Raw genomic sequence first — 57,005 nt, 5'->3', positions numbered from 1 at the left:
GGAACGCGAGATGCGAGGCGTTCAGATAGCTGAAGTAGCCAGTTCTTACCGACTGACTACGCATCCTGAGCATGCGCCTTACTTTGAGCGAATGGCTTATTCGCCATCACGTTCGCAATTATCGCAAGCTGCTTTGGAGACGTTATCGATCGTCGCTTACCGCCAGCCGATTACAAGAATCGATATCGAGGAGATTCGCGGGGTGAAGACCGATCGGGCGATCAGCTCCCTTGTATCAAAGGATTTGATCGAAGAGGTAGGAAGAGCCGAAGCGATTGGAAGACCTATATTATACGGAACGACGAAATTATTTTTAGAATACTTCGGCTTGCCGTCAATCAAGGAATTGCCTGAACCAGGCCATGTCAGTGTCGACGATGCGCTTGAGGAAACGACGCAGTTGCTGTTCGAGCGCCTAGACGGCAGACAAATGACGTTTGATGAAATAAAAGAATGAGATTTGACCGCCGGGTCATACTATATTCAACCATAAGTAGGGAAATGGAGGAAGCATAATGCCCCTTTATCCTTTTGGTTGGATGACGGCGGCCGGTCTCTTTTTTTTGTTCATTTTTTCGATTGTTATCGCATCTCCCGTTAAAGTTAGCGGACATTTTGCGAAATCGGGAAATAATGACGACGCCGAAATTGCAATCAAAGCGTTGTTCGGCTTATATCGTTACCGCTTGAAGGTGCCGGTTATTAAGTATTTGGGCGCTTCTGTCCAATTAAAGGAGCAGGTGTCATCAACAAATACGGGGATTAACACTTGGAAGCAATTCAATGAAGAGATCAATGCCGACGATGTTGCTCGTTCGATGGATCGTTTCAAGGACATCCTGGAGATGACACGAAACTTGACCGGCTGGGCGAGGCAGACGCTGACGAAGGTAAAGATGACTGAATGGACATGGAACACTTCCGTTGGAACCGGCGATGCGATGTGGACAGCGATGACGACGGGTTTCGTATGGTCGGTTAAAACGAGTCTGATCGGTGTTCTCTCTCAGATGGTCAAGCTCCAAGCCGACCCGCAGATGACCGTGACGCCGATATATCAGCGACCTTACTTTTCGACGGATTGGTCGTGCAGCGCCAAGATGAGCTTTGGCAACGCGTTACTGGCTGGGATGAAGTTGTTATTCCGAATGCGGAAGAGAAGACGAAAAGATGGCAGCGGCGGGAGTTCTTGGACGTGGCAAAAACAGCTGTTCAAAGTGTAGTTTAGAACATCTTTGCCGGAGGCTCAGCTCATACATAGTCCAGACCTGTACTGCGCACAATACAAGAAGCGTAGGCAAGTTCTTATTCATATCGCAATGAAAGTATGCTTTCGGAGCAAGTTTTGCTGTGATGACTCTGCAATGAAGCGTCTTTTCACAAAACTTTTGAGGAGGAGTTACAATGGCTGAGCATCCTATTCAAGGATTAATGCAAACCGCAATGGAAAACATCAAGGAAATGGTCGACGTCAACACGATCGTCGGCGATCCTGTACAAACCCCGGACGGCAGCATTATTATGCCGATCTCCAAAGTTGGCTTCGGTTTCGTTGCAGGCGGCAGCGACATCCGGCTCGATGGATCCGACCATGCGAGCGGATCGCAAAACGATGCGCATCATGCATCCGTGTCGCTTCCGTTCGGCGGCGGCAGCGGCGGTGGCGTGTCGATTACGCCTATTGCCTTCCTTGTTGTAGGTACCCATGGCGTGAAGATCGTGCCGCTGGATAATCAAACGCATCTAATGGAGCGTGTCATTGACGCTGCGCCTCATGTATTCGATAAAGTGCAGTCGATGATTAAGCAGCCTATGCAGCAATCCAATTATGTCGATCCAGTGTCTACCGTTATTACGGGCAGTCTGGACGCAAATGATCACCTCTTGTAAGTTAATCGCTCGAGAGTGGCAATCCAACATGTAAAGCTGCCCGCAAGGGCAGTTTTTCATTTTTTCATTTTAGTTGCGACAAGCTCGTCTACACGAATATGTACAGGCATATAATGAACGACAGACTATTGCAGCGAGAGGAGCATCATTGGAATGAATGGGTTTAAGCGGTATAGAATCGCTATAGCTTCCATGCTCTTATTAGGAGTAATGACGCTGGCGATTCAACAGACAGCAGATGCGAAACCAAAGCCGATCGGTACGAATGCAAAAGCGGCCGCGTTAATTGATGTCAGCTCTGGCAGAGTCCTATATAGCACCAATGGCGATCAATCGATGAGAATTGCAAGCTTGACGAAGATCATGACTGCAATCGTGGCCATCGACCATGGTAAGCTCGACGATAAGGTGAAGACACCAAAGAGGGCGGTTGGCAAGGAGGGATCATCGATCTACCTCCAATTAGGCGAAGAAATGACGCTTGAAAACATGCTGTATGGTCTTATGCTTCGCTCCGGCAATGATGCGGCAACCGCGATCGCCGAGCATGTAGGAGGTTCAGAGGAGGGCTTTGTCCACCTGATGAACGAGAAGGCGCGTTTTCTTAATCTGAAACATTCGCAATTCAAAAATCCGCACGGTCTTGATGAAGAGGGGCATTTTTCTTCAGCTAATGATCTTGCCGTATTGACTGCTTATGCGCTCAAAAATAAAACATTTGCCCGAATCGTTGGCACGAGAGAAAAAAAAGTACCCAATCCGCACGAGAAATGGGACTACACCTGGCCGAACAAAAATAAAATGCTAGCCATGTACGAAGGTGCGGACGGCGTTAAAACAGGCTATACCAAAAAGTCGCTTCGCTGCCTCGTTAGCTCAGCTACTAGGAATGGCCAGCAGCTTGCCGCAGTAACCATTAATGACAGCGATGACTGGAATGACCACAAACAAATGCTTGACTGGGGCTTCGCTAACTATCCGCTTCAGAAGCTTGCCAGCAAGGGGCAAACGATCGCCGGTTATCCCTATGCGCTTGGCCAAGGATTCAGTTATCCGCTTGAGCTGGACGAGCAGGATTCCATTCATACAAGTCTGGTTCTAATTCCGCCAAACTCAACGAGTTATGCACTTGGCGAACGCGGGTCGCTTCAATGGTTTCTGAAAGGAGAGAAGATCGGTTCGACCCCTGTTTATGATGCGGGAAGCAATCGATTAAGGGATAGCGTTAATAAGTAATTGTTTCATATAAAGCATAAAACCGAGGGGAGACGGTTTATATGGTGAATTGGATATGGTTGTTTTTTATCGCGGCTAGCGTAGCGGTAGCCGCGATAAACGGCAACATGGACGCAGTAACGCAAGCAGCTTTCGAAGGGGCGAAGTCGGGCGTGACCGTAAGCTTCGGCCTCATAAGCATTATGGTATTCTGGCTTGGGATGATGCGAATAGCAGAGGATGCAGGCTTGCTTAAGACAATGGCTCGAATGCTTGGACCTCTCGTTCGCAAGCTATTTCCGGACATTCCTCATAACCATCCGGCAATTGGATACATAATGAGCAATCTAAGCGCGAATTTATTCGGTCTTGGCAATGCGGCAACGCCAATGGGGATAAAGGCTATGCAGGAGCTTCAGAAGTTGAATCCCGATCCGTCAACGGCAACGCCTGCGATGTGTACGTTGCTTGCGCTTAATACGTCCAGCATTACAATCGTGCCTACGACACTTATTGCGATTCGAATGAATTATGGTTCGGCTAATCCTGCTGAAATTATCGGCACGACGTTAGCTGCAACATTCGTTGCCACGTCAGCGGCAATTGTTGCCGACCGATGGTATAGAAGAAAGTCCCCTCCTATGATCCCGCCACAGTTAAACTTGAACAAGCAGCCGCAAAATCAACAGCAATCATTGTCAAAACCTACTGCTGGCGGGGGTGAGACGCTTGTATGAATTATTCACCAATCTATCCGCATGGATGATTCCTGCCATCATCGTATTCATTCCTCTTTATGCGGCGTTAAGACGCAAGGTGCCCGTCTATGAAACGTTCGTCGAAGGGGCAAAGGACGGGTTCGGCACAGCGATTAATATTATTCCGCATCTCGTCGGAATGATGGTTGCGATCAGCATGTTCCGCGCATCGGGCGCGATGGAGCTGATGTTGTCTGCCGTAAGGCCGCTATTCGACTGGCTCGGTATCCCAAGCGAGGTGCTTCCGCTAGGCATCTTGCGTCCACTTACGGGCGCAGGATCGCTTGCGTTCACCGCTGACCTTATTCAGACCTATGGACCTGATTCGATGATCGGAAGAATTGCTTCAACGATTCAAGGCAGCACCGATACGACTCTTTATGTGCTGACCGTCTACTTCGGAGCTATCGGCATCCGCAGAACGAAATATGCGTTAAAAGTAGGTCTTTTCTCCGATTTGGTCGGTTTTTTGGCGGCGATATTCATTTGCTTATACATATTCGGCTAACACAGCTTGTACTTTGTTCTTCTAATCGGTATGATGGAGGATGAGGTGAAAGCATTGGAACGTTTACAGAAAATATTAGCGCAAGCGGGTGTCGCATCCCGTCGCAAATGCGAGGAAATGATAATGGCCGGCATGGTTGAGGTGAACGGCGAGAAAGTAACGACGCTTGGCGTCAAAGCCGATCCAGCCGTTGATGCCATCACGGTGAACGGCAAGCCGATCAAAGGCGAGAAGAAAATTTACGTCATGCTTAATAAGTCGAAGGGCGTCATATCGAGCGCCAAGGATCCGCAAGGCCGCAAGGTCGTCGGTGACTTCCTGCCCGGTATTAAAGAGAGGGTATACCCTGTCGGACGTTTGGACTACGATACAGAAGGACTGCTTCTGCTTACGAACGACGGTGAGTTCGCCAATATGCTGACGCATCCGAGCCATCACGTCCCGAAGACGTATCACGCGACGGTCAAAGGCGTACCGCATGGCAGCGCACTTGAGAAGCTTCAGAAGGGCATTATGCTAGAGGACGGGATGACGGCGCCCGCTGAGGTTGAATATCATGACGTCGATACGGAAAATAATGAAGCCAAAATATCGATTACGATATACGAGGGCCGCAACCGTCAGGTTCGCAGAATGTTCGAGGCAATCGGCCATAAAGTCGTCCGTCTGAAACGCATTAAATTCGGCGATCTTTATCTGCAGGATCTTGGCCGAGGCAAATACAGACATCTAACTCCCAAAGAGATTGACAGCCTGCTCGCTGAGGCTCGCAAGACACATAAAGTTCATAAAAAGTAAACGACGGCGGCAGTTATTGCCGTCGACTTTTCGTTATAATGGTACTAAAGTAGTCATTCATTCAGCAGAGATAGAAGCAGGTGGTGAGGCAAGCTAATGGGAAAATCTCGCAAAACGGTCCAAATCATCATATTGGCTGCCGTACTTATTATAGGCGGTTATGCGATCGGATCGACGTTGTTCGCGTCAGATTCGGAAGGTCCGCTAAAGGCAGGCAGCGAGCCGCCTTCATTCACGTTGGCCAATCTGGACGGCGGTACGACAGCATTGTCGGATTATAAGGGAAAAGCGGTTGTCGTTAACTTTTGGGGCACTTTCTGTCCGCCATGCGTGAAAGAAATGCCAGAGTTCGAGCGGCAATACGCCAAGTGGAAAGACCAAGGCCTCGTTATTCTGGCCATTAATTTAAGCGAAGACACTTTGACCGTGAACAACTTTGTTCGCCAATTCGATTTGAACTATCCAATTCTGCGCGACGTTAGCCGCAAGACGGAACGCAGCTACGGGCTGCGCTCCTACCCGACGACCTTCTTCATCGGACCGGACGGTAAAATAATGGAGATTAAAGTAGGCGGCATGACGGAGCAAGAGATTGACGATCGGATTGAACGTTTGCTTCAGCTCTAGGAGGATAAGCTGTGTTAGTCGTAGAGAACACAAAATGCGAATGCGGCCATCAAAACTCGGTAGGCACGGTATTATGCGAAAGCTGCGGCAAGCCGCTTTTGCCATCCGAAGCCGAAGATACCGAAACGCCGCTTGAGATGCGTTATGACGGCGTCGCGCGCCGTTCGCAGAAGAGCAATCCGAATGTCATTGACCGGGTGTGGAACTTCTTCTCTTCTGTCAAAATCGCGATTTACTTAATTATTATTACATTCGTAACGGCAATGTTGGGAACGATCTACCCGCAGGAGAATACATTCATTAATAACTTCGAGCCTGCCGATTATTATGAGGAGACGTATGGCCTAACCGGCAAAATTTATTATTTGCTCGGCTTGTCCCATACATACGAATCGTGGTGGTTTATCGGCTTGCTTGTCATGATTGGAACGTCGCTCGTCATTTGCAGTCTTGACCGCGTGCTGCCGCTTTATCGGGCGCTTAACAAGCAACAGATTCGCAAGCATCTGCTATTCATTAACCGTCAGAAGACGGTGTACAAGCAGACCATTGAAGGCGATCCAGAGCAATGGGCGGAGCAATTCGGCGCGCAGCTGAAGCGCAAAGGGTATCGCATCCATCGCGACGGGAGCTCATTGCTTGCGGAGAAAAACCGTTTCAGCCGCTGGGGTCCTTATATCAATCACATCGGCTTGATCCTGTTCTTGCTTGCAATATTAGCTCGCAGCCTTCCAGGCTTCCAAATGGATTCGTATATTACGATACCAGATGGTGATACGGTTCAAATTAGCGGAACGAACTATTACGTTAAGAACGAGAAGTTCATCATTGAATTTTATAATGATGATGAGCTGCCTGAGACGCTGAAAGGGACAGCGCGTGCGAAGCTGTTCAAGACGCAAGCGGTATTGTACACATGTTCAAGCAATTGCGACGATCCGCTGAAGCAGCCGGAGCTTACGGAAGTGAAGCGCCATGATATTATCGTCAATGATCCGCTTAAGTACAAAGGTCTTAAGCTGTATCAGTTCGACTTCGATATGACGCCGCGCCTTAATGCTGTTCACCCGGTGCTTATCAACAAGCAGACAGGTGAATCGTACGGACCGTTCGACTTGCCGATGAAAGACTCGGCACTTAAACATGAGCTTGGTCCTTATACGCTTGAACTATATGCGAATTTCATGGAATTCGCGCTCGATAGCAACGGCAAACCGACAACGCTTTCGCGAGATCCGATTGCGCCTGCATTCATCTTTACGGTCAAAGGTCCTGGACTTGCAGCCGAAGGAGAGCCTTATATGTACTTCCCGATGCAGAAGGACAAAGTAAAGTTTGCCCAGGATGTCATTAATGGCGCATTGGTTGAGAAGATTGAAATCAAGGTTGATGGAATGGAGAACGTCGAGTTCTCGGAAGCATCCACTTATTTGAACGTAAGGATGGACAGAGCGCTTCCTTACGTATGGATCGGCGCAGTATTCTCGATGCTCGGCCTGCTTATGGGCTCTTATTGGCAGCACCGCAGAATATGGCTGCGCATAGATGACGGCGAGCTGTCGCTCGGCGCTCATACGAATAAGAACTGGTACGGCATGCGCTCGGATGTAGCGGGCGCGCTCAAAAAAATCGGGATTACCGTCGATCCGAAGGCGCTCGATAACGGAGGGAACAACGCGTGAGTTTAGTCGAATTTAGCAGCGACGTTTTTCTAGTCGCATTCTTTCTTTACTGCTTTGCCTTTATGTTCTATGTCATCGCGGTTGCCGGCAAGAAATGGAGCAATCGCAAGCCAGCCGATCATGAACGACGCTGGGGCAAGATCGCATTTATTACATCCAGTCTTGGACTTGCGGCTCACTTAGCGTTCTTCTTCACGCGCTGGGCAGGCAGCGGACAAATTCCTACGAGCAACATGTATGAGTTCATGACCTTCCTCGGTATGGCCATTATGATTGCGTACACGATCATTCATGCGATTTATCGCAAACCTTTGCTCGGCATGTTCGCCTTGCCGTTAACGGTTATTATCGTTGCATATGCGGCTGTATTCCCGAGCGACGTACAGCCGTTGATACCGGCCCTTACGTCGAACTGGCTTAAGATTCACGTGACGACGGCTGCGCTTGGCGAGGCATTCTTCGCAGTCGGTTTTGCCGCAGGACTGATGTATCTGTTGCGCGTTGTCGATTTCAAACAGACGACGAAGGAAGCTCGCAGAGATCAATTTTGGGTTGAATTCACCCTATACTCGCTTATCTTAATCGTTGGATTTATTATTGCCGTATTCGGCTTCCGCGGCGCTGGTTATGAAGCGCACTTTACTCAAGAGATATCGGAAATCGACAGCAAGGGCATTGAGCAAACGACAACGGAGAAGGTTGCTTATGCGCTTCCGCCGATCGTGAAGCCGTACAATAGCCAGGTCGTCGAGATGGACAGCTTCCTTGGCTTGGAGAAGCCGCTGTTCGAAGCACCTTATTGGATGAACGGCGTTAACGCAGGCCGTAAGCTTAACACCGTTGTATGGTCGGTTATTGCGGGCAGCATTTTATACGGATTGCTCCGCCTTGCCTTCCGCAAGCGTCTGGGTGCAGTGATTCACCCGGCGATGGAAGGCATCGATCCTGAAGATCTGGATGAAATCAGCTATCGTGCGATTGCGATCGGTTTCCCGGTCTTTACACTGGGCGCACTCATCTTCGCCATGATATGGGCGGAGAAAGCTTGGGGCCGCTTCTGGGGCTGGGATCCGAAGGAAGTATGGGCACTTATTACTTGGCTCTACTACAGCGCCTACTTGCATTTCCGTCTATCGCGAGGCTGGCAAGGACTGCGTTCGGCTTGGCTAGCGGTTATCGGATTTGTTATTGTATTGTTTACATTGATCGGCGTCAACTTGATTATCGCCGGTTTGCATTCTTACTCAGGGACTTAACACAAGAATGGAGAGGAGTAATGCCGTATGACCGATTACTCAAACCGTATTTTAGTCGTTGACGATGAGGAACGAATTCGCCGCCTGCTCAAAATGTATTTAGAGAAGGAAGGCTATACGATTGATGAAGCTGAGGACGGAGAAACAGCGCTTCGGCTTGCATCAAATACGGATTACGCATTGATATTGCTCGATGTAATGCTGCCGGGAATTGATGGCGTCGAGGTATGCTCGCGACTTCGTCAGATTAAGGCGACGCCGGTCATTATGCTGACCGCAAAAGGCGAGGAGATGAACCGCGTACAGGGATTCGAGGTCGGTGCTGACGACTATGTTGTTAAGCCATTCAGCCCGCGTGAAGTGATCTACCGCGTGAAAGCCATACTTCGTCGTTCGTCTGCTACTGCGTTCTTGACCAAGGAGATTAACTCCAGCAACAACATCGTGTTTCCTAACTTGATCATTGAGCATGACGCGCACCGCGTAACAGCCGGAGGTCAAGAAGTAAGCTTAACGCCTAAGGAATATGAGCTGCTGCACTACTTGGCCGTCTCGCCGGATAAAGTATTCTCGCGCGAGGAGCTGCTTAAGGATGTTTGGAACTACGAGTTTTTCGGTGACTTGCGGACAGTGGATACCCATGTGAAGCGGCTTCGCGAGAAACTGAACAAAGTGTCCCCTGACGCGGCCGCAATGATAACGACCGTATGGGGCGTCGGCTATAAGCTTGAGGTACCGAAGTAAATGAAGTTGATTCAACGATTGACACGTATGCTGTGGAACAGTGTGGTCGGCAAGCTTTGGGCTACCATCATGCTGCTTGTAGCGGTTGTACTCATCATATTAGGCGTATTTTTGCTGCAATATATTGATATTTGGTTTAATGAGGATGCTCATGATATTAAGATCCTGTTCATCGTCGTTGCCATTATTGGTTTCCTGCTGTCTACGTTCTTCGCTTTCTTCCTGTCGGCAAAGATCCAACAGCCGTTATTGCAGCTTAAAAACGCGGCAGATTCCGTGTCGCAAGGCAATTACAGTACAAGGGTMGATATTCGTTCGACGGATGAGATCGGCGAGCTCGCGAAGACGTTCAATCATATGACCGAGCAGCTTGATAAGCTGATTCACGACTTGAATCATGAGAAAAATCATTTGACCAGCATCCTGCGGAGCATGGGCGATTCGGTTATTACTTTCGATGCGGCAGGACAAGTGATATTGACAAACCCTAGCGGCCATCTGCTCATCAACCAATGGTCGGGGCTGAAGCATGAATGGCATGATGACGAGTTGCCGAATAACGATGCACACTACGAGAGCGTACCGATGCCGCTGCGAGAATTGTACCAATCCGTAATGGAGAAGGGGCATGACTTAAGCGAGAAGGTACATGTTCATACTAACGTATGGTCGGTCGTTATGGCGCCGCTTCAATCGAACGGCGTTGTACGGGGTGCAGTAGCCGTAATACGGAATGTAACCGAGGAGCATAAGCTTGAGAAGCTGCGCAGAGACTTCGTAGCGAACATATCGCATGAGATTCGCACGCCGTTATCGATGCTGCAAGGCTATAGCGAAGCATTGCTTGACGATATTGTCGCATCGCCTGAAGAAGGCAAGGAGCTTGTGCAGGTTATCCATGACGAGTCGCTTCGTATGGGCAGGCTCGTCAATGACTTCCTTGACATCGCTCGGATGGAAGCAGGGCATGTGGAGATGAACTTCCACGAGATCGATCTGTGCCATGTTCTGAAGCGCGTCCACCGTAAGTTCCAAGTGTATGCGAAGGAGAGAGAAGTGCGGCTTCAGATCGATATTCCGAATGAGCCGCTTACGATGCTGGAGGCCGATGAGGATCGTCTAGAGCAGGTATTAACGAATCTGCTTGATAACGCGCTTAGGCATACGCCGGCTGGGAAGTCTATCACTATAGCAGGGCATCAGGCGGATGTGAATGGAGAAGCCTTCATTCAAATTATGGTTCGTGACGAAGGGCAAGGAATTCCGATGGAGGATGTTCCGTACGTATTCGAACGGTTCTATAAGGCGGATAAAGCCCGCAAACGCGGTTCTTCCAGCGGTACCGGCCTTGGTCTTGCGATCGTGAAAAACCTGATCGATCTTCATAAAGGCCGTATTGTGGTCGAAAGCGCTGTTGGCGTTGGCACATCGTTCACCCTGTTGCTTCCTGTCGATTATCATCAATAGTTGTCAAAGCGTTCCCTTGCGGAGCGCTTTTTTTGTTGAGAACCATCGTTTAATCTTGTTGTTCGTGAAACAATGGGGTAAGTATCTATACAATAAGTAAAATAAAAGAACCTCATCATCCGCATATGGGAGATGAGGTTCTTGTTCAAAGCAGCGCTTMTATTAGTAAAGCTTGATTTCCTTAGCTGTGTTCAGCTCAGGAAGGCTTGTCAACTGTTGAAGGACTTCTTTCGGAGCGGCTTTGTCAACACGTAGGACCATGATAGCCGATCCGCCTTCAAGCTGGCGTCCTACTTGCATCGTCGCAATGTTCACATCGTTGTTGCCAAGCAATGTGCCGACGCGGCCGATGATACCCGGTCTGTCGTTGTGCGAGATCAGAATCAGGTTGCCTTCAGGCGTAACGTCAACTGGGAACTTATCGATCTGTACGATGCGAGGGCCGTAGCCAGTTAGCAAAGTACCCGATACGACATGTTCTTCCTTCTTCGTGCGAAGCGACACGGACACGAGGTTCGTGAAGTCTTTGGAAGCTGTCGATTTACGGATCACGATATTAACGTCTCTTGTTTTTGCAAGATGCATCGAGTTGACCACATTTACGTTCTCAAGACCGAGGTGATGCGCAAGAACGCCGCGAACGATGTAGCGCGTCAATGGTTGCGTGTCAACTTCAGCTAGCTCGCCAGCATAGTTAACGATGATTTCTTGAACAGCGCCTTCCGTCGATTGAGCGATAAAGCTTCCGAGCTTCTCGCCAAGCGTGTAGTACGGCTGCAAAATGTTTTGCAGATTAGCCGGGATAGGAGGCATGTTAACCGCGTTCATGAACGGCTCGTCACGCAATATGTGAAGCACTTGCTCCGAAACGTCGATAGCAACGTTTTCTTGAGCTTCAACAGTAGAAGCGCCAAGATGCGGCGTTACGATGATTTTCGGATGCGTCAGGAATGGATGATCTTCAGCAGGAGGCTCAACCTCGAATACGTCGAAAGCAGCACCCGCTACAACGCCTTTATTAACTGCATCAACGAGAGCAATCTCATCAATAATGCCGCCGCGTGCGCAGTTAACGATGCGCATGCCTGGCTTCATGACTTCGAATTGCGCTTTGCCGATCATGTGGCGAGTCTCGGGAGTCAGCGGAGTATGAACCGTCATAAAGTCTGCGTTGCGAACAATCTCGTCAACCGAAGCGAGCTTGACGCCGATTTTCTCTGCACGCTCCTCCGTCATGAACGGGTCATAGCCGAGAATGTCCATTCCGAAAGCTTTAGCGCGTTTTGCTACTTCGCTGCCGATACGGCCCATGCCGAGAACGCCAAGCGTTTTGTTGCGAAGCTCTACGCCAAGGAACGATTTGCGATCCCATTCGCCGCCAACGGTCTTCAGATAGGCTTGCGGGATATGGCGTGCAACAGCCATCATCATAGCGAAAGTATGCTCGCATGTCGTAATCGTATTGCCGTCTGGAGCGTTAATGACAATAATACCGTTTTGCGTAGCCGCTTCGAGGTCGATGTTGTCGACGCCGACACCAGCACGGCCAACGACTTTAAGCTGTTTGCCTGCTTCCATGATTTTAGCGGTTACTCTTGTTTGGCTGCGAACGAGAAGAGCGTCGTATTCGCCGATAATGGCAACAAGCTCGTCCTCGCTAAGGCCAGGTTTTTTGTCTACTGTGACATCATTTGCATCAACTAGCTGCTGGATGCCCAAATCGCTGATCGGATCGGAAACTAACACTTTAAACATGAGAAGTATGCCTCCTAAATTGGTGCAAGGCGATTGCGCCTTGCTTTCTAATATGAACAGAAAAACCCCCGTCCCGGCTTCGACTTGCAGCATCGGGACGAGAGTTGGATCATCAAGTCGTGACCGAAGTGGAGCGTATTCCAAGCCATAACGGCTGTTGCCGCGCTGGAACGAAAGTGAATTCTAAAAGTAGACTCGGACTTTTCTATTTTATAGCAAGCGAGTGGACAATTGCAATGCTCAAACTTGCTGATTTGTGAAAATTTCGATATGATTCAACCATTGTGAGCAACAAATGACGACACAGGAGGTATAGGATAATGACAAAATGGCAGGATGTAGCTCCTGAGCAATTAATAGCAATTTTGGAAAGCGGTGAAGCAGATGCTTCGCAAATCATTGACGTACGCGAGTCGTACGAATGGGACTATTACCACTTAGAGCATACAACCTTAATTCCAATGAACACCATCCCCGGCAGACTGGATGAACTGCCAACCAACAAGACGCTGTATATCGTATGCGCGCATGGCGTTCGAAGCGAGGCCGTATGCCGTTATTTAGAAGAACAAGGCTATAGCGACCTCCGCAATGTTACAGGCGGAATGGCGGCTATAGCCTCGTTAAGAAACTTTMAGTATGATTAATATTAGTTAGTCGGCATTCGCGGAGAAGAAAGGCAACTGCGGAAGCAACGTTTTCTTGTAAAGCTTCGCGTGACTGTCAGCAAAGTCTCCGCTACGGACAGCGTCCGTGTCAAGCAGAAGCGCAACGATTTGGGACACGGTACCGAGTTTCATCTTCGCGGCTTGACCGGAAATAATAAATTCATCGACCCGGCTAGTCAGATCATGAGGATAAAAAGTCGTGATCTGCTTGCGGTTGAGCAAGGAATCGGCCATGAGCTTATTCTTGACCGTAATCGGCAGCGTCTCCCACTTGGCGAGATCGAGCTTGGCTGAGAGCTTGTATTCGTTAGGAATATCGACGTTAACGCTCGATGACCACTTCAGCATAGCATCATAATAGGCTTGCTGTGCGGTTAATGATTGGGCGGTAGCGGTAATATAGTTTTTCTCCTTGGCGATTACTTGCAGCAGTTCATCGCCCTTTGCAGATTTGGAACTTGATGCAGCATGGGTTGCCGCGTCTGCGAATAGTTTCAAGCTGCGTATGTAACCGACTTGCGCCTCACCGAGCAGGGGGGAGTTCTGCATATTGAAGGAGCTTGCTTCGCCCGCTTTGTTTTTTGCTAGATTAGATAACTCTTTAAAAGCTGATGAAGCATCAATGGACTCACCCTGCGAAAGCTTGTTAACGGCGTTGAACCACTCGTTCTGAAATTCACGATAAGGCAAAAATACGGTATGATAGAAAGAAACTAAATCCTGCTGCTGATAGGGACTGACCGATTCTTTAGCTTCTGCGCTGGCCTTCTCCGCTTCGTATCTCGATTCGGTCCGGTCTGCGCCAACTTCAATACCGTAAAAAAATGCGCCAACCGAGCATGYGAGCATGAAGACGAATCCGATGCTGTATAGCATTGCGTTAGCTGATAGTTTCTTTTCCATGACAAACTCCTTCTATGTATATGTAATGTGGTGGGTCTCTAAGTTCTAATCAGTATAGGTTAAAAGGCCGAAAAAGAAAATATGAACGAAACAGATTGGCGGGCGGGAAACGATGAAAAAGTTCGATATTCGCAATATTCGTGTACGTAAAGTTTCCGTTGACGATCTGGACGACAGAATGCTGCTCATTAACTTGTATGCAACGCAAGGGCTTACTTTTATTATCGGCTTGATATGGGTATTATTTCAGCGTCAAAACATAATTGCATTATTCAAATTTCCGAAAKAGCTTACTTTCCTGTGGTGGGGAGTTGGACTAGCGGCGGCGGTGATCGTGGTTGACCTGCTCATTTCCAGGTTCGTGCCGGAGGAAGCCACGGATGACGGCGGCGTTAACGATCGTATTTTTCGCAAGCGGCCGGTGTGGCATATTGTTCTCATTTCGTTTATTGTAGCAATATGCGAGGAATTGTTGTTTCGCGGCGCCATTCAGCATGCGATCGGTCCATATTGGACAAGTATCGTATTCGCGACCATCCATGTGCGTTATTTGAAACATTGGATACCGACAGGCTTAGTCTTCTCCATCAGCTACGGCTTAGGTTGGATTTATATGGAGACCGGATCGATTTGGTCCGCTATCATTGCGCATTTTGTAATTGATTTGATTATGGGTTTAATTATTCGATTCAGGAGGGAGTCATGAGCAGGAGAAGCAGGTCTGGAAGCTCGAGCAGACAGGAACATTATCAACTAGAAGGGACGGCTGAGCCGTCCGCAAGCAGTCTCGAATCCACCGACGTCTCGGCATTGCCGCCAAGACGCAAGAAACATCCATCAAGCGCGCAGAAAGTAACGAAATGGTATTATAATCTTATTGTAGTCTTGTTTCTTGGTCTGGTGGCGGGTTTGTTCTACTATGGTATTAAGTATACCCAATAGGAGAAATAGTCGCTGGATCAATGAAGGTATAACCTTCCTTCTCCAGCTTCGTCAGCAGCTCATCCAAAGCATCGGCTGTCCATTGCAATTCATGCATTAATATATTAGCGCCCGGATGAAGCTGCTCCATCACATTGCGGATCACCTCCGCGGGATTATCCCGTGCCGGTTTCTCCCAATCAAGCGAACCGTTAGACCACGTCATGTATAACATGCCGTGGTCTTTTGCTGTTTGCTTAACGATGTCGTTGCCAGCGCCGTAAGGCGGTCGGAAGAAGAGGGGGGCGGTTCCCGTTAATCGCTTTACCTCATCTTGTACATCTCCAATCTGCTGCTTCACCGCATCATCGCTGGCTTCTTTCAAATTGTTATGATCCCAAGCGTGATTGCCGATCGTTTGTCCACGGCCTTGGATGAGCTTCAGCAGCTCAGGGTTTTGCTTGACCCTGTAGCCGTTAACGAAGAAGATCGCCTTCGCTTTATGTTTGTCCAGCGTAGTGAGCAGACTATCGATAATCGTCTCATTATTTGGTCCGTCGTCGAATGTAAGAAGTACGGCTTTGTCGCTCGTAGCTTCATCGATCGGTACGAAGCGGTAAGCGTCAGTCATCCGGTAGAGCGGCTTTGAGTTTGCGGCTTCGGTTGGCGCAGCAGTTGTCTCGGTGTGAGGAACAGCATTTGCCTGTGCAGATGGAGTTTCGGACGGTTTCGTGGTAGCGGAAGCGGGCTGCTGTATAGTTGTAGAGGCTTGATCCGTCTCTGTCGTCTTCGTACTGGAGCTGCAAGCGGATAACGTCACGAATAGTGAAGCGGTCAGAAGAGCGTTTAAAATCGGCAGGCGTCGTTTCATCATCGTTAAAGATTACCTCCGTCAATGTTATGTCGAGTTTTGCTGTAATTTGGCATTAGTATACCACAGTCAAGCTGTGCGCTAATCGGGCTTATTTCCTTATTTTATCGGGAATGACGGCTCTCTGCGGCGGTCACACTAACAACTGAATACGAAAGACGACGAAGAAAGAGGTGTTCTTACAGATGAAGTTAAGCGGATTTATCGTAGGCGGTTTGCTCGGTGCGGCAGCGACGGTGTATGTATCGCGGAAGCGCCCAGGGACGTTCGCATGGGCTTCGAGCGCGATCTCGAATGCTGCCTCGAATATGATGGGCAAGTCGGTATCCAAAATAATGAATAACGGATTCATGCACGAGGCGGCGAATGTCGCCCCAAAGCATACAGACGCTTCCGCAGGAAGGTCAGAAGCCGCTTGGGAACAAATTGAGGCGATCGTGAGCAGCGATCCGGCTATCAAGAAGGAAGCGGACAAAATAAAAGCGGAAACGTCAGCCCTTGCCCACTAGCTGCCACAGCATAGCCCGGCATCCACGGAATCGCAGTCAACGATTGGCATTAGCCAGCGTTATGCGATTCCTTTTTTTGCCCAATATTAGTGCATTCGACGGTTATACATGATAAAGTAGTTACATAGCATGATTTGATCAAATTGATCACATCTTACTAAAAATTTCATACGCTGTTACAACAGATGCTGCAGAGGAGGATCCTGTCATGAAAATCGAACGGCTGAGTCAGGACAAGATACGGATTTTCCTGACGTTCGACGACTTGTCGGAACGGGGGATCCATAAGGACGACATGTGGCGCGAAATTCCTAAAGTGCACGAGCTGTTCAGTGAAATGATGGACCAGGCATATACGGAACTAGGTTTCGATGCCAGCGGCCCATTGGCAGTTGAAGTGTTCGCCCTTCCCGCTCAAGGTATGGTGGTCATCGTTACACGCGGCAAGATGAATGCACACGCTCATGATGGCGGCCACACGTTGGAAGAAGATGATGCGGACGATGAAATATACGAGATGGAAGTTACGCTCGAACAAAGCGATATTGTCATGTACTCATTCCGCGACTTTGAGGATGTCATTGCCGTGTGCAAGCAGCTTCAATCTTCCGGCCTAACCGAAGACGGGAAGCTATACTCGTACAACGGGAAGTGGATTCTTGCACTAGAGCCTGCGCTGATCGACTCGTCGAAGCATAATGCCGTAATTGCCCTGCTTGCAGAATACGGGGAAGCGACATCCGTCACTTATGCGATGCTTGAGGAATACGGTAAGGTTATTATGCCAGATTCGGCCATTCGTCAAATATGTCTTCATTTTAACTTTTAAGCACCATCCCTCGTTGAGAGCATCTGCGACCTTACCGGTTTGCAAGATGCTCTTCTTGCATTCTAGGCTATCCTAACGCATGACTCCGTCTCTTATGGAATACGCTGTGAGCATGGCGCTCATATTATAAAGAGACAAGGGCGGTGATTGGGATATGAATGACAAAAATGAGACCGATGTGCTGCAAGCGACTCAAATCGTAATCGAACAAGCGCTGCAGCGGCTAGGCTATGAGCAAGATATGATCGAGCTGATGAAAGAACCAATGAGGGTGCTGACCGTTCGAATTCCGGTACGTATGGATGACGGCAAGACGAAAGTGTTCACAGGGTATCGTTCACAGCATAATGACGCAGTTGGGCCAACTAAGGGAGGCGTTCGCTTCCACCCCGCAGTGAATGAGAATGAAGTAAAAGCATTATCGATATGGATGACGCTTAAATGCGGCATTGCCGATCTCCCTTACGGGGGAGGCAAAGGCGGCGTTATCTGCGACCCGCGCAGCATGTCCATCCGCGAGTTGGAGCGTTTAAGCCGCGGATATGTACGAGCAGTCAGTCAAATCGTTGGTCCGACGAAAGACATCCCAGCCCCTGATGTGATGACAAATTCACAGATCATGGCTTGGATGCTGGATGAATACAGCCGCATTCGGGAATTTGATTCGCCGGGCTTCATCACCGGCAAGCCTCTTGTCCTCGGAGGCTCTAAGGGGCGTGAGACCGCTACGGCGCGGGGTGTCGTTATCATGATCCATGAAGCTCTAAGACTGAAAGACATCAAGCTGGCGAATGCGCGAATCGTCATTCAAGGCTTCGGCAATGCTGGAAGTTATCTTGCCAAATTCATGCATGAAGCAGGCGCGAGAGTAATTGGTATTTCCGATGTGTCCGGAGCGTTGTATAATGAAGAAGGACTCGATATTCCTTATTTGCTGGATCGACGCGATTCTTTCGGCAATGTGACAAATCTGTTTCAGCAGACGATCACCAATGATCAACTGCTTGAGCTTGACTGCGACGTGCTTGTCCCGGCAGCCATCGAGAATCAGATTACCGAACACAATGCGCCGAACATTAAGGCTAAGGTCGTCGTTGAGGCGGCTAACGGTCCTACGACACTCGAGGCGACTCGGATTTTATCCGATCGAGGGATATTGCTTGTGCCTGACGTGCTTGCAAGCTCGGGCGGCGTTATCGTATCTTATTTCGAGTGGGTACAGAACAATCAAGGCTATTACTGGGATGAACAAGAGGTTGATGACAAGCTTCGCTTGATGATGATACGAGGCTTCGAACAAGTGTATGACATTCACCGCACCCGCAAAGTCGATATGCGGCTCGCTGCTTATATGGCCGGCATTCGCAAAGTAGCGGAAGCGGTTCGCTTCCGGGGGTGGGTGTAAGAAGGCAGGTGTTAGATGCTTATTTTTTCTATATTGACAGCAGCGGTTGCACCAGGCATATCGCTGCTTACTTACTTATATTTAAGAGATAAATACGATGCAGAGCCGATCCACATGGTTGCGCGCATGTTCGTGCTAGGTCTGCTTATCGTTATACCGATTATGGTTATTCAGCGCGGTCTAGAGATATGGCTAGGCGATTACACGGGGGTGTTCATATTCCTCGAGTCGGCTGGAGTAGAAGAGTTCGTGAAGTGGTTCGTTCTTCTTCACGTCATCTACAACCATACTGAATTCGACGAGCCATATGACGGTATTGTATACGCCGCATCGATTTCGCTTGGTTTCGCGACGATGGAAAATGTGCTGTATGCAATTTACTCGCYAGCCAGCTTTGCAACCTTGCTTGGACGTGCGCTGCTGCCTGTATCCGGTCACGCTTTATTCGGCATTATGATGGGGTATTACTTCGGAAAGGCGAAGTTTGCTCCCGCGATTAAGACGAGGAGACTTCTTGCCATCTCCATGCTGCTGCCATTCGCGCTGCATGCCATCTATGATTGGATTATTATTTCAATCGGTTCTAATTACCTTTGGTTCATGGTGCCGTTCATGGCGGTGCTGTGGGTATGGAGCTTGCGTAAGATCAATTCCGCCAACTCCAGATCGCCGTTCCGATTCATGTCGCGCGAGGATGAGGTTAAATTATAGCTCATCTGTCCATAATGCTACTATAGGAACCATCTAGAAGCTTAGGGGGTAACGATGGAAGCGCGAGTGAAGGTGACCATTCGGTGCAATGTATGCGGGGAGAAGTTCGTGCTGCGGGGGCGACGGGATAAAGGCGGTATCGACACCGGCTTTAAACAATGCATCTGCAACAATACCAACGACCTCGATATTGAAGAGCATACCGCCTATTAGGGCGGTTTACCGATGGATTGTTAGTCAACTGAATAGCATGGATGCATAAAGCTCCTTTTGGCAAACCAAACTAACACCAGGTTTGCACAAGAAAGGAGTTTTTTGCATATGTACCGCCGACTTAGTTCGATCCTGTTCCCCATAATGACAATCTTGTTTCTCGGCTCGATCTACTGGGGCTATCAAGAGCATCAAGAGAAAAACTCGATTCTCATAAAAGCGGAAAACCAATACCAGCGCGCCTTCCATAACTTGACTTACCATGTCGAGCAGCTGCATCAGCAGCTAGGCAACACGCTGGCGGTTAATTCCACCTCGCAAGCGTACCATCGCAAAGGGCTCGTCAATGTGTGGCGGCTGACAAGCGAAGCGCAAAATGAAATCAGTCAACTGCCTTTAACGCTGCTCCCATTCAATGAAGCGGAGGACTTCCTGTCGCATATCGCTAACTTTGCTTATAAGACAGCTGTAAGAGATTTAAGCAAGCAGCCGCTGACACCGGACGAATTCGCAACGATGAAGACGCTCTATAAGAAATCCGAGGAAATTTCGAAAGATTTGTTAGGCGTTCAGAACAATGTATTAGCGAACAGCTTGAGGTGGATGGATGTTGAGGTTGCCATTGCGTCTGAGAAATCCAATAACGACAATGCGATCATCGATGGCTTCAAGACGGTCGACAAGAAGGTTAGCGAGTACCCGGAAATCAACTGGGGACCATCCGTTAGCAGCATGTATCAGAAGCGCTCCATTAAGATGCTGGGCGGCAAGTTTGTTAATGCGGAAGATGTGAAGAAGGAAGCTGCGAAGTTCACCGGCGAGAATGCCGGTGCGATCCGAGTAACCGAGAACGGCAAGGGCACGGAATTTGCTTCTTATACGGCTACGGTCGAATCGGGCAAGGACAGGAAGCTGCAGCTGGATTACACGCAGAAGGGCGGCCAACTCATCTCGTTCATGAATCCGCGCGAAATAGGAGAAAAGCAGATTGGCTTGAACAAAGTAAAGAGCAACGCGGAGTCATTCTTGGAGAAGCATGGCTTCAAAGGAATGAATGCAATCAGCTACGATATGTTCGATCGGGCGGGTACGTTGACCTTCGTACATAATCAAGGTGGCGTACTCATTTATCCGGAGAAGCTGACCGTGAAGGTGGCGCTTGATAATGGCGAGATTGTTGGCTTGCAAGCTGCCGATTATGTATACGAGCAGCATGAACGGAAGCTGCCTAAGCCGGTGCTCACGAAAGCGCAGGCAAGCAAAGCGCTTAATCCGGAGATGAAGGTCCGAAGCGAACAGCTCGCTCTCATCGACAATGAATTAGGCGAAGAAGTACTCTGCTATGAATATACGGGACAAATCAATGGCAGCCTCTACCGTGTCTACATTAATTCAGAGACGGGCATTGAGGAATCCATTGAGGAAATGACGCGAAACGATACGAAAGCCGCTGACAAATAACGATATAGCTCCCCTCTAATCGACGTGCTATAATGTCAATGAAATGGGGGGAGCCAAATGTTGCCTAAAGTAAATCAAATGCTGTATTACCATATCGCTTCTGCCGATGAAGAAGAAGCGGCGATCGAATACAAGTCTCGAATTGCCGATGAGCAAGAAGACTGTTTGTTGATCGAAAATCCGCTCAGCGAGAAGACAGGTCGTTTCAAACGGCTGTTTCTAGGGGACGAGCTGTCCGTCAACTTCATAACGGAAGCGGGCATCAAGAACTATTTCGATTCGCATGTTATCGGCTTTGCCGAGGATGTCATTCGACTTATTAAGATTCGCAAGCCCGATCCCGATCGGATTACGAAGGTGCAACGCCGTAATTTCCTGCGTGTGCCGGCCGAGCTTGAGATCGCGGTCAAGCTGTCCGATCATGTTCGCTTCGTCTGCAAGACGGATGATGTAGGCGGCGGCGGCATTTCCTTTATATGCGATGGAAAGTGGGCTCTCAAGTCAGAGCAGATGCTGGAATGCTGGCTGCTCGTCCCATTCAAGAACGGTACGATCGAACATGCATCATTCAAGGCGGAGATCGTGCGCGTCGTAGAGATGGAGTCCGGTCGTCATCAGATCATGATTAAGTTCGCGAGCATCAGCGATTCCGAGCGTCAGAAAATAATTAGATACTGCTTCGAGAAGCAGCTTGAATATCGCAATCGATGAATAGAGTGGAATAGGTTGGCGAAAAATAGGGAAAGAACCCGAATTTAAAGAGGAGCGATTCCTATTTTTCGCGAGCTGTTTATGAAGAGAAAAAGTAAAAAACAGATGATTAAGCTGTCTGACGAAGTTAGCGCTTTTCTCAAAAAAATGATCATAACGCTGCTCATCCTGGTTGTCTGTTCACAGGCTGCGCTCCAAAACGACACGATCAGACATTGGTTGACGGGTGTGGATCGGTGGGAAGGCACAAGACTCAAATAGCTTCCCGTTCTTTTGCATCTGCGGGTATAGTGTGGTATAATTTTCACGTCGCAGGCAAAGCCTGCTTTTTTCTTGAAATATAAGAGGTAGAATAGTAGCATTGCTGCGTTCTTATATTTCGCCCGCGAAACGATCGCGCCTGCAGCTTCGGCATGCATAACGACCGTTTACGCTAGAGAGGTTTGCGTCGCATACGTTAATCAATTCGGCCAACCGTCTCTCGATCTAAAGGGGGTTGACTGTGCGTGACGCAACACGGAGGTGACAGCGACCGTATGAATATTGCCATTGACGGGCCGGCAGGCGCGGGCAAGAGTACGGTAGCACGTAAGGTCGCCGAACAGCTTGGGTATGTCTACATTGATACGGGAGCGATGTATCGAGCGGTCACGTATACTGCGCAGCGTGCAGGCGTTCTGCCTGAGCAGACTGCAAGACTGGCCGAGCTGACAAGATCGCTTCAGATCGATCTAAGGCCCGGAGAACATGGACAATCGGTTTATGTGAACGGGGAAGACGTTACCTCATCCATACGTTCGCGGGAAGTCACCTTGCAAGTATCCCATTACGCAGCGATCGAATCGGTTCGCGATGTGTTGGGAGCGCTGCAACGGCAGCTCGCAGCCCGCAAAGGCGTCGTTATGGATGGACGAGACATCGGGTCTCATGTGCTTCCGAATGCGGAGCTGAAGGTATTCTTAACAGCTTCTGTACAGGAACGCGCAGCGAGGCGGTATCGCGAAATTTCGGACAGCCAGTCCATTACACTGAGACAGCTGGAATCCGAAATCGCCGAGCGCGATCGCTTGGACGAGCAGCGCGCCATTTCGCCGCTGGTTTGTGCTTCCGATGCTGTCGTTCTGGACAGCACGGGAATGACAATTGACGAAGTTATTGCGGCAATTGTTAATTTAAGCCGAACCAAATTGGCGGAGGCGAAGTAAACTATGTTATATCGCATTTTTAGGTTTTTGCTCCGGGTCATTTACACCTTGCTATTCCGCTTGGAAGCAAGAGGTACGGACAATATTCCTGCAGACGGTCCAGTCGTGCTCGCTTCGAATCATTTGAGCTTGCTTGATCCGCCGACTGTAGGCATAAAAATTCGCCGTAAGGTGCATTTTATGGCCAAAGAAGAGCTGTTCAAAATTCCGGTATTCGGTCCGTTGATTCGTTCCTTCGGCGCTTTCCCCGTCAAACGCGGCGGTGTCAGCAAAGATGCGATCAAATCAGCGATATCCTTACTTAAGGAAGGCAATATGCTCGGGATTTTCCCGGAAGGCACGCGTAACAGTCAAGAAGGCACGGCAGCGAAGAAAGGTGCATCAATGATAGCGATCAGAAGCGGGGCAACCGTTGTTCCGGTAGCGATCATTGGCAAATATTCGCCATTCCGCAAAATGATTGTATGCTATGGGGAACCGATCGATCTAAAGCCTTTTATTGAAGAAGGTGCGCCGGATATGCTGGAAAAAGTTACAGATGCCATTATGGCTCGCATTCGCGAGATCGCAGCACAACAATCTTAAGGCAAGCGCGCGTTTTAAATGCTGCTGGCGGAGCTATTTCGAGAGAAAAGGGCAATCGTCAGCGGATTTAAATAAAGTTGGGGTATGAATTGAGGAGGTTATTTCAATGTCAGAAGAAACTAATGTTCAAGAAACTGTAKCAGAAGAAGTAAGCCAAGATGCTATGGACAATTTCGTGTCTTTGAAAAAAGGCGATTCCGTCAAAGGTACGATCGTCAAAATCGAAGATAACCAAGCTTACGTAAGCCTTGGATATAAATATGACGGTGTCATTCCAATTCGTGAGCTTTCCGCTGTTCAAATCGAGAACGCAACAGAAGCGGTTCAAATTGGCCAAGAGGTTGAGCTTAAAGTTGTCAGCATCGACGACGAAAAAGAAAAACTTGTCCTTTCGAAACGTCAAGTTGACGGCGAGAAAGCATGGGATGTGCTTCAAGCTAATTTCGAGAGCGGCGAAGTATTCGAAGTAGCGGTAGCAGACGTAGTCAAAGGCGGCCTTGTTGTAGACGTAGGCGTTCGCGGCTTCATTCCTGCATCGATGGTTGAACGTCACTTCGTAGAAGATTTCAGCGGCTACAAAGGCCGTACGCTTCGCGTTAAAGTGAAAGAAATCGATCGCGAGAACAACAAAGTGATCCTTTCCCAGAAGGAAGTATTGGACGCTGAGTTCGAGCAAAGCAAGCAACAGGTTATGGCTTCGTTGCAAGTAGGTCAAGAGCTTGACGGTACGGTTCAACGCCTGACACCATTCGGTGCTTTCGTTGATATCGGCGGCATTGACGGACTTGTACACGTATCCGAGCTTTCCTGGCAGCATGTTGCACATCCGAAGGATGTTGTAGCTGAAGGACAATCGGTACGCGTTAAAGTACTTAAAGTTGATCCTGCTGCAGGCAAAATCAGCCTTAGCATTAAAGCTGCACAACCAGGTCCTTGGGATACGGCTGCAGGTCAATTCGCTATCGGCAGCATTGTTACAGGTACGGTTCGCCGTATCGTAGCATTCGGCGCTTTCGTAGAGATCGCTCCGGGCGTTGAAGGACTTGTACACATTTCCCAAATTTCGCACCAGCATATCGCTACGCCTAACGAAGTTCTTAAAGAAGGTCAAGAAGTACAAGCGAAAGTTTTGGACTTCAACCCTGCTGAGAAACGCGTTAGCCTAAGCATCAAAGAAACGGAAGAAGCTCCTGAGAAGCCAGCTCAAAGCCCGCGTGCCGAGAGAGCGCCTCGTGCTCCTAAAGTTGAAAAAATCGACAACCCGAACGTAAGCTTGAGCAATGAAAGCATGAGCTACTCCCTTGCGGAGCGTTTTGGCGACAAACTCAAAAATTTGAAATAATGAGTGAATGGAAGAGGCTATTCCTGTGCTAACGCACGGGGATAGCTTTTTTTGGTGCGGAGCGATGCAGGAATACACTTCATTGGCATAGTCGTTAATGCTTGGGAGCATAATATGCGGATAAGAGGTGATGGGATGAATCCCGGATTTATTTCGGTTTGGATCGTTATTGCAGCATTGATCTTATTCGCAACGGGCTGGCGAGAATATCTGGCTCCCGGGGTTAGCAGAATAACATTAATCGTAGTAGGATCGGTTAGCGCCATTATGCTCATGATGCCTTTATGGGTCGATATCCACTTAAGATCAGAAGCGGCTGTCACGGCTGTTATTCATATCCATGCTGCTATTATATTGCTGCTTCTTGCAGGAATGGTTACAGGCAGGGGCGATGAGGGGTGGAACAACAAACTATATTTGGTGTTATGCGGCTTGATTGTCGGACTGGTGTGGGGAATTGTGAGGAAGCTGTACAGCTACGATCCCGTGTTTTATTGGCTTGGACCAAGCTGGGATGCTCCGATCTTAAGCGGCGCGTTATGCGGCGTATGTACTTCCAACGGCAGGCAGCAGTTCGGCATTATGATCTGGGGAGCCGTAATCGGAGAATTCGTATATGCGATGTTATACAAAGGAATTGTAATGACGAGCATCGGCTCTGTGGCTTGGTGGGATAGCTTTCTTGTTTCACTTGTTGCAGCCAGTCTAGCTAGTCTTGCGCACCGGGCCGTTCGTATGACCGGGTCGAAAATTAGCGATTTATTACTGAACTACAGAGGAGGCCGCTCGTCCTAATGTTGCAATATTTGGATCAGAACAAACATCTTATCGGCGTCTTGCTTGGGATTGTTTTCGGTATAATCGCTCGTCTCCTGATGCTTCGAACCGATTATCGGCAATATCCGACATATCCCCATGGACGGATTATTCATATCTCGTTAGGCGTAATTGCCGCTGCGCTTGGAGCGGTTGCAGTTCCCGCACTGTACAATAAGGACTATACGGCGATTACATTTTTAAGCTTGGCGGCACAGCAATTCCGGGACGTTCGCAAGATGGAGCGCGAAACGCTGACAAAGATCGATAGCATGGAGCTAGTAAGCCGCGGCTCGACTTATATAGAAGGCATTGCGATGGTGTTCGAAGGACGCAACTATCTCGTCATTATGTCGGCTTTGCTTACAAGCCTGTTTGCGGTATTGTTCAATGTATGGATCGGCATTCTAGCAGGAGGAGTATCCTTATTGCTGGTCGAATGGCTGAAATCGGGAAAGTCGATCTCTCATATTGCAGAGGTCGTATCTGCACCGGTTATCATTGACGGGCCTGATCTGCTCGTAGATGATATTTATATTATGAATGTCGGACTTAAGAGCAATCAGCAAATTATTGCCGAACGCGGTATTGGTTATATTTTGAAGCCGATCAATGCCAATAGCAAAGTGACATTGAGCAATCTCGGGCAAAGACAAGCGATCCTATACGATTTGGCGACGATTATGGGCGTATATCGCGATGACGGTGAGCCGGCCCTCATTCCGATGGCCAAGCTAGATTTGAAGGACGGCAGACTTGCGGTCTTCTTATTGCCTCAAGAGCGGGATCAAGACAAAGGGAAGGAAGTCATTCTTCGCGTGCCGATCCTGGAGTCGGCGGTTCGCATGCCGACAGAGGCGGCCGTCAATAAGAAGGGAGCGGGCGAGCTTGGCTAAGATTGTCGCAATCGTAACGATGCATGGCAAACAAGTAGACGGCGGGGCGCCTATTTTTATTGTCGATGATGAGAAGGCATTAGAGCATACATCTTTCCTGCTGGAGAAAATTTTGGATGCAAGCGCGCATGATTTGAAGAATGGAACCTACATACTAGTCAATCATCATTAATATGAAAAGTTAGCCAAGACCGTAGTTTTTTGCTATGATGATTAGCGTGAGTATTTTTGAAGGAGTGAAAAGCTAATTATGGCAAGACCTGTTATTGCCATCGTCGGGCGACCCAATGTGGGCAAGTCCACTATTTTTAACCGTGTCATCGGCGACAGGCTAGCAATTGTAGAAGATAAGCCAGGCGTCACGCGTGACCGTCTGTATGGTATTGGCGAGTGGGCTGGAAAGCCTTTTAGCATTATCGATACCGGAGGTATCGAAATTGACGGCGAAGATGAGATTATGAAGTCGGTACGCATGCAGGCCGAGCTGGCGATCGAGGAAGCAGACGTCATTATTTTCATGGTCGATGCGAAGACTGGACTTACGCATGCCGACGATGAAGTGGCGCAAATGCTGTTCCGTTCGCGCAAGCCGGTAGTCGTGGCTGTGAATAAAGTAGATAATATGAATCGCATGGACGAAGTGTACGAGTTCTATGGACTTGGCTTCGGTACGCCGATTGCGATCTCTGGATCGCATGGCATAGGCATTGGAGACTTGCTTGAAGCTGCCGTTGAGCTGCTTCCTGAGATTGAGGAAGATGGCTATGATGAAGATGTCATTCGAGTTGCTTTAATCGGCAGACCGAATGTGGGCAAGTCATCGCTCGTGAACGCCTTGCTGGGCGAAGAACGCGTCATCGTGAGCAATGTCGCGGGTACGACGCGCGATGCGATCGATACGCCGTTCGAGCGTGACGGTCAACGTTATGTACTTATTGACACAGCGGGCATGCGCAAAAGAGGCAAAGTCTACGAGTCGACAGAGAAATACAGCGTAATGCGTGCGATGAAAGCGATTGAGCGCGCGGATGTCGTGCTCGTACTGATCAATGGCGAAGAAGGCATCATCGAGCAGGACAAGCATATTGCTGGTTATGCCCATGAAGCAGGCAAGGCGTCGATCTTTGTCGTGAATAAGTGGGATGTTGTCGAGAAAGACGAGAAGACGATGCAGCAGTTCACGACGAATATTCGTGATCATTTCTTGTTCATGTCGTATGCTCCGATCGTTTATTTATCGGCATTGACGAAACAGCGCTTACAGAAGCTTCTGCCAGTTGTCAATCATGTGTCGGAGCAGCATGCGCTGCGTATTCAGACGCATTTGCTTAACGATGTCGTCTCCGATGCCGTAGCGATTAACMCGCCTCCGGCTGACAAGGGCAAGCGACTTCGCATTAATTATGTGACGCAAGTCGCTACGAAGCCGCCGACGATCGTCGTGTTCGTTAACGAACCAGAAATAATGCATTTCTCGTATGAACGCTATTTGGAAAATAAAATTCGAGCTGCCTTCAATTTTGAAGGAACGCCGGTTCGTATCTACACGCGTCGGAAGAACGAAGAGGATTAGGGGAGAAGAAGGTTGGCATACGGAGTCATTGCGGTTGTTTTGAGCTATTTGTTAGGCTCGGTTTCATTCAGCATCGTCATTGCCAAATGGGTCAAGGGGATTGACATCAGACAGCATGGCAGCGGCAATGCCGGAGCGACAAATACGCTGCGGGTGCTGGGCAAAGGCCCAGGCATACTTGTATTCCTGCTGGACATCGCCAAAGGGATCGCAGCTGTATGGATCGGTCATGGACTTGGCGGAGATAATGAATGGATACCGGTATTATCCGGGTTAGCGGCTATTATCGGCCATAACTGGCCGATATGGTTCAAGTTCAAGGGTGGTAAGGGCATTGCTACGACCGTAGGCGTCATTGCCACCTTGGCCTTCGTACCTGCAATATGCGCGGGCGTTATTGCCATCTTGTCTATCGTCGTTACAAGGTACGTATCGTTAGGATCGCTATTGTTCGCCAGCATAACGCCATTATTAATTGCATCCTTTTATTATTCTTTGCCTTTGCTTACAGCAAGCATCGTGTTATGTCTATTTGCGTTTGTTCGTCATCGCACGAATATCGTAAAGCTGTTCCAAGGCACTGAGAACAAGCTTGGTGCAAAGAAAGGGACGTGAATGCAGCTATGACCAACGAACATACATCAACTGCCCGCATCGCGGCTGTACTCGTGGCAGGCAGTTGGGGAACGGCGCTCGCTTCCGTGCTAGCGACTAACGGCTACAAGGTCAAGCTCTGGACGAGAAATGCCGAGCAAGCGAGCGATATTAATACGAATCGTGAGAATAGCAAATTCCTTCCTGGCGTGAAGCTGGATAGCTTGATCGAAGCTACGACAGATATGAAGGAAGCGGTGGAGCATGCCGAGCTTGCGCTCTTCGTTGCTCCATCAGGAGCGATGCGTGACGTGGCGAGACAAGCTGCTGCTTACTTGTCGCCAGAGACGCTTGTCATCCATGCGACCAAAGGATTCGAGAGTGATACGCTGAAGCGGATGACTTCCGTTCTAGCCGAGGAGCTCGGACGATCTGCTGATCAATTAGTTGTTCTCTCAGGTCCAAGCCATGCGGAAGAGGTTATTCGCCAGCAGCCCACCACTGTCGTCGTCGCATCTGCCAAGCTAAAGGCTGCAGAGCAGGCTCAGGATGCGCTAATGAACGGCTACTTCCGCGTCTATACGAATCCGGACGTGCCGGGCGTTGAGGTTGCCGGCGCGATTAAGAACATTATTGCGCTTGGCGCGGGTTTGTCCGATGGCCTTAACTTCGGAGATAATGCGAAGGCTGCGCTTCTAACGCGCGGCTTAGCGGAGATCGGAAGATTAGGCACGGCAATGGGGGCTAATGCGCTTACGTTCGCCGGACTCGCCGGTGTAGGCGATCTAGTGGTCACTTGCACTAGCAAGCACAGCCGTAATTGGCGGGCGGGCTACATGCTGGCAGACGGGACGCCGCTTGAAGAGGTGCTTAACAAGATGGGCATGGTCGTCGAAGGTGTAAGGACCACGCGAGCTGCCTATGAACTCGCGAAGCAATACAATGTGGAGATGCCGATTACAGCCCAACTGTATGAGGTATTGTTCGCGAACAAGAGTCCGAGAACCGCGGTCGAGCACTTGATGGGTCGATTGCGGACGCATGAAATCGAAGAAATCGGATAAGGACGTACGCCTATACAAAAACGTCCACCTCCTCATATGATGCTAGGAGCGCTGCAGAGCGCAGGCGTTGGCATACTTTATGTTATGCCGACGAGCCTTACGTTTGCGCCCGCAAGCCTATGAGGAGGTTAGAGCGTTGTCCAAGGATATGTCCAAAGACGTATTAGGCGCGATTAATAAGAAAACCGGCAAAAACATTACCGAGAGCGCGGTGAAAAAAATTGCCGGAGGCGTAACAGCCGAAACGATGCAAAACGAAGCGGAGCTTCGCAAGCTCATCAAGCAAGTATCGGATATGGCAAAGGTGAAAGTGTCCGACTCGACGGTTAACGATATTGTTAAAGCTGTCAAGGCTAGTGGCATGACCGCYGGCGGCATGGAAACGATCATGAAAATGATGATGAAGAAGTAACGCATAGCGGCAAGAGCTCGGCAGGACAGCGAATGTTTTCATTCGTTCGTCACATCCTGCCGGCTTTTGTCCTTTTTTTTGTGCCGAGATAGGTACAAGTCAGGCTTGTCGAATGTTATAATAGTCGGGAACTTATTCCGTTACAGATTAGGAGAATCGATTCGAAATGGATGCAATGACAAAAATGTGGGTATCCTTTGTCGGCATAGGCCTGATGGCTATCGCCGCGGCTTTAATCACATTCGCCCGTTTGAAAACGAAGGGCGTTGTAAAATTTGTTTTATCGCTAGTCGCATTTATACTGCTAGTCCTCGGATTCGTATACGGCTTATTTTCCATCATATAGAGAAAGCTTACATACGATATATAATAATTAAGGGCTGCGAAAGGGAGACCTGGAGACGCAATGATTGAACTAAAAGGAAAAACGAAAACAGCTGTTGTCGAACCGGAAGAAGGCATGTCGCTGCTTGATCTGGCAATCAAGCACAATGTGGATTGGAGCTTCTCTTGTGCGAGAGGTACATGCGCGCGTTGCCGCTGCCTCGTAACAGAGGGCGGCGACCAACTCGAGGAAGTAACCGATGATGAATGGGATCGGCTTGAGCCAGAGGAGTTCGAGGAGGGCTATCGACTTGCTTGCCAAGCGATAGTGAAGCCGAATGCCGGCCCGATCGCTGCTGCCAATAAGCCTTATTTCTAAATGACTGAAGAAGGAGTGCCGGCGATGAATGAGAATAAGCAAATATACAGAGCGCTGGCTTCCGTAATTGACGTTACCGGCAGTGATTGTCCGAATTGGATCGTAGGCGGAAGCGCAGGATTGCTGCTGCGCAAGCTTCCGCTTCTAGCAAGTCCTCGAGATCTTGATCTCTATTGCGACGACGAGGATGTTGAGCGCATATACAATAAGTTAAGTCGGTATGCGGTTGATGAACCGGATTTGAGCATTACGAACATGTATCGATCACGTTTGTGTCATTTTAACATCGAAGGGGTATCTGTCGAGCTGGTCGGCGGTTTTGAAGTGACATCAGCTGACAGCTTCTATCATACGGATGTGAAGAAGCTTCTGATCCCCTACGGTACTAAGCTTACAGTGGATGGAACAGCAAAGCAGGCGAACGTCGTGCCTCTCGCGCACGAATTATGGTTCAACGCGCTGCGTGCCCGCGAGGATCGGGTGCAGCTTATTGCAGAGAGCTTTAATCATTCGGCCGACGGGCCCGCTCTGAGGGCCATTGAGGCGGTTAACCGCTTCTCGGAGCAAGCAAGGCAATATGTGCACAGCTTCATTAGCGAGTCGAAAGCGGGGTTAAGGCGTTGAGCGCGGAAGTTACGTTTTGGCCATCGGGCAAGAAAGTTGCGGTTAAGCGCGGAACGACGCTGCTTGACGCGGCAAGACGCGCCAACGTTCTCATTCAGACGCGTTGCGGAGGCAAGGCGGCATGCTTTATGTGCAAGCTGTCGGTGCTTCCTGGCAGTGAGCTGATGCCAATATCGGACAATGAACGCAGGAAGCTGGCGGGACTTGACGGCGAAGGCATCCGGCTCGGCTGTCAAGCGCGTGTCGACGGCAAAGTAGAAGTAACGGTGCCGCTTGACCCGCTTAAGGCGGCTATTGCGCGCCAATTAGCTAGGCAGGCAGAGCAGGATGAGCCTCTCTGGTAGTTAACAAGTTGCGTAACACAATTGTTGCAGGAGGATTAACAATGGCTTTATTTACGAACAGAAGATTTGCGCAATATATGCGTTTATTAGCTATAGTAACAGCAGTTAGTTTATTTGCTGCAACATTATCAGGCTGTATGTACCCCGATGATCAGCGCAAGCAGAATCAAGCGGCGCCGAAGGAAGCCATCCGCAACGTACAAGGGGCTATTGACCAATACAAGGACGAGACGGGCATGCTTCCAATCAAGAACAGCGATGCACAAACCCCAGTTTACGAGAAGTTTCTGATCGATTTTGCGAAGCTGCAGCGAACGGGCTACTTGAGCGATCTTCCTAGCGCGGCATTCGAGAAGGGCGGCAACTTCTATTTTCTAGTCATTGACGAGGAGACGAACCCGCGTGTGAAGCTGATGGATCTGGTCACCTATCAGAAGGTGAACGATATTCAGGGGTGGGTTAAAGCTTATGTGCAAAATGGCGGCGAGCTCCCTAAGGGCGAACAAATGTATCCAGGCTTCTATCAAATCGATTATAAATTGATGAACAAGACTGCGCCTGTCATTCAAAGCGTATTCTCAGGACAATCCATTAACGCACTCGTAGACGAGGGCGGTGTTGTGTACGCCGATTATGGCATTGACATCATGCAGCTCATTCAGAAAAACGGCGACATGTCCATCGATGAGAAGCTGGACCTGCGCACTTTGCTGGTCGACGATTCCGACTATGTTCCAGTTAAGTCGCCCATCTACCACTATGTGAATGGCGAGCCGCAAGCGGCCAAGCCCTAATCGTTCTATCCAGAGCAAGACCTCTGTCAGCCAATCAATGGCTTGCGGAGGTTTTTTTTGTATATCGATGTACTAGTGAAACTCGGCCGCTCATATAATTCAATCTTGGAAGGGATGTTGACCGACGAGGTGGTAAAAAAGATTTCAGGGAAGGAATCGTCATAAAAGGTAAGGTTGGACATATGATGTTACTAGTCCAAAAAGTATGTACGAGTTGCGTCGCTGGCCTGCCCTCTTGTCCGGTGGATGGCGGCGAACCGGAAAATCAATTGGGAGGGGATATTCAGTGGAGAAAGTGGACATTTTCAAGGACATAGCCGAGAGAACTGGCGGGGATATTTACCTCGGTGTGGTTGGGGCAGTCCGGACGGGCAAATCAACGTTTATTAAACGGTTTATGGAGACGGTCGTGCTGCCGAACATCGCCAGCGAATCAGATCGTGCCAGAGCCGTGGACGAACTTCCTCAAAGCGCTGCGGGTAAAACGATTATGACAACGGAACCGAAGTTCGTGCCGAACCAAGCGGTACAACTGAAAGTAACCGACGGGCTCGAAGTGAATGTGAGATTGGTCGATTGCGTTGGTTACGCGGTTGAAGGTGCGAAGGGCTACGAGGACGAGAACGGTCCGCGGATGATTACAACTCCATGGTTCGATGAACCGATCCCGTTCCAGGAAGCAGCGGAGATCGGCACGCGCAAAGTCATTCAGGAGCATTCGACGCTTGGCGTCGTCGTAACGACGGACGGCTCAATCGCCGAAATACCGCGCAGCTCCTACGTGGTCGCCGAAGAGCGCGTCATCAATGAGCTGAAAGAAGTGGGTAAGCCTTTCGTGCTTATTATTAACTCAACTAGACCTCGCGGCGAAGAGGCGCTTCAATTGCGCAATGAGCTGCAATCGAAATACGATATTCCAGTTATGACGCTTAGCGTTGCGACAATGGGCGAGGAAGAGGTTATCTCCGTACTGCGCGAAGTGCTCTATGAATTCCCAGTCCATGAGGTTAACGTTAATCTTCCAAGCTGGGTCATGGTGCTGAATGATAACCACTGGCTGCGCAACAACTACGAAAGTTCGGTTCGTGACACGGTGAAGGATATTCGCCGTCTGCGCGATGTCGATCGTGTCGTTTCGCAGTTCATGGAATATGATTTTATCGCCAGAGCGGGCTTAAGCGGCATGAACATGGGTCAAGGCGTGGCGGAGATTGATCTGTATGCTCCTGACGAGCTGTATGACCGCATCTTAATGGAGGTTGTCGGCGTCGAGATACGCGGCAAGGACCACTTGCTCCAGCTCATGCAGGACTTCTCGCATGCGAAGCGCGAGTATGACCGCTTCGCCGAAGCGCTGGAGATGGTGAAGACGACGGGTTACGGCATCGCCGCTCCTACGCTGGCTGAGATGGCGCTCGATGAGCCTGAGCTGATCAGGCAAGGTTCTCGCTTCGGCGTTCGCTTGAAAGCGACTGCTCCGTCGATTCATATGATTCGCGTGGATGTAGAGTCTGAGTTCGCTCCGATTATCGGTACTGAGAAGCAGAGCGAGGAGCTAGTCCGTTACTTAATGCAAGATTTCGAGAACGACCCGATCAAGATTTGGGAGTCCGACATCTTCGGACGGTCACTCCATTCGATCGTAAGGGAAGGCATTCAGGGCAAAATCGCGATGATGCCTGACAACGCGCGCTACAAGCTGCAAGAAACGCTTGGCCGTATCATCAACGAGGGCTCTGGCGGATTAATTGCTATCATTCTCTAAGGCGATCCAAAATACGTTTGCGAGGCCGCTTCCGAAAGTCGGGGAGCGGCCTTGCGATTTTGAATGGAAGAAATGCATTTACCTACTTGAAATTGCGAATCGGCTGTATTACTATAGGTTTGTTCGGTCAAAAGGTATATTTTTGAAGTTTTCCGTTAATAAGAGGGATAAGATATGTTTGATGCTTACGAAGTAGTTTGCTACGCAAACTAAGCGTATGCTTTCGAAGTAGTTTTGCTTCGCAAAACTAAGCGTATGCTTTCGAAGTAGTTTTGCTTCGCAAAACTTTAAGGAGGTGAAACCATGAACAAAACAGATTTGATTGCTAAAGTCGCTGAATTGACAGACCTGTCGAAGAAGGATGCAACCAAAGCGGTAGATGCCGTTTTTGATGCGATTTCCGATGCGCTGCAAAGCGGAGACAAAGTGCAACTGGTAGGATTCGGAAACTTTGAGGTGCGCGAGCGCCAAGCGAGAAAAGGACGCAACCCGCAAACGGGAGATCCGATCGAAATCGCTGCCAGCAAAATGCCTGCCTTCAAACCGGGCAAATCTCTCAAAGACCTTGTATCCAATTAAATAAGTTAAGGATGTACCTGTTACCTCCTTATCCGATACTTATTCGTTACGTATACGCCTGGGCGGTCTCGCCTAGGCGTATTCTCGTTCGTAGAGACAATTGAAACAATCCGTATCATTGCACATTTGAGTCTCATCAACTATAATTCACTTGAAGAAAGTCTACATAACTTTGTATGCATTAAGAATTACGGAATTGATAGATGCGGAGGGAAGACGATGGAACCTACAGGCGGAGATTATATTGTAATCAAGGCTAAGGAGCAGGGCGTGAATGTCATCGGCCTGACTCGAGGGCAAGATACAAAATTTCATCATACGGAAAAGCTGGATCGGAATGAAGTATTGATTTGTCAGTTTACCGATCATACATCTGCAATCAAGATTCGCGGCAAAGCGATAGTGATGACGAAGTACGGTACGGTAGAAACAGACCAATAAGCAATGCGCGGAGCAGGCATAGCCTGCTTTTTTTCATGCGGAACAACAATAGCGGTTGAATAATCGGACAGACTTGCTCGTACAATGAATACATACACATGATGTATGCAAGCAATAACGGGAGGTGTCCGATGCGAATCAGCAAACCGCTGTTAACCGCATGTTTAGCTACTATTGCGCTTACGCTGTTATTCTCAGCGCTTCCGCATCATATATGGAAAACCGCTAAGGAGCGAGGGGAAGTCGCGGTATTCCACCCTGCACCTGTCGCACGCCTGTCCAATCAAAATTTGGTTGATGTGCTCATCAGCGCTCAATTGAACGAACGGATCAAAAAAGCCGACTGGCATAACGCGATCTTGTCGATTGATCTTAAAGTCAACGCGGAAGAGGGGAGACCGGCCTCTTGGTTCTCCGATGTGGAGAAGCTGCTGCGCGTATCGTTCCTGCAATTGGAGAACGTGAAGCGCGTGCTAGTCAGGATCGTAGAAGACACCCCGCAGGAGCCTAGGCTGTTAGCGGCCGTAGACGTACGTAAGACAGATAGCTGGCTGGATACAGAGCTTGATGCCTTGCGTTACGCGGATCCTGTTCATGATGAGCGATGGAGGAAGAGGCTGAGAGTTAGCTTTACAGCTGCGTGGGAAGAACGATTGGGCCGCGTTTCGAGTTATTCCGTCGAGCGTGCGAAAGACACGGCTTATTAAATCTGCTTTGTTCAAGTACATATTGACCGTCAAACGGTAAGTTGTAACCGCCAATCGACAGCGATTGTCGGTTACGTTTGTTGCAATCGTATGCTCTTTAAAAAAGTTGTGCTATAATAGTTTAGATTATTGAGCGGCGATTGTTGCGCTTCTCTGTTCGGAGGCTTCCCCATGAAATCGTATCGAATACCATCCATTGCAAGCAAATATACCGAATACGACATGATCCAGATTCATACGGATCTGCCTGCGCTTGCGCATCCAAGGCTGCAATTGCTTCATTCTTTCCTCATTCGCGGGCAAGTGTATGAGAAGCATAGCGAGCTGTATACGCTAGTCGCTTCGCTTGTTCAACTCGGAATGGATACCCATGATCGGATTAATAACGACGCTGATTCTACGCAGCGTGCAGAGAGTGACATGCGTGCCAAGCAGCTTAAGGTGCTTGCAGGCGACTACTTCAGCAGTATTTTTTACCAGTTGCTCGCGCAAGCAGGGCAAATAGAAATGATTGCGATTCTAAGCGAAGCAGTATGCGAAGTGAATCGTCTTAAGACGATTCTTTACATGAGAATGAAGCAAATGAAACTTACAGCAACTGATTATTTGAGCGGTATGACTCAGATTCGCAGCGAGCTGTTCCAGTCGTTCACAGCGTTGATGGATGTCGAACAGTCGCGAGCATGGCAGGATCTGCTGGTTGCACTTACGCGTTGTGAGGTTATTCTAGAAGAGATTGAGTGTTTGAATGACGCCTCGAATTTCGAGCATAGCTGGGCCTACTGGCATGTATTGCAAGACGGCACGGAGTCAGAACGCGCGCTGTTGACGGAATCGCTAATCGATTCGGAACGGGTATACGAGCTCGTTAACAAATACGATATTCACGGTAAGCTGACGGCTAAGCTTAACTTGGCTGCTGAGATGGTACGTACGATTACTGCGAAGCTGGATCCGGATTTCATGAATAATGAGCCGATTCGGATCTTGGAAGAAATGCTGAACAGAGCGGCGGGCAGAACACCGGCCCTTCACGAGACGAGGTGAAAGACAAAATGGATGCGAACTCTAAGAGTCATGTTCATGGCGTATTCGAGCGTGTTGCGCCGAAGTACGATATGATGAATGACTTGATTAGCTTCCGCAGGCATAAGGCTTGGCGGAAGTTTACGATGAAGAAGATGAACATGCAACCGGGGCAGACTGCAATCGATCTATGCTGCGGCACCTGCGATTGGACGATAGCGCTGGCTGAGGCAAGCGTATCGGGTGAAATTATTGGTCTTGATTTCAGCCAAAACATGCTCGATGTAGGCGCTGCGAAAGTGGACAAGCAAGGACTTAGCAAACAGATTAAGCTGGTACAAGGCAATGCGATGAGCTTGCCGTTCGAGGACAATCAATTCGATTATGCAACAATCGGCTTCGGACTTCGCAATTGTCCCGATTTCCTGCAAGTGCTGAAGGAAATGGAACGCGTTGTGAAGCCAGGAGGCATGGTCGTATGCTTGGAAGTTTCCAAGCCGACTTGGCAGCCGTTCAAAGCGATGTACAACTTGTACTTCGGTCAAATTTTGCCGTTAATGGGCAAGCTGGTGGCGAAACGATTCGATGAATACAAGTGGCTTCCGGAATMGCTTAAAGTGTTTCCAGATGCGAAGCAGCTCGTTAAGCTGTTCGAGAAGGCGGGCTTGCAAAGCGTGAACGCGTATCCGCTGACCGGCGGAGTTGCAGCGTTGCATATGGGGACAAAGGAGAAGAAGCGTCAATGATTCGCAAAATAGGCATTATTCTTGAAATGATTAAGTTTGAGCATACGATATTTGCTTTGCCGTTCGCCTTTATGGGAGCAATCTTGGGCGCTGTTGCAATGGAACAGCGTCTTCCTTCATGGGAAGAGATCGGTTGGATTACGCTTGCGATGTTCGGCGCGCGAAGCGCCGCTATGGGGCTTAACCGCGTCATTGACAAGGCGATCGATCTTCGCAACCCGCGAACCGAGAAACGGGCGCTGCCAGCCGGATTATTGAAATCGGCAGAAGTCATTATTTTTATTGTTGTTTCACTCGTACTCATGTTCATCGCTGCGGCTAACTTGCAGCCGATTGCGCTGAAGCTTATGCCTATTGCGGTTGCACTGCTCGTTTTGTATTCGTATACGAAACGATTTACTTGGCTGTGCCACCTTGTGCTTGGTTTCACAATCGGTTTGTCGCCGCTTGGCGCATGGGTAGCCGTAACGGGGCACTTCGATCCGGCGGCATGGCTGCTGTATGCGACTGTCGCCCTGTGGATTGCAGGGTTCGATATTGTGTACGCTACACAAGATTTCGATTATGACCGTGGAGCAGGCCTGCATTCCATACCGGCGCGATTCGGTCTTGCCGGCGCGTTATGGTTTGCCCGTATTTTGCATATGGTGACCGCGATCGGCTTTATTATGCTATTCATGATGACGGAATTAAGCTGGGCGTACTTGGTTGGAACGATTGTGTCTATCTCGCTGCTGTTCTACCAGCATTGGCTCGTGCGGCCTAATGATCTGTCACGCGTGCAGACTGCTTTCTTCGGTATGAACGGTACGCTTAGCGTCGTATTATTTGCTTTCACGATCTTCGATTTGTTGGTGCTTAAGCAATGGTAGCGCTAGATACGCCTTCAAGTCATAAATCGTCTCCCCGCAGGCGCAGATGGATTGTCGGCATTACGGGTGCAAGCGGCTCGATTTATGGCATTCGGCTCATTCAAGAGCTGATCGTCAGCGGCTTTGACGTGCATCTTGTCATTACGGAAGCGGGCTGGCGCGTATTGAAGGAAGAGCTCGGTTGGGAAACGACGCGCAGGCAAGCGGCTTTGGAAGCTTGCTTCGGAGCCAGTCTGACGGATGGAAGGCTTGTTTTTCATCCGAATGCAGACATTGGCGCCAGCATCGCAAGCGGCTCGTTCCGAGTAGAGGGCATGATGATCATGCCCTGCTCGATGGGGACGCTTGCTTCGATCGCTCACGGCATATCCGATGATTTGATGACGAGAGCGGCTGATGTTATGCTGAAGGAAGGCCGCAAACTGCTGATTGTGCCAAGAGAAACGCCGCTCCACGCGATTCATTTGGAAAATATGCTTACACTGGCCAAATTAGGGGTGCGTATCGTACCTGCTATGCCGGCTTTTTACTATAAACCGCAATCGATGGAGCAAATGATTGATTTCCTCGTAGGAAAGGTGCTCGATCAGGCAGATATTGATCATGATTTGTATCGAAGATGGGGAGATGAGTACAATGGGCTATAATCGCCCAATTACCATCGGCACAATTGATTATGCGAATGCATGGCCGCTCTTTCATCAATTGGAGTCGTTCGCAGGCCATGTGAATTATGAGAGCATTTCCCGCTATCCTGCAGAGCTGAATCGATTGCTGCAGGCGGGCGAGCTAGATATATCGGCCATATCCTCTTATTCCTATGGCTTGCATTCGGAGAGCTATATGCTGCTTCCGCAATTATCCGTTGGATCGACTGGACCTGTCCATTCGATCCTGTTGTTCCTTAAAGAGCCGCTCGAATTGAAGCGGCCGTCTACGATTGCCGTCACGTCAACATCGGCAACGTCCGTTAATTTATTGAAAATTTTAATGGAAATGTATTACGAATGCTCGCCTTCGTATGTAACGGCCGAGCCAAGACTTGAGGAGATGCTTCGGGATGCTGATGCGGCGTTATTGATCGGCGATCCTGCGATCCATGCTTCGTGGAACGAACAAGGGCTGCATGTGATTGATCTTGGCCGTCTATGGAATGAGTGGACAGGACTTGGTATGACGTATGCGGTCGTCGCTGCGCGCAAGGAAGTTATCCACTCGAACCCTGAAGCTGTACAAGCAGCATATGATGCTATTCTTAAGTGTAAGCAGCATAACCAAAATCATCTAGAACCGTTAATTCGGCAAGCCTGCAAGCAGCTCGGCGGAGACGCCGCTTATTGGGATATGTATTTTCATTCTCTGCAATATGATTTTGGCAGCAAGCTGCAAGAAGGTTTAGCCCTGTATTTCCGCTATGCGAAGCAACTTGGACTGCTGGCGAGGGACGTCGAGTTTACTTTTTTTGAAGACCAATCTGCCCAATAGGTGAAAGAATGAAACTACTAGACTTGTATGCAAAGATGAAAGGCGATTTGAATCAAATCGAACAAGAACTGGAGCGCACCGTAACGACGGACCATGCGCTGCTTAGCGAAGCTTCGGTACATCTGCTCAAGGCAGGCGGCAAGCGCATTCGCCCCATTTTCGTACTGCTTTCAGGTAAGTTCGGCAATTACAGCTTGGAAGTAATGAAGAATATCGCCGTTCCGTTGGAGCTCATTCATATGGCCTCCCTCGTGCATGACGATGTTATCGACGATGCGGAGACCAGGCGAGGTCGACTAACGGTTAAATCCCAATGGGATAACCGAATTGCGATGTATACCGGCGATTATATATATGGCAAAGCACTGACGCTTGCGACTAAGCTGACAAATCCGGTCATCCACCAAATCTTGTCCAAAGCGATGGTGCAGATGTGTGTAGGCGAGATGGAGCAAATACGCGACTTCTTCAACATGGAGCAGTCGGTTCGCGACTATTTCCTGCGTATACGGAGAAAAACAGCGCTGTTGATCGCGATCAGCTGCCAACTCGGCGCTGTAGCCTCCAAGGCCGATCGTGAAACGGCGAACAAATTGTACAGATTTGGGTATAATGTAGGTATGGCTTACCAAATTAGGGATGATCTTCTTGATCTTCTTGGTACGGAGAAGCAGATCGGCAAGCCGCCGGGCTCGGATATGAGGCAAGGAAATATTACGCTGCCGGTTATACTAGCTTTGAATGAAAAGCGGATTCAAGAAGCGCTGAKTCGCGAGCTTGTACTTATCCGAGAGAGCGGCAGCGTATCGGATACGAGCCGCGCAATTGAAATGATTCGCAATAGCGACGGTGTCGCTCAAGCAGATCAGCTTGCGAGCCGATATATAAATAAAGCGTTGGCTGCTTTAGAAGGATTGCCGAATATTGCGGCGAAGAAAAACTTAGCCGACATTGCTCATTTCGTAGGCAAACGTAATTATTAAACCAAAGCGGTGCTGAAAGGACTGACTAGCCATGGAAAAAACATTTCTGATGATTAAGCCAGATGGCGTTCAACGCGGTTTGATCGGTGAAATCGTATCGAGACTCGAGAGAAAAGGACTACAGCTAGCTGCAGCCAAATTTATGATTATCCCTCGCGAGCTGGCGGAGATTCACTATGCCGAGCACAAAGGCAAAGTGTTCTATGAGCCGCTGCTTGAATTCATAACATCGGGTCCTGTATTCGCCATGGTATGGCAAGGTGATAATGTCATCGCGTTATCGCGCGCGCTTATTGGCAAGACCGATGCGCTTGACGCAGCGCCAGGAACGATACGTTCCGATTTTGCCGTACATACGAACTTCAATCTCATTCACGGCTCGGACTCTGCCGAGAATGCCATACGTGAAATGGGAATCTTCTTTAAGCCAGATGAGTTAGTCGATTACGAGCATACCATTCAGCGGTGGGTGTAGATAATAGCCTAGTTGCCGCTTGCACCGGAGGGACTTATGTCAGACGACCAAGATTTCACGTTGTTTGTTACCCGGATTAAGCAAAAGACCGATATTGATCTATCGCAATACAAGGAAGCTCAAATGAAGCGCAGGTTAACGACGCTGCGAATGAAGCACKGATATGCGACCTTCGAGGACTACTGGAAAGCAATCGAGCAGAATCGCAGCATGCTCAATGAGTTTCTGGATCGGATGACGATCAACGTCTCCGAGTTTTGGCGCAACCCTTCGCGCTGGGATGTGCTCCAGAATCGATTTTTCCCTGAAATGCTTAAGAACAATGCAAGGCTGAAGGTATGGAGTGCCGCATGCTCGACGGGTGAAGAGCCTTACACGCTAGCCATGATGCTCTCAGAGCTGGGGGCAATCGGCAAGACAAGCCTGCTGGCTACCGATCTGGACAGCAATGTTCTAAAGAAGGCGATGGAGGGCAGCTACCTGGAGCGTTCGCTGCGCGATGTGCCGCCGGCTTGCAGGCAAAAATACTTCAAGCAGCAGGACGGAGCATATCTCATCTCGGATCAACTTAAGCAATTCATTCAGTTCAAGCAGCAAAATTTGCTGCATGATACGTTTGACAGCTCGTTCGACCTCATTGTATGCCGCAATGTTATGATTTATTTTACCGAGGAAGCCAAGCACTTATTGTATCATAAATTTGCAAAAGCACTGAAACCGGGTGGTCTGCTGTTCGTCGGCAGCACGGAGCAAATCTTCTCCCCGGCGCAATACGGCTTCGAAACGGCGGATACATTCTTCTACCGGCGCGTTTAACTTTAGAGATCATGTATACCGTTTTCCATCTTCTCCAATACTAATCATAATCGGAGCGATTTGGAGGTTGATGAGAAGAGTGGACAAGCGCAAAGTAATCGCTGCTTATCGGCGAGGCTTGATATCGATTCAAGAGTGCGCGCAAATCATCGGCGTTGACAGCGGCCAAATGGTCCGGCTTGTTGATGACCCGCGGCTTATGCCTGAGGCTGTGCTACAGCGGTCGAAGCAGATGATTAGATGAATATCAACTCATGATCGTTTAGCAGCAGTGAAGAGAAAACTGGCAACACGCTTGATAGACAAGCATGTTGCCAGTTTTTTTGTGTCCATTTTTCTTTATTTCGGTTGCTTTTGTCCGATACTGCGTTGACGCTTTAAATCTTTGTTGAAATATTGCCTTTGAGGCCTGTCGATTTCTTGTCAAACCTTATGGGCTGTACTATAATGAGCAAAGATGTTGAGGCTCATGCGAGATAGAGTTATAGACGAGCAAGTGCAAAAATGCTTGCTTTGAAGGAGGAGCTTGGTCTTGAGTTTACGTTATTTGACAGCGGGAGAAACCCACGGTCCGCAATTAACCGCAATTATTGAAGGACTTCCAAGCAATTTAAAAATCGACTTTGAGGAACTTAACTTTCAACTCCATCGCCGCCAGAAAGGTCATGGGCGCGGTCGCCGCATGCAGATCGAGAAGGACACTGCGAACATTGTGGGCGGCGTACGCCACGGCAAGACAACTGGCGCGCCGGTAGCGCTCGTCGTTGAGAACAACGACTGGAAGCACTGGACGAGCGTGATGAATATCGAGCCGATTGAAGGCAGCGATGAAGAGAAGCGCCGTGTACATAGACCGCGGCCAGGTCATGCCGACCTGAACGGCGGATTGAAATACAACTTGAAGGATTTGCGCAACGTGCTGGAACGTTCAAGCGCTCGCGAGACGGCGGCCCGGGTTGCCGTGGGCGCTGTTGCTCGTCAGCTGTTGGCTGAATTCGGCATTAAGGTTGCCGGACAAGTCATTCGCATCGGCGAGATTGAAGCGCCAGCTAACGATCTCTCGGTCGACGAGCTGATCCGATTGACGGAAGAATCGTCCGTACGCGTTGTGGATAAGGAAACGGAAGAGAAGATGACTGCTTATATCGATCAGATAAAAGCGGAAGGCGATTCCATTGGCGGTATCGTCGAGTGCATTATCGAAGGCGTACCTATCGGCCTTGGCAGCCATGTGCAATACGACCGCAAGCTTGACGGTCGCATTGCGCAAGCAGTCGTATCGATCAACGCATTCAAAGGCTGCGAGATTGGCATCGGCTTTGAAGCGGCTAAGCTTCGCGGCTCGCAGGTACATGATGAAATCATGTACAACGAGGAGCGCGGCTATCATCGCGCAACTAACCGCCTGGGCGGATTCGAAGGCGGCATGACCAATGGCGAACAGATCGTTGTTCGCGGCGTCATGAAGCCGATCCCTACTTTATACAAGCCGCTTCGAAGCGTAGACATTGATACGAAAGAGCCGTTCACTGCGCAAGTGGAGCGTTCGGACAGCTGTGCCGTGCCTGCGGCGAGTGTCGTTATGGAGCATGTCGTCGCATGGGAAGTCGCGAAGGCGTTCCTAGAGAAATTCGGCGGCGATTCCATTGAAGAGATTCGCGCCAACGTTAACAGCTATCAAGCGCAATTGGAGCGTTACTAATATGAGAGAACTTACAGTTGAATTAGGTGAACGCTCTTATCCGATCTATATAGGAGAAGGTCTGATTGGCGAAGCTTCCTCCTATTTCATCAAGCATGGGATCAGCAAGAAATCACCGCTTATGATCATCACCGACGAGCATGTCGCTAGTCGTCATCTTGCGGCTCTAGAGCAATCCTTGAAAGATGGGGGATTCAGCGTTGTCAGTGCGGTCGTTGAGGCAGGCGAGAGCTCTAAGTCGCTGGCTATGCTCGGCATGCTGGTCGGGAAAGCGCTTGAAGCGGGTCTTGATCGCAATTCAGCGATCGTAGCGCTCGGCGGCGGCGTTGTCGGCGATCTAGCTGGCTTCGTAGCAGCATCATATATGCGAGGCGTTAAGTTTGTACAAGTGCCAACGACGATTCTAGCACACGACAGCAGCGTAGGCGGCAAAGTTGCGGTTAATCATCCGCTTGCCAAAAACATTATCGGAGCTTTCCATCAACCGGAGCTTGTCCTTTACGATCTGCAAACGCTGCAGACGCTTCCTCCAAGAGAAGTAAGCGCCGGCTTGTCTGAAGTCGTTAAGCATGGATTCATCTGGGATGCCGGCTTCGTGGAATGGTGCGAGGCGAATGCAGTGAAGCTGCTGGCCCTAGATCCCGATACGCTTGGCTATGCGCTGTACAAAGGCAGCAGCGTGAAAGCGGCGGTCGTCTCGCAGGATGAACGCGAGAACGATCTGCGGGCGATATTGAATCTTGGCCATACGATCGGCCACGCGTTGGAAGCCGTTGCAGGATACGGAGAGCTGCTTCATGGCGAAGCGATCTCGATCGGCATGATCGGATCGGCCAAGCTTGGGCTGAAATATGGTGCCGACGAAGAAGTGTACACGACGACGAAGCGTGTGTTGTCCGCCTGCGGCCTGCCGGTTCGACTTCCGGAGCATTATGACGTTGACGCGATTATGGATGCGATGATGCATGACAAGAAGTTCAAGGAAGGTACGATGGTATTCGTCGTACCGACAGCCATTGGCAAAGTCGATATCGTGAAGGACGTTCCCGTATCATGGGTGCGTGAGATCGTTGAACAACTGAAACAGGAGGCAGAGCTGCAATGAGCGTAAGAGGTATTCGAGGTGCGATAACGGTCGAGATTAACGACAAACAACAGGTGCTGGATGCAACATTAGAGCTGCTTCACACTATGATAACCGAGAATGGTATCGTTCCGGACGATGTTTGCAGTATTTTCATAACGGTAACGAATGATTTGGATGAAGCGTTCCCTGCCAAAGCGATTCGCGAAACGAGCGGGTGGGAGCTTGTGCCGCTGATGTGCGCGCTTGAGGTTCCGGTAAAGGGAAGTCTAGAGAAGTGCATACGCTTCATGCTCCTTATTAATACGGACAAAGGCCTAGCAGACATTAAGCATGTCTATTTAGGCGGAGCCAGCGTGCTTCGTCCTGACCTATCGCAGTCGTAAAGAAGAGCTGCTGAAGCGTCTAATAAACTTTAATGTACGGCATATTCATCGGTTGACGGGAAGTCGTAAGTTGTTGTATATTGAAGATCGTAAGTGAGAATAGTCAGAGCAGGTTTTACAGTTGAGCCTAGATGAGTCGAGCCCAGTTAAGAGCAGGTTAGAGAAGAGCGTCCCGAGGGGACATAGGGAATTACGATCGTTTTGCATACGCATAGCTCAGTTCTGATTCGTTCAGATCAAGTGGCTTTAGCGTCATGGCGGAGCTGTATTTTCCTATACAATGAGTAGCTTCTTTATTACTGCACACTTTCGCTATCATCTACATTCAACGCTCCTGCTGCGGCAGGAGCTTTTTTATTTTTATTAACTATTTCATCCCCAATGGAGGTCGTTCCAATGTCAACCGAGCTGCAGCAAGTGACCCGTCTCGCCAGCCAATTCAATCTGATTCCGATCGTGCGCTATATGATGGCCGATACGGAAACGCCAATCAGACTATTCCAGCATTTCGCGAAGGAAGAATACTCGTTTCTGCTGGAAAGTGTAGAAGGCGGCGTGAAATGGGCGCGCCATTCGTTTATCGGCACCGATCCGTTCATGATGCTTTACGGTAAAAACGGGGAGATGGTGCTCGAGCATAACGGAGAGAAGCAAACGCTCCGCGACAAGCCGATCGAGCTGCTCAAAGCGCGGCTTCGCTCCTTCCGCAGTCCGGCAATTGCGGATCTGCCTCCATTCACGGGAGGAGCCATCGGATTTTTCGGCTATGATCTGTTGCAGTATTACGAGAAGCTGCCAGCTCATCGGATAGATGATCTGCAAATGAACGATATGCAATTCATGTTCTGCGATCAAATTATTGCTTTCGACCACTTCAAGCAGCAGCTTCAAGTGATAGGCAATGTTCACGTCAAAGAAGGCGCTACGGATGATGATATTGCGATAGCTTATGCGGCTGCTGTTGCCAAGATTGAAGCGACAATTGAGCGGTTGAAGAAGCCTGCCGCTACACCGGTTACGACGGGCCAGGCGATCTCCACGGATCATGAGCTGGGCGATATTCAGTCGAATGTGACGAAGGAGCAATTCATCGCCAATATCGAGAAGGCCAAAGAATATATTCGAGCGGGCGACATATTCCAAGTGGTGCTTTCGCAGCGGTTCAGCATTGAGACGGACATCGATCCGCTTCACGTGTATCGCGTCCTGCGGACGATGAATCCATCGCCTTACATGTATTACTTGAAGATGGGCGAGGAAGTCATTGTCGGCACATCGCCAGAAGCGTTGGTGAAGGTGAGCGGCGATAAGCTGGAGACAAGGCCGATTGCCGGAACAAGGCCGCGAGGCAAAACGCCGGAAGAGGATTTGGCGTACGAGCGGGAGCTTCTAGCCGATGAGAAGGAACGGGCCGAGCATCTTATGCTTGTCGATCTTGGACGGAACGATATTGGACGCGTATCGGAGTTCGGCACGGTCAAATGCGATTCGTTTATGGAAATCGAGCGGTACTCGCATGTCATGCACATCGTATCGAACGTATCCGGCAAGCTCCATAAGGATAAAGATTTCTTCGACGCTTTTCTTTCTTGCTTGCCGGCAGGCACGGTGTCGGGCGCGCCAAAGCTAAGAGCAATGGAAATTATTGCAGAGCTGGAGAACGAAGCGCGGGGAGCATATGCGGGAGCGATCGGTTACTTGGGCTTCGGTGGAACAATGGATACGTGTATTACGATTCGGACCATTATATTCAAGCACGGCAAAGCGTACGTTCAAGCCGGAGCGGGAATCGTATGGGATTCGGTTCCAGAGAGCGAATATATGGAGACCGTTAATAAAGCGAAAGCGATGCTGAAGGCGATACGCGCAGCGGAAGCGATCTTCGCGAAGCCAAGCGGCAACGCGGGTTTATATCAGTCGGTGAATACGGATTACGATGTGGAAACAAGAGAGGGGTTGACTCGGTAATGACGCAGCAAACGGAAATGTACTCGATGCAGCACGCGCTGCGATCATTGATTGAGGGGACGGACCTCACTCGCGAGCAAGCAAGGTCGGTCATGAGCATCATTATGAACGGGGAAGCCACCGCTGCCCAGATCGCAGGCGTCGTAACGGCAATGCGCATCAAGGGGGAAACGAAGGACGAAATTACGGGATTCGCCGAGGTTATGCGTTCCCATTCGAGCCATGTTCAGACGGATCAGGACGGCTTGCTCGACACATGCGGTACTGGCGGCTCAGGCATCCATAAATTCAATATTTCTACGGCATCATCCATTATTGCGGCGGCGTCCGGCATTCGCGTTGCCAAACACGGCAACCGTGCGATGTCCGGCAAGACCGGAAGCGCTGATGTGTTGGAAGCGCTGGGCGTTCAAATAGGGATTTCGCCAGAACAGGCAGCAGCCTGCTTGGAGAAGATCGGAATCTGCTTCATGTTCGCGCAGCACTATCATCCATCGCTTCGTCATGCCGCTGCCCCTCGCCGAGAGCTTGGTATTCGGACGATCTTCAATATGTTGGGTCCGTTAACGAATCCGGCAGGCGCAGATCGTCAACTGCTCGGTCTATACGACCGTTCGCGCACATCGACGGTAGCTGAAGTGATGAAGGATCTTGGTCTTAAGCGTGCGCTAGTCGTCAGCAGTCATGATGGACTGGACGAAATCAGTATTTCCTCACCGACGCAAATATCCGAATTGAAGGATGGCAGCGTCCGCACCTATGATCTAACTCCGGAGGAAATCGGGCTTAAACGGTGGGCGATCGAGAATGTGCTGGGCGGGGAGCCTGCTGTCAATGCAGGTATAATCCGTTCCATATTCAATGGTGATGAACGCGGCGCCTACCGCGATATCGTACTCGCGAACGCAGGAGCGTGCATCTACGTAGGCGGACTTGCAGAGTCGTTGCGCGAAGGCGCGTCCATCGCAGCCGAAGTGATCGATTCAGGCAAAGCTGAGCGTAAGCTCGAACAGCTAATTCAAACGACAGGAGAGCTGGCTCATGTTTCTTGATAAAATAGTTGCTACGAAAAAGGTAGAGGTTGAAGCGCTAGGCGCTGCGTTCTCATTGTCCGAATATGAGAAGCGGATTGAGGAGCTGCCAAGCTGCAAAGGATTCGAGCGCGCATTGAGCGCTGGCGTGCGCAATCGTTCAATGGGATTGATTGCCGAAGTGAAGAAGGCATCGCCTTCGAAAGGACTTATCCGTTCAGACTTTAATCCGACTGAGCTGGCTTTGGCTTATGAAACCACAGGCGCTGACTGCATATCGGTACTGACCGATCGGGATTATTTTCAAGGCGCCAATGAATATTTGAGCGCGATCCGCTCGGTTGTCGGACTGCCTTTGCTGCGCAAAGACTTTACTATCGATTATCGCCAAGTATATGAAGCTCGCGTTATTGGAGCGGATGCCATCTTGCTGATCGCAGCGATTCTAACGAAGGAATCGTTGGGCGAGCTGCACGATATCGCAAAATCGATAGGTCTAGATGTATTGGTAGAGGTTCATAACCGCGAAGAGCTGGAGCTTGTGCTGGAGCTGGATAAAGCGAAGCTGATCGGCATTAATAATCGTGATTTAAAATCATTCGTTACTGATCTTCGTACGACGGAGGCGCTTATCGGCATGATGCCGAAGGATGTTACGGTCATAAGCGAAAGCGGCATAGCCGGCAGGGCGGATATGGATTACTTGCAGTCCATCGGCGCGCATGGCGTATTGATTGGCGAGCATTTCATGCGCCACGATGATGTCGCTGGCTCTGTTCACGATCTTATGGGTGCGGTGACGGTGCGATGACCGGCAAAAAGTTGCCGCATATCAAGATATGCGGACTTAAGGATATCGCAACGATTGAAGCGATGGACGGCTTGCCTATTAACGAGATCGGATTCGTGTTCGCGAAGAGTAAGCGGCAGGTGACGCCGGAGTCGGCGGCAGCGCTGATCGAATCGACGAACCGGTTAACGGCTAGAGGCGGCGAGCGGCCGAAATCAGCCGGCGTGTTCGTTAACCCAACGCTTGAGGAGCTCGATAACGTACTCTCGATTGCCCGGCTTGATATCGTGCAGCTTCACGGCGACGAATCCGCTGATTTATGCCGCGTGATTAAGGAGCGCTTTCGCGTACAAGTATGGAAAGCGCTCGGTATGAAGCCTTCGTCAACGGATAATATATCTGAGTTATCGCAAACGGCTATTGAGCGCATAACGCCTTACAATGGGTCTGTTGATGCTATACTTATTGATTCCGCCGGGGGCGGAACCGGACATACCTTCGATTGGCTGACGATCAAGGAATACCTTGCGGCCGCACGATCAATAGAGTTGCCGCTTTATATTGCCGGTGGGCTTCATGCGGATAATGTACAGGAGCTGTTGAATGAGTACGCTCCTGATGGAATAGATGTGTCAAGCGGTGTCGAGACAGAAGGACAGAAGGATATTGAGAAAATTCGATTATTCGTAAGAAGGGTGATGGAGTCATGATTCAAGTACCAGACGAGAACGGCCGATATGGCAAGTTCGGCGGCCGCTACGTTCCAGAGACGCTCATGAATGCGCTGTTGGAGCTAGAGGAAGCTTACATGCACTATTCGAAGGATGCGCAATTCCAAGAAGAAGTTCGTTACCTGCTGCACAAGTATTCAGGCAGACCGACTTCGTTGTATTATGCGGAACGGCTAAGCGAGCATCTCGGCGGCGCGAAAATTTATTTGAAGCGCGAAGATCTTAACCATACGGGCGCTCATAAAATCAATAACACGATCGGACAAGGCTTGCTAGCCAAGCGGATGGGCAAGTCGAAGATTATTGCTGAGACTGGTGCGGGACAGCATGGTGTCGCTTCTGCAACCGTAGCTGCCTTACTCGGGCTGGAATGCAAAGTATTCATGGGCGAAGAGGATATGAAGCGCCAACAGCTTAACGTATTCCGTATGCAGCTGCTAGGCTCCGAGGTTGTGCCTGTTCTCTCCGGCACTCGTACGCTTAAGGACGCATGCAACGAAACGCTGCGCTATTGGGTAAGCCATGTAGACGATACGTATTATATTCTCGGATCGGTTACCGGACCTCATCCCTACCCGATGATGGTACGCGACTTCCAACGGATTATCGGCGACGAAGCACGTGAGCAAATTCTTAAAGAAGAAGGCCGTTTACCTGATTATGTCGTTGCGGCAGTAGGCGGCGGCAGTAATGCGATGGGTATCTTCTATCCGTTCGTAGGCGATGACGGCGTGAAGCTGCTTGGCGTTGAGGCGGCAGGACGCGGCGTTGAGACAGAAGAACATGCGGCTACGATGACGAAAGGCCGTCATGGCGTATTCCAAGGCTCGCTCAGCTATGTGCTGCAGGACGAGCACGGTCAAGTACAGCCGGCGCATTCCATCTCTGCAGGACTTGATTACCCGGGTATCGGTCCTGAGCACGCTTACTTAAAAGATTCCGGACGTGCGGAGTATGTACCGATAACTGACGCTGAGGCGTTAGAGGCGCTTCAATTGCTGTCAAGAACAGAAGGTATTATTCCAGCTCTAGAATCATCGCATGCCATTGCACAGACAATGAAGCTTGCACCGACGCTAGGCAAAGATAAAGTGATTGTCGTTAGCTTATCCGGCCGTGGAGATAAGGACGTAGAAGCGATTATGGGTTACTTGGGAGGCACGCCGAATGAATCTCATTGATAACGTATTTGCGAAGCTGAGAAGCGAAGGCCGTACCGCGCTGATTCCATTCCTTACGATGGGCGATCCCAATTTGGAAACCTCGGTAGAGATATTGAAGACATTAGAAGATGCGGGAGCGGATATGGTGGAGCTCGGCGTTCCTTACTCCGATCCGCTCGCAGATGGACCTGTCATTCAACGCGCCTCCGAGCGAGCGCTTCAGAACCGAATTACGCTGGTGGATTGCATTAACATTGCCGAGCAAGCGAGGGAAGCGGGAGTGAAGCTGCCTTTCATCTTGTTCACCTACTTCAATCCGGTGCTGCAATATGGACTCGATCGTTTCTTCGAGCTTGTTCAGAGCAAAGGCATCAGCGGTCTTATTATTCCTGATCTGCCGATTGAAGAGGACGAAGAGGTGCGCGCGCTTGCGGAAGCGGCTAACGTTCATCTTATACCGCTTGTCGMGCTTACATCCAAAGATCGAGTCGTACGCATCTCCCGTAAAGCGAGAGGCTTCGTTTATTGCGTCTCCTCGCTTGGCGTAACTGGCGTCAGAGCTGACTTCCATAGCGGCATCGATGATTTCCTCTCTACTGTACGCGAGGCAACGGATTTACCGATTGCCGTAGGCTTCGGCATTTCCAGCCGCGATCAGGTAGAGCGCTTCGAGAAGCAGGTTGACGGCGTAATCGTCGGCAGCGCCATTGTTCGCACGATCGAAAATGCGTTACCGCTTCTGAAGGATGCCGACAAGAAAGCAGAAGGATTGCGTTCCATCGGCGATTTCGTAGCAAGTCTCAAGGCTTAATAAGCGATTGTTGAATATCCCTCATTAAGAGTGGCTGTCACTTAAGGCGACTTAAGGGCAGCCTCTTCTTTGAAATATAGGAAAGTATATCGTTTCACTGCTATACCTTGTGCCGCTTTAAAGCGTCGACGCTAAAATGTTTGTCAGTAAAAATGCTTTAAAAGCTGCTCAAATTATGAGACAATGGATGACAGCACATAGACTATAGTCCATATCTAAAGAGGTGAACGGCGCATGCAGCCAAAAAGCAATATTCTTCATCTTCCCGTTTATCAACCGGGCAAGCCGATCGAAGACGTGAAGAGAGAGCTTGGTCTACAAGAGGTTATTAAGCTCGCTTCGAATGAAAATCCGTTTGGTGCTTCTCCGAAAGCGAAAGCAGCCGCTATCGCTGAGCTTGATCAAGTGAGTATTTATCCCGACGGCGCCAGTGTAGAGCTAACAGAAGCGCTTGCCAAACACTTAGGCGTCAACCCGAATCAGATTATATTCGGAACAGGCTCCAGCGACATTATTCTTATGCTTGCGAGAGCATTCATCGCTCCGGGCGATGAGACGATCATGGCTAACGAAACTTTTTCCCAATATAAACATAATGTCGAGATCGAGAACGCGAATATCATAGAAGTGCCGCTCAAGGACGGCAAGCATGATCTCGATGCGATGCTCGCGAAGGTAACAAGCCGGACGAAGCTGCTATGGGTGTGCAATCCTAACAACCCGACCGGCACGATCGTAACGAAAGACGAGCTGACAGCATTTTTGAAGCAGGTGCCAAGCCATGTGCTTGTTGTGCTTGATGAGGCTTATTGCGAGTTTGTCGACAATCCGGACTTCCCAGACGGCATTAAGCTGCTGAATGACTATCCGAATCTGATCGTACTGCGTACATTCTCGAAAATATACGGCTTGTCGTCGCTGCGTATCGGCTACGGCGTAGGCCAACCGGAAATAGTCGGCTTCATCAATCAAGTAAGAGAGCCATTCAACACGTCACGTATGGCTCAAGCAGCGGCTAGAGCGGCGCTTGACGATCAGGAATACGTTGCTTACTGCAGAGAGCAGAATAACCGCGGCATAACGTACATTACAGGCGAGCTCGAGCGTCTCGGATTACCTTATTTCCCGGCACACGGCAACTTCGTGATGTTCGACGCGAAGCGTCCGTCGCAGGAAGTGTTCGATGCGCTGCTTTTCAAAGGGATCATCTCAAGACCGCGCTGGGCTAACTATCCGACTTACGTCCGTATTTCGGTAGGGACACATGAGCAGAACGAGAAGTTTGTTGCAGCATTGGAGCAGGTATTGCAAGAATCGGCGGTGCAAAAATAATTTTATGACTACGGTTGCGATTTTTGGCGTCGGATTGATCGGAGGGTCTATCGCTCTCTGTCTGAAAGGGAAACCCGATATGCACGTCATCGGTTATTCCAACCGACAATCCTCGGTAGAGAAATATATGCAGCGCGGCGTTGTTGATTATGCAACGACCTCGAAGCGGGAAGCCGCTGAGCAAGCGGACTTCATCATTTTGTGCGTCCCAGTAGGCAACCTGGAAGAATACTTGATTGAGCTTAGCACATTCAACTTGAAGCCGGGCTGTATTATTACGGATGTAGGGAGCACAAAGGCGTCGGTTGCGGCATGTGCGCGCACGCTTGATTTAGGAGATGCGGTATTTATCGGAGGTCATCCAATGGCGGGCTCAGAGCGTTCAGGGGTTGAGGCGGCTTCCGTCTACTTGTTAGAGAACGCCTATTACGTGCTGACGCCTGATCAGCATACACCTGCGGTCGCAGTGGACAAGCTGAAGGAACTGCTTAGTCATACGAAGGCGAATATGGTTATCGTCGATTCTCGGGAACATGACGAGATTGTAGGCGCCATCAGCCATCTTCCGCATATGATCGCGGTTGCGCTCGTGAATCAAGTTCGCAATTACAATGAGAGCAACGGCTTGTATGAATCGCTTGCTGCGGGCGGCTTCCGCGACATTACGCGCATAGCTTCCAGCGATCCCGTCGTATGGCGCGATATATTGGTGAACAACCGCAGTGTGCTGCTGCAGCTTCTGCGCGATTGGAGCAATGAGACAAACAAGTTCGCCGACATGATCGAACGATCCGATGGCGAATCGATCGAAGAAGCTTTCCGCACAGCAAGGGATTTCCGCAGTAAAATGCCTGAGCGCCGCAAAGGGATCATTCATTCGACATTCGATTGTTACGTCGACGTGCCCGATACGCCGGGCATAATCGGCAAGATTGCCAGCGAGCTAGGCAATAAGAGGATTAATCTAAGCAACATGCATATTATTGAGAGCAGGGAAGACGTGCCGGGCATTCTAAGGCTGTCGTTCCGCAATCAAGAAAATTTAGATCAAGCGATCGAACAGCTCACCGCGAGCGGCTACGACGTGCACCTTTAAGGTGCACGTTATTTTGTTTAAAATATAGGAAAGTATAAGTTTCACTCGTATACTTCTGCCTATATTTCAACGCGAAACGAAAGCTTATGCCGCCAAGGATGGCACAGAACCGAGCTGCGCAAAGTCGCAGCTAACGGTTCGTGCGTAGCGACAGCCGTTTACGCTTGAACAATTAGCCAAAAAACGCTTACAAAAAAGTTTGAATAAAAATGAAAGCGCTTATTGACAAACTGGAAGCGTATACATATAATAAAAGTACAGTATGGTTTCTCTCCACTCCTATCCAAATCATTCGCACAATGTGCGGGCCGCCTTTTTTAAGGCGGTTATTTTTTTTTGCCCTGATTCCAGATTCCAAGAGTCGATGATAATTTATGGAATTTTATCCTTTTGTCGAAAGAAGCAGGATTTTAGCTTTCGAACTCGAATTGTACTAATACTCGTATTACATCGAATTTATTGTGATAACACCGCAACTTTTCATTGTCYGGCAGGTACAATATATATGTATCGTCCGGGAATAATCCGCAGGTGGAGGAGGTTCGCCTGTCATGACTGATTCCCAGCTAATACGTGAGATTAAGGATGGCAACGTCGAGCTCTACTCCGAGCTGATGCGACGCTATCAACGTAAAATATTAGCGTTCATCTACCATATGCTGAAGAGCGCCAAGCTCGAGCTGATGGCAGAGGACTTATGCTCCGAAACTTTTTACAAAGCGTATCGCAGCCTTCATTCCTTTCGGGAAATGGATGCTTCTTTTTCAACATGGCTATATACAATTGCTCGCAATACGGTTCTAAGCGAGCTTCGTAAGCAGAAGGCGGCTAGCGTCTCGCTCGACGAGTCGGGCTTTGAGCCTGTCGCGGCGCTCGATGCTGCGCCAGAGCAGCATGTGCTCCGCAATGAGCGGATGGCTATGGTGCGGGAGGCTATTAACAATTTGCCGGAGAAGCAGCGCTCTGCGCTCATTCTTCGCGAATATGAGCAGCTCGATTATCAGGAAATCGCGAGTATACTGGGTCAGACGGTCAGCTCCGTGAAGTCGCTGCTGTTCCGTGCGAGATCCAGCGTGAAGACGCAGCTCGAGCCTTATTTCGGACAATCGCCGATATTGGAGGAATTCGAAGGGATGAATACAAGATGAAGTGCATCGATGCCCAAAACACTTTCGGACAATATTGGGAGTTATCCGAAGACGATGCTGAACGCGGAGCCATAGACAGCCATCTGATGGAATGTGAATCATGTGCGGAACAGTTTCGTTTATGGGAAGAGAGCGAAGAGCTGATTCGCATTTTATCGGAAGAGGAAGACTTCATTGGACCTTCAGAGCATGTCAACCGTGAAGTAATGGAGCGAATCTATGCGGAGCAGTCGTGGCTGATGCCCGTTGCCCACAAAAGTTATCATTTCTCACGCTCATTCCGCAGGAACATAGCGATTGTTGTTGCTGCATGCTTAGCCATGTTCGCGTGCGCTTTCTTTGTTTTTGTATTCGATCAAGAGAATGCTACGCAGCAAGCACAGATTGCGGACTTATCGGGTCTTATCGAGACGGCTAACGCTTCGGGCGATGCGATGACGATTAATGCAGGCTTCTACGCTGAAGTGCCCGTAGCAAGCATTAGCGATCCGTTCGTGCTTAAGATCGTTCCTTCATTCCCGCAATATTATGTTGCGTTGTCCTTGCTTGGCATAATCATGACACTGCTTATACTGAATTGGCTGTCTCGGACGAGAAATTGATAAAAACATAACAACAATGCGGATAGGGAGGCGACATCTCTTGCTGATAGGATTTGTACGTCATGGTCAAACCGATTGGAACGCGCTTGGCAGAATACAGGGCCAGACAGACATTCCCTTGAACGAGAATGGCATTAGGCAAGCAGGAGCTTTGGCAGATCGTCTCCTATCCGAGCCTAAGAAGTGGGATATGGTCGTTTCCAGCGACCTTCAGAGAGCTTATACCTCAGCTGGCATTATTGCGAATAGGCTCGAGATTCCATTGATTGCTGGGGACAGCAGACTTCGCGAGCGCAGCTTTGGAGAAGCAGAAGGGCTGACCAAGGAAGAACGCATCGATCGTTGGGGCGATGAGTGGGACCGTGTGGCAAGCGGTATAGAAACGGATGACCAAATGCTGGAGAGAGGGCTT

Annotated in this window: 68 protein-coding genes (2 of these 68 cut by a window edge); 65 read left to right on the top strand and 3 right to left on the bottom strand. The window is 49.6% G+C overall.

Annotated elements, in window-relative coordinates; all coding sequences use genetic code 11:
• The 12 genes from scpB to AC1DF0_RS14450 all read left to right on the top strand — a co-directional run.
• Positions 1-457, top strand: the 3' portion of a protein-coding gene (gene scpB, locus AC1DF0_RS14505; RefSeq protein ID WP_442050432.1) for an SMC-Scp complex subunit ScpB. The gene continues 146 nt to the left of window position 1, outside the view; only the last 457 of its 603 coding nucleotides appear in the window; the start codon falls outside the window, past its left edge; the stop codon is at positions 455-457.
• Positions 458-515: 58 nt separating this feature from the next.
• Entirely contained in the window at positions 516-1,223 is a 708-nt protein-coding gene (locus AC1DF0_RS14500) for a DUF2953 domain-containing protein (RefSeq protein WP_442050431.1), read from the top strand.
• 181 nt (positions 1,224-1,404) lie between these two features.
• The gene (ytfJ, locus tag AC1DF0_RS14495; protein ID WP_477574452.1) at positions 1,405-1,890 is read left to right on the top strand and encodes a GerW family sporulation protein; all 486 of its coding nucleotides are present in this window, start codon (positions 1,405-1,407) and stop codon (positions 1,888-1,890) included.
• 153 nt (positions 1,891-2,043) lie between these two features.
• On the top strand, positions 2,044-3,126 hold the full coding sequence (locus AC1DF0_RS14490) for a D-alanyl-D-alanine carboxypeptidase family protein (RefSeq protein ID WP_442050429.1): 1,083 nt from the start codon (positions 2,044-2,046) through the stop codon (positions 3,124-3,126).
• Positions 3,127-3,167: 41 nt separating this feature from the next.
• The gene (locus AC1DF0_RS14485) at positions 3,168-3,842 is read left to right on the top strand and encodes a nucleoside recognition domain-containing protein (protein ID WP_477574451.1); all 675 of its coding nucleotides are present in this window, start codon (positions 3,168-3,170) and stop codon (positions 3,840-3,842) included.
• Between the two features lie 25 nt (positions 3,843-3,867).
• The gene (locus tag AC1DF0_RS14480; RefSeq protein WP_442050463.1) at positions 3,868-4,371 is read left to right on the top strand and encodes a spore maturation protein; all 504 of its coding nucleotides are present in this window, start codon (positions 3,868-3,870) and stop codon (positions 4,369-4,371) included.
• 54 nt (positions 4,372-4,425) lie between these two features.
• Complete coding sequence (locus tag AC1DF0_RS14475) at positions 4,426-5,169, top strand: pseudouridine synthase (RefSeq protein ID WP_442050427.1); 744 nt, start codon at positions 4,426-4,428, stop codon at positions 5,167-5,169.
• Positions 5,170-5,265: 96 nt separating this feature from the next.
• Positions 5,266-5,796, top strand: a complete 531-nt coding sequence (locus AC1DF0_RS14470; protein WP_442050426.1) for a redoxin domain-containing protein — start codon at positions 5,266-5,268, stop codon at positions 5,794-5,796.
• Between the two features lie 11 nt (positions 5,797-5,807).
• Positions 5,808-7,478: a cytochrome c biogenesis protein ResB gene (gene resB, locus AC1DF0_RS14465; protein WP_477574450.1), complete on the top strand. Its 1,671-nt coding sequence runs from the start codon at positions 5,808-5,810 to the stop codon at positions 7,476-7,478.
• The gene (gene ccsA / locus AC1DF0_RS14460) at positions 7,475-8,734 is read left to right on the top strand and encodes a cytochrome c biogenesis protein CcsA (protein WP_337101747.1); all 1,260 of its coding nucleotides are present in this window, start codon (positions 7,475-7,477) and stop codon (positions 8,732-8,734) included. Before resB ends, ccsA begins: the two co-directional genes overlap by 4 nt.
• A 27-nt stretch (positions 8,735-8,761) precedes the next feature.
• Positions 8,762-9,478 (top strand): response regulator transcription factor, encoded by a 717-nt coding sequence (locus tag AC1DF0_RS14455; RefSeq protein WP_307201672.1) that lies wholly within the window; start codon positions 8,762-8,764, stop codon positions 9,476-9,478.
• Positions 9,479-10,945 carry a HAMP domain-containing sensor histidine kinase gene (locus tag AC1DF0_RS14450; RefSeq protein ID WP_477574449.1) on the top strand — a complete coding sequence of 489 codons (1,467 nt, stop codon included), beginning with the start codon at positions 9,479-9,481 and terminating at the stop codon, positions 10,943-10,945.
• Positions 10,946-11,107: 162 nt separating this feature from the next.
• Here the strand turns inward: AC1DF0_RS14450 and serA are convergent, their stop codons facing one another.
• On the bottom strand, positions 11,108-12,700 hold the full coding sequence (gene serA, locus AC1DF0_RS14445) for a phosphoglycerate dehydrogenase (RefSeq protein WP_475821533.1): 1,593 nt from the start codon (positions 12,698-12,700) through the stop codon (positions 11,108-11,110).
• Positions 12,701-13,020: 320 nt separating this feature from the next.
• Here serA and AC1DF0_RS14440 point away from each other — a divergent pair, with 320 nt between their 5' ends.
• Positions 13,021-13,347: a rhodanese-like domain-containing protein gene (locus AC1DF0_RS14440; RefSeq protein ID WP_477574448.1), complete on the top strand. Its 327-nt coding sequence runs from the start codon at positions 13,021-13,023 to the stop codon at positions 13,345-13,347.
• 6 nt (positions 13,348-13,353) lie between these two features.
• Here AC1DF0_RS14440 and AC1DF0_RS14435 read toward each other — a convergent pair whose 3' ends face one another.
• Positions 13,354-14,271 carry a hypothetical protein gene (locus tag AC1DF0_RS14435; RefSeq protein ID WP_477574447.1) on the bottom strand — a complete coding sequence of 306 codons (918 nt, stop codon included), beginning with the start codon at positions 14,269-14,271 and terminating at the stop codon, positions 13,354-13,356.
• 112 nt (positions 14,272-14,383) lie between these two features.
• Between AC1DF0_RS14435 and AC1DF0_RS14430 the strand changes: the two genes are divergently transcribed.
• Together AC1DF0_RS14430 and AC1DF0_RS14425 are read left to right on the top strand one after the other, a co-directional pair.
• Complete coding sequence (locus AC1DF0_RS14430; protein ID WP_477574446.1) at positions 14,384-14,977, top strand: lysostaphin resistance A-like protein; 594 nt, start codon at positions 14,384-14,386, stop codon at positions 14,975-14,977.
• A complete protein-coding gene (locus tag AC1DF0_RS14425; protein ID WP_442050418.1) occupies positions 14,974-15,213 on the top strand; it encodes a hypothetical protein in 240 nt (79 codons plus the stop codon). The genes AC1DF0_RS14430 and AC1DF0_RS14425 overlap by 4 nt, the downstream gene beginning before the upstream one ends.
• Here AC1DF0_RS14425 and AC1DF0_RS14420 read toward each other — a convergent pair.
• Positions 15,197-16,066, bottom strand: coding sequence for a polysaccharide deacetylase family protein (locus tag AC1DF0_RS14420; RefSeq protein ID WP_477574445.1), 870 nt, complete (start codon positions 16,064-16,066; stop codon positions 15,197-15,199). The genes AC1DF0_RS14425 and AC1DF0_RS14420 overlap by 17 nt on opposite strands.
• 182 nt (positions 16,067-16,248) lie before the next feature.
• Between AC1DF0_RS14420 and AC1DF0_RS14415 the strand changes: the two genes are divergently transcribed.
• The 50 genes from AC1DF0_RS14415 to AC1DF0_RS14170 all read left to right on the top strand — a co-directional run.
• On the top strand, positions 16,249-16,572 hold the full coding sequence (locus tag AC1DF0_RS14415; protein ID WP_442050416.1) for a hypothetical protein: 324 nt from the start codon (positions 16,249-16,251) through the stop codon (positions 16,570-16,572).
• A gap of 208 nt (positions 16,573-16,780) precedes the next feature.
• Positions 16,781-17,401, top strand: a complete 621-nt coding sequence (locus AC1DF0_RS14410; protein WP_442050415.1) for a genetic competence negative regulator — start codon at positions 16,781-16,783, stop codon at positions 17,399-17,401.
• A 154-nt stretch (positions 17,402-17,555) separates the two neighbouring features.
• Positions 17,556-18,806, top strand: coding sequence for a Glu/Leu/Phe/Val family dehydrogenase (locus AC1DF0_RS14405; protein ID WP_442050414.1), 1,251 nt, complete (start codon positions 17,556-17,558; stop codon positions 18,804-18,806).
• Between the two features lie 15 nt (positions 18,807-18,821).
• On the top strand, positions 18,822-19,517 hold the full coding sequence (gene prsW / locus AC1DF0_RS14400) for a glutamic-type intramembrane protease PrsW (RefSeq protein ID WP_477574444.1): 696 nt from the start codon (positions 18,822-18,824) through the stop codon (positions 19,515-19,517).
• A 54-nt stretch (positions 19,518-19,571) separates the two neighbouring features.
• Entirely contained in the window at positions 19,572-19,730 is a 159-nt protein-coding gene (locus AC1DF0_RS14395; RefSeq protein ID WP_442050412.1) for a hypothetical protein, read from the top strand.
• 108 nt (positions 19,731-19,838) lie between these two features.
• Positions 19,839-21,191 carry a germination protein YpeB gene (gene ypeB / locus AC1DF0_RS14390; RefSeq protein WP_442050411.1) on the top strand — a complete coding sequence of 451 codons (1,353 nt, stop codon included), beginning with the start codon at positions 19,839-19,841 and terminating at the stop codon, positions 21,189-21,191.
• A 57-nt stretch (positions 21,192-21,248) separates the two neighbouring features.
• Positions 21,249-21,902 carry a flagellar brake protein gene (locus tag AC1DF0_RS14385; RefSeq protein ID WP_442050410.1) on the top strand — a complete coding sequence of 218 codons (654 nt, stop codon included), beginning with the start codon at positions 21,249-21,251 and terminating at the stop codon, positions 21,900-21,902.
• Between the two features lie 81 nt (positions 21,903-21,983).
• Positions 21,984-22,163: a hypothetical protein gene (locus AC1DF0_RS14380; protein ID WP_442050409.1), complete on the top strand. Its 180-nt coding sequence runs from the start codon at positions 21,984-21,986 to the stop codon at positions 22,161-22,163.
• Positions 22,164-22,438: 275 nt separating this feature from the next.
• On the top strand, positions 22,439-23,107 hold the full coding sequence (gene cmk, locus AC1DF0_RS14375) for a (d)CMP kinase (RefSeq protein ID WP_442050462.1): 669 nt from the start codon (positions 22,439-22,441) through the stop codon (positions 23,105-23,107).
• A 3-nt stretch (positions 23,108-23,110) separates the two neighbouring features.
• Positions 23,111-23,692, top strand: a complete 582-nt coding sequence (locus AC1DF0_RS14370; RefSeq protein WP_477574443.1) for a lysophospholipid acyltransferase family protein — start codon at positions 23,111-23,113, stop codon at positions 23,690-23,692.
• A gap of 106 nt (positions 23,693-23,798) precedes the next feature.
• Positions 23,799-25,034 carry a 30S ribosomal protein S1 gene (rpsA, locus tag AC1DF0_RS14365; protein ID WP_477574442.1) on the top strand — a complete coding sequence of 412 codons (1,236 nt, stop codon included), beginning with the start codon at positions 23,799-23,801 and terminating at the stop codon, positions 25,032-25,034.
• 135 nt (positions 25,035-25,169) lie between these two features.
• Entirely contained in the window at positions 25,170-25,829 is a 660-nt protein-coding gene (locus tag AC1DF0_RS14360; protein ID WP_477574441.1) for a YphA family membrane protein, read from the top strand.
• Positions 25,829-26,746 (top strand): YIEGIA family protein, encoded by a 918-nt coding sequence (locus AC1DF0_RS14355; protein WP_442050405.1) that lies wholly within the window; start codon positions 25,829-25,831, stop codon positions 26,744-26,746. The genes AC1DF0_RS14360 and AC1DF0_RS14355 overlap by 1 nt, the downstream gene beginning before the upstream one ends.
• Positions 26,739-26,918 carry a capping complex subunit for YIEGIA gene (locus tag AC1DF0_RS14350; RefSeq protein WP_442050404.1) on the top strand — a complete coding sequence of 60 codons (180 nt, stop codon included), beginning with the start codon at positions 26,739-26,741 and terminating at the stop codon, positions 26,916-26,918. Before AC1DF0_RS14355 ends, AC1DF0_RS14350 begins: the two co-directional genes overlap by 8 nt.
• Before the next feature lie 78 nt (positions 26,919-26,996).
• Positions 26,997-28,319, top strand: a complete 1,323-nt coding sequence (gene der, locus AC1DF0_RS14345) for a ribosome biogenesis GTPase Der (protein ID WP_477574440.1) — start codon at positions 26,997-26,999, stop codon at positions 28,317-28,319.
• Positions 28,320-28,331: 12 nt separating this feature from the next.
• A complete protein-coding gene (plsY, locus tag AC1DF0_RS14340) occupies positions 28,332-28,934 on the top strand; it encodes a glycerol-3-phosphate 1-O-acyltransferase PlsY (RefSeq protein WP_337103485.1) in 603 nt (200 codons plus the stop codon).
• Between the two features lie 8 nt (positions 28,935-28,942).
• Positions 28,943-29,977 (top strand): NAD(P)H-dependent glycerol-3-phosphate dehydrogenase, encoded by a 1,035-nt coding sequence (locus AC1DF0_RS14335; protein ID WP_442050403.1) that lies wholly within the window; start codon positions 28,943-28,945, stop codon positions 29,975-29,977.
• A 136-nt stretch (positions 29,978-30,113) separates the two neighbouring features.
• Positions 30,114-30,389 (top strand): stage VI sporulation protein F, encoded by a 276-nt coding sequence (locus AC1DF0_RS14330; protein WP_307202332.1) that lies wholly within the window; start codon positions 30,114-30,116, stop codon positions 30,387-30,389.
• A 166-nt stretch (positions 30,390-30,555) separates the two neighbouring features.
• Positions 30,556-30,735: a DUF2768 family protein gene (locus AC1DF0_RS14325; RefSeq protein ID WP_337103483.1), complete on the top strand. Its 180-nt coding sequence runs from the start codon at positions 30,556-30,558 to the stop codon at positions 30,733-30,735.
• A gap of 60 nt (positions 30,736-30,795) precedes the next feature.
• On the top strand, positions 30,796-31,092 hold the full coding sequence (locus AC1DF0_RS14320) for a 2Fe-2S iron-sulfur cluster-binding protein (RefSeq protein ID WP_337103482.1): 297 nt from the start codon (positions 30,796-30,798) through the stop codon (positions 31,090-31,092).
• A gap of 24 nt (positions 31,093-31,116) precedes the next feature.
• Positions 31,117-31,716 carry a hypothetical protein gene (locus tag AC1DF0_RS14315; RefSeq protein ID WP_477574439.1) on the top strand — a complete coding sequence of 200 codons (600 nt, stop codon included), beginning with the start codon at positions 31,117-31,119 and terminating at the stop codon, positions 31,714-31,716.
• Positions 31,713-32,060, top strand: a complete 348-nt coding sequence (locus AC1DF0_RS14310; RefSeq protein WP_442050401.1) for a 2Fe-2S iron-sulfur cluster-binding protein — start codon at positions 31,713-31,715, stop codon at positions 32,058-32,060. The genes AC1DF0_RS14315 and AC1DF0_RS14310 overlap by 4 nt, the downstream gene beginning before the upstream one ends.
• Before the next feature lie 41 nt (positions 32,061-32,101).
• The gene (locus tag AC1DF0_RS14305) at positions 32,102-32,854 is read left to right on the top strand and encodes a hypothetical protein (RefSeq protein WP_442050400.1); all 753 of its coding nucleotides are present in this window, start codon (positions 32,102-32,104) and stop codon (positions 32,852-32,854) included.
• 286 nt (positions 32,855-33,140) lie between these two features.
• Positions 33,141-34,619 carry a stage IV sporulation protein A gene (gene spoIVA / locus AC1DF0_RS14300; protein ID WP_337103478.1) on the top strand — a complete coding sequence of 493 codons (1,479 nt, stop codon included), beginning with the start codon at positions 33,141-33,143 and terminating at the stop codon, positions 34,617-34,619.
• A 303-nt stretch (positions 34,620-34,922) separates the two neighbouring features.
• Positions 34,923-35,198 carry an HU family DNA-binding protein gene (locus AC1DF0_RS14295; RefSeq protein ID WP_307201611.1) on the top strand — a complete coding sequence of 92 codons (276 nt, stop codon included), beginning with the start codon at positions 34,923-34,925 and terminating at the stop codon, positions 35,196-35,198.
• 219 nt (positions 35,199-35,417) lie between these two features.
• Positions 35,418-35,639: a trp RNA-binding attenuation protein MtrB gene (gene mtrB / locus AC1DF0_RS14290; RefSeq protein ID WP_442050399.1), complete on the top strand. Its 222-nt coding sequence runs from the start codon at positions 35,418-35,420 to the stop codon at positions 35,637-35,639.
• 131 nt (positions 35,640-35,770) lie between these two features.
• The gene (locus AC1DF0_RS14285; RefSeq protein ID WP_442050398.1) at positions 35,771-36,346 is read left to right on the top strand and encodes a hypothetical protein; all 576 of its coding nucleotides are present in this window, start codon (positions 35,771-35,773) and stop codon (positions 36,344-36,346) included.
• A gap of 171 nt (positions 36,347-36,517) precedes the next feature.
• The gene (locus AC1DF0_RS14280; protein WP_442050397.1) at positions 36,518-37,393 is read left to right on the top strand and encodes a heptaprenyl diphosphate synthase component 1; all 876 of its coding nucleotides are present in this window, start codon (positions 36,518-36,520) and stop codon (positions 37,391-37,393) included.
• A gap of 8 nt (positions 37,394-37,401) precedes the next feature.
• Positions 37,402-38,118, top strand: coding sequence for a demethylmenaquinone methyltransferase (locus AC1DF0_RS14275; protein WP_477574438.1), 717 nt, complete (start codon positions 37,402-37,404; stop codon positions 38,116-38,118).
• Positions 38,115-38,990 carry a UbiA-like polyprenyltransferase gene (locus AC1DF0_RS14270; protein ID WP_442050395.1) on the top strand — a complete coding sequence of 292 codons (876 nt, stop codon included), beginning with the start codon at positions 38,115-38,117 and terminating at the stop codon, positions 38,988-38,990. The genes AC1DF0_RS14275 and AC1DF0_RS14270 overlap by 4 nt, the downstream gene beginning before the upstream one ends.
• Positions 38,984-39,637 (top strand): UbiX family flavin prenyltransferase, encoded by a 654-nt coding sequence (locus tag AC1DF0_RS14265; protein ID WP_442050394.1) that lies wholly within the window; start codon positions 38,984-38,986, stop codon positions 39,635-39,637. The genes AC1DF0_RS14270 and AC1DF0_RS14265 overlap by 7 nt, the downstream gene beginning before the upstream one ends.
• Positions 39,627-40,475 (top strand): menaquinone biosynthesis protein, encoded by an 849-nt coding sequence (locus tag AC1DF0_RS14260; RefSeq protein ID WP_442050393.1) that lies wholly within the window; start codon positions 39,627-39,629, stop codon positions 40,473-40,475. Before AC1DF0_RS14265 ends, AC1DF0_RS14260 begins: the two co-directional genes overlap by 11 nt.
• Positions 40,476-40,483: 8 nt before the next feature.
• Positions 40,484-41,458, top strand: a complete 975-nt coding sequence (hepT, locus tag AC1DF0_RS14255; RefSeq protein ID WP_477574437.1) for a heptaprenyl diphosphate synthase component II — start codon at positions 40,484-40,486, stop codon at positions 41,456-41,458.
• A gap of 31 nt (positions 41,459-41,489) precedes the next feature.
• Positions 41,490-41,933 (top strand): nucleoside-diphosphate kinase, encoded by a 444-nt coding sequence (ndk, locus tag AC1DF0_RS14250; protein WP_442050391.1) that lies wholly within the window; start codon positions 41,490-41,492, stop codon positions 41,931-41,933.
• A 36-nt stretch (positions 41,934-41,969) separates the two neighbouring features.
• Positions 41,970-42,749 (top strand): CheR family methyltransferase, encoded by a 780-nt coding sequence (locus AC1DF0_RS14245; protein ID WP_477574436.1) that lies wholly within the window; start codon positions 41,970-41,972, stop codon positions 42,747-42,749.
• 67 nt (positions 42,750-42,816) lie between these two features.
• Complete coding sequence (locus tag AC1DF0_RS14240; protein WP_442050465.1) at positions 42,817-42,993, top strand: hypothetical protein; 177 nt, start codon at positions 42,817-42,819, stop codon at positions 42,991-42,993.
• 288 nt (positions 42,994-43,281) lie between these two features.
• On the top strand, positions 43,282-44,451 hold the full coding sequence (gene aroC / locus AC1DF0_RS14235) for a chorismate synthase (protein WP_442050389.1): 1,170 nt from the start codon (positions 43,282-43,284) through the stop codon (positions 44,449-44,451).
• A gap of 1 nt (position 44,452) precedes the next feature.
• On the top strand, positions 44,453-45,556 hold the full coding sequence (aroB, locus tag AC1DF0_RS14230; RefSeq protein ID WP_477574435.1) for a 3-dehydroquinate synthase: 1,104 nt from the start codon (positions 44,453-44,455) through the stop codon (positions 45,554-45,556).
• On the top strand, positions 45,553-45,921 hold the full coding sequence (aroH, locus tag AC1DF0_RS14225; protein ID WP_442050387.1) for a chorismate mutase: 369 nt from the start codon (positions 45,553-45,555) through the stop codon (positions 45,919-45,921). Before aroB ends, aroH begins: the two co-directional genes overlap by 4 nt.
• A gap of 396 nt (positions 45,922-46,317) precedes the next feature.
• Positions 46,318-47,889, top strand: a complete 1,572-nt coding sequence (gene trpE, locus AC1DF0_RS14220) for an anthranilate synthase component I (protein ID WP_477574434.1) — start codon at positions 46,318-46,320, stop codon at positions 47,887-47,889.
• Positions 47,889-48,941 carry an anthranilate phosphoribosyltransferase gene (gene trpD / locus AC1DF0_RS14215; RefSeq protein WP_442050385.1) on the top strand — a complete coding sequence of 351 codons (1,053 nt, stop codon included), beginning with the start codon at positions 47,889-47,891 and terminating at the stop codon, positions 48,939-48,941. Before trpE ends, trpD begins: the two co-directional genes overlap by 1 nt.
• Complete coding sequence (trpC, locus tag AC1DF0_RS14210; RefSeq protein ID WP_442050384.1) at positions 48,931-49,731, top strand: indole-3-glycerol phosphate synthase TrpC; 801 nt, start codon at positions 48,931-48,933, stop codon at positions 49,729-49,731. Before trpD ends, trpC begins: the two co-directional genes overlap by 11 nt.
• A complete protein-coding gene (locus AC1DF0_RS14205) occupies positions 49,728-50,420 on the top strand; it encodes a phosphoribosylanthranilate isomerase (RefSeq protein WP_477574433.1) in 693 nt (230 codons plus the stop codon). The genes trpC and AC1DF0_RS14205 overlap by 4 nt, the downstream gene beginning before the upstream one ends.
• On the top strand, positions 50,417-51,622 hold the full coding sequence (gene trpB / locus AC1DF0_RS14200; protein WP_477574432.1) for a tryptophan synthase subunit beta: 1,206 nt from the start codon (positions 50,417-50,419) through the stop codon (positions 51,620-51,622). Before AC1DF0_RS14205 ends, trpB begins: the two co-directional genes overlap by 4 nt.
• On the top strand, positions 51,609-52,415 hold the full coding sequence (gene trpA / locus AC1DF0_RS14195) for a tryptophan synthase subunit alpha (RefSeq protein WP_477574431.1): 807 nt from the start codon (positions 51,609-51,611) through the stop codon (positions 52,413-52,415). The genes trpB and trpA overlap by 14 nt, the downstream gene beginning before the upstream one ends.
• Positions 52,416-52,649: 234 nt before the next feature.
• A complete protein-coding gene (hisC, locus tag AC1DF0_RS14190) occupies positions 52,650-53,747 on the top strand; it encodes a histidinol-phosphate transaminase (RefSeq protein ID WP_477574430.1) in 1,098 nt (365 codons plus the stop codon).
• 4 nt (positions 53,748-53,751) lie between these two features.
• Positions 53,752-54,843, top strand: a complete 1,092-nt coding sequence (locus AC1DF0_RS14185; protein ID WP_442053558.1) for a prephenate dehydrogenase — start codon at positions 53,752-53,754, stop codon at positions 54,841-54,843.
• Between the two features lie 551 nt (positions 54,844-55,394).
• Complete coding sequence (locus AC1DF0_RS14180) at positions 55,395-55,991, top strand: RNA polymerase sigma factor (protein WP_337103455.1); 597 nt, start codon at positions 55,395-55,397, stop codon at positions 55,989-55,991.
• Positions 55,988-56,593, top strand: a complete 606-nt coding sequence (locus AC1DF0_RS14175) for an anti-sigma factor (protein ID WP_442053206.1) — start codon at positions 55,988-55,990, stop codon at positions 56,591-56,593. Before AC1DF0_RS14180 ends, AC1DF0_RS14175 begins: the two co-directional genes overlap by 4 nt.
• A 40-nt stretch (positions 56,594-56,633) precedes the next feature.
• Positions 56,634-57,005: the 5' portion of a histidine phosphatase family protein gene (locus AC1DF0_RS14170; protein WP_442053207.1), read on the top strand. The gene runs 216 nt beyond the window's last position; only the first 372 of its 588 coding nucleotides appear in the window; its start codon is at positions 56,634-56,636; its stop codon lies off the right edge, out of view.

This window comes from Paenibacillus sp. 05T425, assembly GCF_056396205.1.
This window is presented reverse-complemented; position numbering and strand designations above follow the sequence as displayed.

Coding starts and splice junctions, on each gene's coding strand:
- AC1DF0_RS14500 (WP_442050431.1), top strand. CDS start 516: ATGCCCCTTTATCCTTTTGGTTGGATGACGGCGGCCGGTCTCTTTTTT.
- ytfJ (WP_477574452.1), top strand. CDS start 1,405: ATGGCTGAGCATCCTATTCAAGGATTAATGCAAACCGCAATGGAAAAC.
- AC1DF0_RS14490 (WP_442050429.1), top strand. CDS start 2,044: ATGAATGGGTTTAAGCGGTATAGAATCGCTATAGCTTCCATGCTCTTA.
- AC1DF0_RS14485 (WP_477574451.1), top strand. CDS start 3,168: ATGGTGAATTGGATATGGTTGTTTTTTATCGCGGCTAGCGTAGCGGTA.
- AC1DF0_RS14480 (WP_442050463.1), top strand. CDS start 3,868: ATGATTCCTGCCATCATCGTATTCATTCCTCTTTATGCGGCGTTAAGA.
- AC1DF0_RS14470 (WP_442050426.1), top strand. CDS start 5,266: ATGGGAAAATCTCGCAAAACGGTCCAAATCATCATATTGGCTGCCGTA.
- AC1DF0_RS14455 (WP_307201672.1), top strand. CDS start 8,762: ATGACCGATTACTCAAACCGTATTTTAGTCGTTGACGATGAGGAACGA.
- serA (WP_475821533.1), bottom strand. CDS start 12,700: ATGTTTAAAGTGTTAGTTTCCGATCCGATCAGCGATTTGGGCATCCAG.
- AC1DF0_RS14425 (WP_442050418.1), top strand. CDS start 14,974: ATGAGCAGGAGAAGCAGGTCTGGAAGCTCGAGCAGACAGGAACATTAT.
- AC1DF0_RS14420 (WP_477574445.1), bottom strand. CDS start 16,066: ATGATGAAACGACGCCTGCCGATTTTAAACGCTCTTCTGACCGCTTCA.
- AC1DF0_RS14415 (WP_442050416.1), top strand. CDS start 16,249: ATGAAGTTAAGCGGATTTATCGTAGGCGGTTTGCTCGGTGCGGCAGCG.
- AC1DF0_RS14410 (WP_442050415.1), top strand. CDS start 16,781: ATGAAAATCGAACGGCTGAGTCAGGACAAGATACGGATTTTCCTGACG.
- AC1DF0_RS14405 (WP_442050414.1), top strand. CDS start 17,556: ATGAATGACAAAAATGAGACCGATGTGCTGCAAGCGACTCAAATCGTA.
- AC1DF0_RS14395 (WP_442050412.1), top strand. CDS start 19,572: ATGGAAGCGCGAGTGAAGGTGACCATTCGGTGCAATGTATGCGGGGAG.
- ypeB (WP_442050411.1), top strand. CDS start 19,839: ATGTACCGCCGACTTAGTTCGATCCTGTTCCCCATAATGACAATCTTG.
- AC1DF0_RS14385 (WP_442050410.1), top strand. CDS start 21,249: ATGTTGCCTAAAGTAAATCAAATGCTGTATTACCATATCGCTTCTGCC.
- AC1DF0_RS14380 (WP_442050409.1), top strand. CDS start 21,984: ATGAAGAGAAAAAGTAAAAAACAGATGATTAAGCTGTCTGACGAAGTT.
- cmk (WP_442050462.1), top strand. CDS start 22,439: ATGAATATTGCCATTGACGGGCCGGCAGGCGCGGGCAAGAGTACGGTA.
- AC1DF0_RS14370 (WP_477574443.1), top strand. CDS start 23,111: ATGTTATATCGCATTTTTAGGTTTTTGCTCCGGGTCATTTACACCTTG.
- AC1DF0_RS14360 (WP_477574441.1), top strand. CDS start 25,170: ATGAATCCCGGATTTATTTCGGTTTGGATCGTTATTGCAGCATTGATC.
- AC1DF0_RS14355 (WP_442050405.1), top strand. CDS start 25,829: ATGTTGCAATATTTGGATCAGAACAAACATCTTATCGGCGTCTTGCTT.
- AC1DF0_RS14335 (WP_442050403.1), top strand. CDS start 28,943: ATGACCAACGAACATACATCAACTGCCCGCATCGCGGCTGTACTCGTG.
- AC1DF0_RS14325 (WP_337103483.1), top strand. CDS start 30,556: ATGGATGCAATGACAAAAATGTGGGTATCCTTTGTCGGCATAGGCCTG.
- AC1DF0_RS14320 (WP_337103482.1), top strand. CDS start 30,796: ATGATTGAACTAAAAGGAAAAACGAAAACAGCTGTTGTCGAACCGGAA.
- AC1DF0_RS14315 (WP_477574439.1), top strand. CDS start 31,117: ATGAATGAGAATAAGCAAATATACAGAGCGCTGGCTTCCGTAATTGAC.
- AC1DF0_RS14305 (WP_442050400.1), top strand. CDS start 32,102: ATGGCTTTATTTACGAACAGAAGATTTGCGCAATATATGCGTTTATTA.
- AC1DF0_RS14295 (WP_307201611.1), top strand. CDS start 34,923: ATGAACAAAACAGATTTGATTGCTAAAGTCGCTGAATTGACAGACCTG.
- mtrB (WP_442050399.1), top strand. CDS start 35,418: ATGGAACCTACAGGCGGAGATTATATTGTAATCAAGGCTAAGGAGCAG.
- AC1DF0_RS14285 (WP_442050398.1), top strand. CDS start 35,771: ATGCGAATCAGCAAACCGCTGTTAACCGCATGTTTAGCTACTATTGCG.
- AC1DF0_RS14280 (WP_442050397.1), top strand. CDS start 36,518: ATGAAATCGTATCGAATACCATCCATTGCAAGCAAATATACCGAATAC.
- AC1DF0_RS14270 (WP_442050395.1), top strand. CDS start 38,115: ATGATTCGCAAAATAGGCATTATTCTTGAAATGATTAAGTTTGAGCAT.
- AC1DF0_RS14265 (WP_442050394.1), top strand. CDS start 38,984: ATGGTAGCGCTAGATACGCCTTCAAGTCATAAATCGTCTCCCCGCAGG.
- AC1DF0_RS14260 (WP_442050393.1), top strand. CDS start 39,627: ATGGGCTATAATCGCCCAATTACCATCGGCACAATTGATTATGCGAAT.
- ndk (WP_442050391.1), top strand. CDS start 41,490: ATGGAAAAAACATTTCTGATGATTAAGCCAGATGGCGTTCAACGCGGT.
- aroB (WP_477574435.1), top strand. CDS start 44,453: ATGAGAGAACTTACAGTTGAATTAGGTGAACGCTCTTATCCGATCTAT.
- aroH (WP_442050387.1), top strand. CDS start 45,553: ATGAGCGTAAGAGGTATTCGAGGTGCGATAACGGTCGAGATTAACGAC.
- trpE (WP_477574434.1), top strand. CDS start 46,318: ATGTCAACCGAGCTGCAGCAAGTGACCCGTCTCGCCAGCCAATTCAAT.
- trpD (WP_442050385.1), top strand. CDS start 47,889: ATGACGCAGCAAACGGAAATGTACTCGATGCAGCACGCGCTGCGATCA.
- trpC (WP_442050384.1), top strand. CDS start 48,931: ATGTTTCTTGATAAAATAGTTGCTACGAAAAAGGTAGAGGTTGAAGCG.
- AC1DF0_RS14205 (WP_477574433.1), top strand. CDS start 49,728: ATGACCGGCAAAAAGTTGCCGCATATCAAGATATGCGGACTTAAGGAT.
- trpB (WP_477574432.1), top strand. CDS start 50,417: ATGATTCAAGTACCAGACGAGAACGGCCGATATGGCAAGTTCGGCGGC.
- hisC (WP_477574430.1), top strand. CDS start 52,650: ATGCAGCCAAAAAGCAATATTCTTCATCTTCCCGTTTATCAACCGGGC.
- AC1DF0_RS14185 (WP_442053558.1), top strand. CDS start 53,752: ATGACTACGGTTGCGATTTTTGGCGTCGGATTGATCGGAGGGTCTATC.
- AC1DF0_RS14180 (WP_337103455.1), top strand. CDS start 55,395: ATGACTGATTCCCAGCTAATACGTGAGATTAAGGATGGCAACGTCGAG.
- AC1DF0_RS14175 (WP_442053206.1), top strand. CDS start 55,988: ATGAAGTGCATCGATGCCCAAAACACTTTCGGACAATATTGGGAGTTA.